Source organism: Rhizobium sp. PDO1-076, assembly GCF_000247475.1.
Classification (GTDB): Bacteria; Pseudomonadota; Alphaproteobacteria; order Rhizobiales; family Rhizobiaceae; genus Allorhizobium.
This window is the reverse complement of the sequence record NZ_AHZC01000144.1, coordinates 1-47,248: the sequence shown is the minus strand read 5'-3', so window position 1 is coordinate 47,248 and position 47,248 is coordinate 1. Positions and strand designations below refer to the sequence as shown.

43 protein-coding genes, 1 tRNA gene and 2 pseudogenes are annotated in these 47,248 nt (G+C 61.7%); 17 read left to right on the top strand and 29 right to left on the bottom strand.

Going from position 1 to position 47,248, the window contains the following annotated elements; all coding sequences use genetic code 11:
• From PDO_RS10255 to PDO_RS10240, 4 genes and pseudogenes are all read right to left on the bottom strand, one after another.
• Positions 1-443, bottom strand: a pseudogene (locus tag PDO_RS10255) (esterase-like activity of phytase family protein); the annotation flags it as partial.
• Positions 436-2,331 carry a cobaltochelatase subunit CobT gene (gene cobT, locus PDO_RS10250; RefSeq protein WP_007601355.1) on the bottom strand — a complete coding sequence of 632 codons (1,896 nt, stop codon included), beginning with the start codon at positions 2,329-2,331 and terminating at the stop codon, positions 436-438. The gene cobT and the pseudogene PDO_RS10255, both read right to left, overlap by 8 nt.
• Before the next feature lie 14 nt (positions 2,332-2,345).
• Positions 2,346-3,338 (bottom strand): cobaltochelatase subunit CobS, encoded by a 993-nt coding sequence (gene cobS, locus PDO_RS10245; protein WP_007601353.1) that lies wholly within the window; start codon positions 3,336-3,338, stop codon positions 2,346-2,348.
• Positions 3,339-3,396: 58 nt separating this feature from the next.
• On the bottom strand, positions 3,397-4,026 hold the full coding sequence (locus PDO_RS10240; RefSeq protein ID WP_037073339.1) for a J domain-containing protein: 630 nt from the start codon (positions 4,024-4,026) through the stop codon (positions 3,397-3,399).
• A 105-nt stretch (positions 4,027-4,131) separates the two neighbouring features.
• Between PDO_RS10240 and PDO_RS10235 the strand changes: the two genes are divergently transcribed.
• Complete coding sequence (locus PDO_RS10235) at positions 4,132-4,413, top strand: BolA family protein (RefSeq protein WP_037073338.1); 282 nt, start codon at positions 4,132-4,134, stop codon at positions 4,411-4,413.
• Positions 4,414-4,426: 13 nt separating this feature from the next.
• On the opposite strand, the pseudogene PDO_RS10230 reads toward PDO_RS10235, so the two are convergent.
• The 3 genes and pseudogenes from PDO_RS10230 to PDO_RS10220 all read right to left on the bottom strand — a co-directional run.
• A pseudogene (locus tag PDO_RS10230) lies at positions 4,427-5,278 on the bottom strand (HlyC/CorC family transporter); the annotation flags it as partial.
• A 29-nt stretch (positions 5,279-5,307) separates the two neighbouring features.
• Complete coding sequence (gene aroB / locus PDO_RS10225) at positions 5,308-6,435, bottom strand: 3-dehydroquinate synthase (protein WP_007601347.1); 1,128 nt, start codon at positions 6,433-6,435, stop codon at positions 5,308-5,310.
• Positions 6,432-7,067, bottom strand: coding sequence for a shikimate kinase (locus tag PDO_RS10220; RefSeq protein WP_007601346.1), 636 nt, complete (start codon positions 7,065-7,067; stop codon positions 6,432-6,434). The genes aroB and PDO_RS10220 overlap by 4 nt, the downstream gene beginning before the upstream one ends.
• A 149-nt stretch (positions 7,068-7,216) precedes the next feature.
• Between PDO_RS10220 and PDO_RS28570 the strand changes: the two genes are divergently transcribed.
• The 5 genes from PDO_RS28570 (at position 7,217) to PDO_RS10195 (ending at position 11,145) form a co-directional block, all read left to right on the top strand.
• Entirely contained in the window at positions 7,217-7,369 is a 153-nt protein-coding gene (locus tag PDO_RS28570; RefSeq protein ID WP_007601344.1) for a hypothetical protein, read from the top strand.
• A 29-nt stretch (positions 7,370-7,398) separates the two neighbouring features.
• The gene (gene xerD / locus PDO_RS10210; protein WP_007601342.1) at positions 7,399-8,340 is read left to right on the top strand and encodes a site-specific tyrosine recombinase XerD; all 942 of its coding nucleotides are present in this window, start codon (positions 7,399-7,401) and stop codon (positions 8,338-8,340) included.
• A 62-nt stretch (positions 8,341-8,402) separates the two neighbouring features.
• Positions 8,403-9,356: an acetyl-CoA carboxylase carboxyltransferase subunit alpha gene (locus PDO_RS10205; protein ID WP_007601340.1), complete on the top strand. Its 954-nt coding sequence runs from the start codon at positions 8,403-8,405 to the stop codon at positions 9,354-9,356.
• A 170-nt stretch (positions 9,357-9,526) separates the two neighbouring features.
• The gene (locus tag PDO_RS10200) at positions 9,527-10,897 is read left to right on the top strand and encodes a L,D-transpeptidase family protein (protein ID WP_007601338.1); all 1,371 of its coding nucleotides are present in this window, start codon (positions 9,527-9,529) and stop codon (positions 10,895-10,897) included.
• Positions 10,898-10,902: 5 nt separating this feature from the next.
• The gene (locus tag PDO_RS10195) at positions 10,903-11,145 is read left to right on the top strand and encodes a sulfurtransferase TusA family protein (RefSeq protein ID WP_007601336.1); all 243 of its coding nucleotides are present in this window, start codon (positions 10,903-10,905) and stop codon (positions 11,143-11,145) included.
• A 9-nt stretch (positions 11,146-11,154) separates the two neighbouring features.
• Here PDO_RS10195 and PDO_RS10190 read toward each other — a convergent pair whose 3' ends face one another.
• Together PDO_RS10190 and PDO_RS10185 are read right to left on the bottom strand one after the other, a co-directional pair.
• The gene (locus PDO_RS10190; RefSeq protein ID WP_037073335.1) at positions 11,155-12,309 is read right to left on the bottom strand and encodes a CobW family GTP-binding protein; all 1,155 of its coding nucleotides are present in this window, start codon (positions 12,307-12,309) and stop codon (positions 11,155-11,157) included.
• Positions 12,310-12,353: 44 nt separating this feature from the next.
• On the bottom strand, positions 12,354-13,469 hold the full coding sequence (locus PDO_RS10185) for a D-alanyl-D-alanine carboxypeptidase family protein (protein WP_007601332.1): 1,116 nt from the start codon (positions 13,467-13,469) through the stop codon (positions 12,354-12,356).
• 156 nt (positions 13,470-13,625) lie between these two features.
• Between PDO_RS10185 and PDO_RS10180 the strand changes: the two genes are divergently transcribed.
• From PDO_RS10180 to PDO_RS10170, 3 genes are all read left to right on the top strand, one after another.
• Positions 13,626-14,789, top strand: a complete 1,164-nt coding sequence (locus PDO_RS10180; protein WP_007601331.1) for a M20 aminoacylase family protein — start codon at positions 13,626-13,628, stop codon at positions 14,787-14,789.
• An 81-nt stretch (positions 14,790-14,870) separates the two neighbouring features.
• Positions 14,871-14,947 (top strand) — tRNA-Arg (locus PDO_RS10175).
• A gap of 128 nt (positions 14,948-15,075) precedes the next feature.
• Positions 15,076-15,312, top strand: a complete 237-nt coding sequence (locus PDO_RS10170; RefSeq protein ID WP_007601330.1) for a hypothetical protein — start codon at positions 15,076-15,078, stop codon at positions 15,310-15,312.
• A gap of 72 nt (positions 15,313-15,384) precedes the next feature.
• Here the strand turns inward: PDO_RS10170 and PDO_RS28275 are convergent, their stop codons facing one another.
• The 3 genes from PDO_RS28275 to PDO_RS10160 all read right to left on the bottom strand — a co-directional run bounded on the left by PDO_RS28275 (position 15,385) and on the right by PDO_RS10160 (position 16,287).
• A complete protein-coding gene (locus tag PDO_RS28275) occupies positions 15,385-15,543 on the bottom strand; it encodes a hypothetical protein (RefSeq protein ID WP_007601329.1) in 159 nt (52 codons plus the stop codon).
• Between the two features lie 78 nt (positions 15,544-15,621).
• Positions 15,622-15,843, bottom strand: a complete 222-nt coding sequence (locus PDO_RS10165) for a hypothetical protein (protein WP_244426409.1) — start codon at positions 15,841-15,843, stop codon at positions 15,622-15,624.
• A gap of 108 nt (positions 15,844-15,951) precedes the next feature.
• A complete protein-coding gene (locus PDO_RS10160; protein ID WP_037073350.1) occupies positions 15,952-16,287 on the bottom strand; it encodes a hypothetical protein in 336 nt (111 codons plus the stop codon).
• Positions 16,288-16,641: 354 nt separating this feature from the next.
• Between PDO_RS10160 and PDO_RS10155 the strand changes: the two genes are divergently transcribed.
• Positions 16,642-17,160 (top strand): sigma-70 family RNA polymerase sigma factor, encoded by a 519-nt coding sequence (locus PDO_RS10155; RefSeq protein WP_052023428.1) that lies wholly within the window; start codon positions 16,642-16,644, stop codon positions 17,158-17,160.
• A gap of 255 nt (positions 17,161-17,415) precedes the next feature.
• Here PDO_RS10155 and PDO_RS10150 read toward each other — a convergent pair whose 3' ends face one another.
• Positions 17,416-17,916: a YciE/YciF ferroxidase family protein gene (locus PDO_RS10150; RefSeq protein WP_007601325.1), complete on the bottom strand. Its 501-nt coding sequence runs from the start codon at positions 17,914-17,916 to the stop codon at positions 17,416-17,418.
• Between the two features lie 154 nt (positions 17,917-18,070).
• The gene (locus PDO_RS10145; protein ID WP_007601324.1) at positions 18,071-19,906 is read right to left on the bottom strand and encodes a heavy metal translocating P-type ATPase; all 1,836 of its coding nucleotides are present in this window, start codon (positions 19,904-19,906) and stop codon (positions 18,071-18,073) included.
• A gap of 121 nt (positions 19,907-20,027) precedes the next feature.
• Between PDO_RS10145 and dxr the strand changes: the two genes are divergently transcribed.
• Entirely contained in the window at positions 20,028-21,206 is a 1,179-nt protein-coding gene (gene dxr, locus PDO_RS10140; RefSeq protein ID WP_007601323.1) for a 1-deoxy-D-xylulose-5-phosphate reductoisomerase, read from the top strand.
• Here the strand turns inward: dxr and PDO_RS10135 are convergent.
• The 5 genes from PDO_RS10135 to PDO_RS10115 all read right to left on the bottom strand — a co-directional run bounded on the left by PDO_RS10135 (position 21,190) and on the right by PDO_RS10115 (position 27,624).
• Positions 21,190-22,332: a serine hydrolase domain-containing protein gene (locus PDO_RS10135; RefSeq protein ID WP_007601322.1), complete on the bottom strand. Its 1,143-nt coding sequence runs from the start codon at positions 22,330-22,332 to the stop codon at positions 21,190-21,192. The genes dxr and PDO_RS10135 overlap by 17 nt on opposite strands.
• A gap of 77 nt (positions 22,333-22,409) precedes the next feature.
• Positions 22,410-23,624, bottom strand: a complete 1,215-nt coding sequence (gene hemA, locus PDO_RS10130; protein WP_007601321.1) for a 5-aminolevulinate synthase — start codon at positions 23,622-23,624, stop codon at positions 22,410-22,412.
• A gap of 221 nt (positions 23,625-23,845) precedes the next feature.
• Entirely contained in the window at positions 23,846-24,646 is an 801-nt protein-coding gene (locus PDO_RS10125; protein WP_007601319.1) for an FAD binding domain-containing protein, read from the bottom strand.
• Positions 24,647-24,659: 13 nt separating this feature from the next.
• Positions 24,660-27,026, bottom strand: coding sequence for a xanthine dehydrogenase family protein molybdopterin-binding subunit (locus PDO_RS10120; protein ID WP_007601317.1), 2,367 nt, complete (start codon positions 27,024-27,026; stop codon positions 24,660-24,662).
• Positions 27,027-27,135: 109 nt separating this feature from the next.
• Positions 27,136-27,624, bottom strand: coding sequence for a (2Fe-2S)-binding protein (locus PDO_RS10115; protein ID WP_007601315.1), 489 nt, complete (start codon positions 27,622-27,624; stop codon positions 27,136-27,138).
• A gap of 315 nt (positions 27,625-27,939) precedes the next feature.
• On the opposite strand from PDO_RS10115, the gene PDO_RS10110 reads away from it, so the two are divergent.
• From PDO_RS10110 to PDO_RS10100, 3 genes are all read left to right on the top strand, one after another.
• The gene (locus PDO_RS10110) at positions 27,940-28,203 is read left to right on the top strand and encodes a glycine zipper domain-containing protein (RefSeq protein WP_007601312.1); all 264 of its coding nucleotides are present in this window, start codon (positions 27,940-27,942) and stop codon (positions 28,201-28,203) included.
• Positions 28,204-28,336: 133 nt separating this feature from the next.
• Positions 28,337-30,274: an autotransporter assembly complex protein TamA gene (locus tag PDO_RS10105; protein WP_007601310.1), complete on the top strand. Its 1,938-nt coding sequence runs from the start codon at positions 28,337-28,339 to the stop codon at positions 30,272-30,274.
• Between the two features lie 37 nt (positions 30,275-30,311).
• Positions 30,312-34,475: a translocation/assembly module TamB domain-containing protein gene (locus PDO_RS10100; RefSeq protein ID WP_007601309.1), complete on the top strand. Its 4,164-nt coding sequence runs from the start codon at positions 30,312-30,314 to the stop codon at positions 34,473-34,475.
• An 18-nt stretch (positions 34,476-34,493) separates the two neighbouring features.
• On the opposite strand, the gene PDO_RS10095 is transcribed toward PDO_RS10100, so the two are convergent.
• Positions 34,494-34,919, bottom strand: coding sequence for an Lrp/AsnC family transcriptional regulator (locus PDO_RS10095; RefSeq protein ID WP_007601307.1), 426 nt, complete (start codon positions 34,917-34,919; stop codon positions 34,494-34,496).
• A gap of 125 nt (positions 34,920-35,044) precedes the next feature.
• Here PDO_RS10095 and rocF point away from each other — a divergent pair, with 125 nt between their 5' ends.
• The 3 genes from rocF to PDO_RS10080 all read left to right on the top strand — a co-directional run bounded on the left by rocF (position 35,045) and on the right by PDO_RS10080 (position 38,492).
• The gene (gene rocF, locus PDO_RS10090) at positions 35,045-35,980 is read left to right on the top strand and encodes an arginase (protein WP_007601305.1); all 936 of its coding nucleotides are present in this window, start codon (positions 35,045-35,047) and stop codon (positions 35,978-35,980) included.
• Positions 35,981-36,228: 248 nt separating this feature from the next.
• Positions 36,229-38,013, top strand: coding sequence for a methyl-accepting chemotaxis protein (locus tag PDO_RS10085; RefSeq protein WP_037073343.1), 1,785 nt, complete (start codon positions 36,229-36,231; stop codon positions 38,011-38,013).
• Positions 38,013-38,492: a chemotaxis protein CheW gene (locus PDO_RS10080; RefSeq protein WP_007601301.1), complete on the top strand. Its 480-nt coding sequence runs from the start codon at positions 38,013-38,015 to the stop codon at positions 38,490-38,492. Before PDO_RS10085 ends, PDO_RS10080 begins: the two co-directional genes overlap by 1 nt.
• A gap of 116 nt (positions 38,493-38,608) precedes the next feature.
• Here PDO_RS10080 and PDO_RS10075 read toward each other — a convergent pair whose 3' ends face one another.
• From PDO_RS10075 to PDO_RS10035, 9 genes are all read right to left on the bottom strand, one after another.
• The gene (locus PDO_RS10075) at positions 38,609-38,875 is read right to left on the bottom strand and encodes a formate dehydrogenase subunit delta (protein ID WP_007601299.1); all 267 of its coding nucleotides are present in this window, start codon (positions 38,873-38,875) and stop codon (positions 38,609-38,611) included.
• Positions 38,865-39,692, bottom strand: a complete 828-nt coding sequence (gene fdhD, locus PDO_RS10070; RefSeq protein ID WP_007601297.1) for a formate dehydrogenase accessory sulfurtransferase FdhD — start codon at positions 39,690-39,692, stop codon at positions 38,865-38,867. The genes PDO_RS10075 and fdhD overlap by 11 nt, the downstream gene beginning before the upstream one ends.
• Positions 39,693-39,790: 98 nt before the next feature.
• Positions 39,791-42,673 (bottom strand): formate dehydrogenase subunit alpha, encoded by a 2,883-nt coding sequence (gene fdhF, locus PDO_RS10065; protein WP_007601295.1) that lies wholly within the window; start codon positions 42,671-42,673, stop codon positions 39,791-39,793.
• Positions 42,674-42,714: 41 nt separating this feature from the next.
• A complete protein-coding gene (locus PDO_RS10060; protein ID WP_007601294.1) occupies positions 42,715-42,942 on the bottom strand; it encodes a DUF4287 domain-containing protein in 228 nt (75 codons plus the stop codon).
• A complete protein-coding gene (locus PDO_RS10055; protein ID WP_007601291.1) occupies positions 42,939-44,495 on the bottom strand; it encodes a formate dehydrogenase beta subunit in 1,557 nt (518 codons plus the stop codon). The genes PDO_RS10060 and PDO_RS10055 overlap by 4 nt, the downstream gene beginning before the upstream one ends.
• Complete coding sequence (locus tag PDO_RS10050) at positions 44,492-44,971, bottom strand: formate dehydrogenase subunit gamma (protein WP_007601289.1); 480 nt, start codon at positions 44,969-44,971, stop codon at positions 44,492-44,494. The genes PDO_RS10055 and PDO_RS10050 overlap by 4 nt, the downstream gene beginning before the upstream one ends.
• A gap of 132 nt (positions 44,972-45,103) precedes the next feature.
• A complete protein-coding gene (locus PDO_RS10045) occupies positions 45,104-46,039 on the bottom strand; it encodes a LysR family transcriptional regulator (protein ID WP_007601286.1) in 936 nt (311 codons plus the stop codon).
• Positions 46,040-46,072: 33 nt separating this feature from the next.
• Positions 46,073-46,450 (bottom strand): ArsR/SmtB family transcription factor, encoded by a 378-nt coding sequence (locus PDO_RS10040; RefSeq protein WP_007601284.1) that lies wholly within the window; start codon positions 46,448-46,450, stop codon positions 46,073-46,075.
• 102 nt (positions 46,451-46,552) lie between these two features.
• Positions 46,553-47,248, bottom strand: a 696-nt coding sequence (locus PDO_RS10035; RefSeq protein WP_007601282.1) for a lactate/malate family dehydrogenase, incomplete at its 5' end; no start/stop codon positions are given.

The following is a 47,248-nucleotide window of genomic DNA, read 5'->3' as shown; positions in this document are numbered from 1 at the left end:
AGAGCCGCGCCATCGACAAGCGCAAGGCTCTCGGCATCGACCTGATATTTGCTGGCGCTCTCCCGACCATCCCGATTGAGCATGGCGGCAAGCCGGGCATCGCTGACGCCGGACAGCATGCCATCCGCGCCACGCTCTATCCGGCCCTCAATCCAGTATCCCGTGTCGAACACGCCGACAAAGCGTGAATCGTCAAGAAAACGAATGGAGGAGAAGGCGCCGAACAGCGGTTCGTCAGACGAAAGCTCCAGCCCGCCGACAAACTCGATCCCCTCGGCAAGACGCGGCGATCCGCCCAATGTGGTGATGGCACGGGATTCGATGCGGATCGGCAGCGCTTCCCCCGGCTTCAGCGCCGATGGCGCACAGGAGGCCAGCAGCAGCGCAACGGAGATCGTCAGAAGGCTTGCGCCAGAGCGACAACCCGGAACTGGCCTAGGCACGACGGCGGCGTCCGCCACCCGAGCCAGAGGCATTGTCCTCGAACAGCGAGGCCAGTTGCTCGGTCATCGCGCCCGCCAGTTCATCGGCATCGACGATGGTGACGGCGCGGCGATAGTAGCGCGTCACATCATGGCCGATGCCGATCGCCAGCAATTCGACCGGCGAGCGCGTCTCGATCTGCTCGATAACCGCACGCAGATGGCGCTCGAGATAATTGCCCGGATTGACCGACAGCGTCGAATCGTCGACCGGCGCGCCATCGGAGATCATCATCATGATCTTGCGCTGCTCGCGCCGCGCCATCAGACGGTTATGCGCCCACATCAGCGCCTCGCCGTCGATATTCTCCTTCAACAGGCCTTCGCGCATCATCAGGCCGAGATTGCGTCGTGCGCGCCGCCAGGGAGCGTCGGCCGACTTGTAGATGATATGGCGCAGGTCGTTGAGGCGGCCGGGTGCTGACGGCTTGCCGCCGGCAAGCCATTTCTCTCTGGACTGCCCGCCCTTCCACGCCTTGGTGGTAAAGCCGAGGATCTCGACCTTGACGCCGCAGCGCTCCAGCGTCCGCGCAAGGATGTCGGCGCAGGTGGCGGCGACCGTGATCGGTCGGCCGCGCATCGAGCCGGAATTGTCGATCACCAGCGTCACGACCGTATCGCGGAACTTGGTGTCCTTTTCCTTCTTGAAGGACAGCGGCTGCATCGGATCGATGACCAGACGAACCAGACGGGCCGGATCGAGGTAACCCTCCTCGAGATCGAACTCCCAGGACCGGTTCTGCTGTGCCATCAGGCGGCGTTGCAGCCGGTTGGCCAGACGGCCGACGGCACCCTGCAGATGGGCCAGCTGCTTGTCGAGAAAGGCGCGCAACCGGTCGAGCTCGGCTTCGTCGCACAACTCTTCCGCGGTGATCTCCTCGTCGAATTCCTCGGTGAAGATCTTGTAGTCGACTTTCTCGTTGAAATCGTCGAACGGCGTCGACGGGCGGCGCATTTCGCCGGGTGTCTCGCTGTCGTCCTCGCCCTCGTCGGCCATGTCGTCGTCGGAAATCTCCGCGCCGTCCATTTCGCCGTCGTCCATCTGCTCCTGCGAGGCTTCGCTCTCGTCGGCCGGCGCGGATTCGGAACCCGCCTCTTCCTCGGCGCTCTCCTGGTCCTCGTCACCGCTGCGCGGCTGGTCCTCGTCGGTCGATTCGTCGTCCTCGCCCTGTTCCTGATCGTCGCCGACATCCTCGGCCATTTCCATGGCCGAGAGCATGTGACGGATCACCCGGGCGAAATTCTGCTGGTCGTTGATCGCATTCGGCAGGTTGTCGAGATCGGCACCGGCCTTGTCCTCGATGAACGAGCGCCAGAGATCGAGCACCTTGCCGGCCGTCTCCGGCGGCTTCTGGCCGGTGAGCTTCTCGCGCACCAGCATGGCGACGGCTTCCTGGATCGGCGCGTCTTCCTGGCGGCTGATCGTCGAGAAATTGGCTTTCGCATATTTCTCGGTGTTCATCGACTGGATGTTGGAGGCAACGCCCGGCATGCGCAGCGAACCGATCGCCTCGACGCGCGCCTGCTCGACCGCGTCGAAGATCATCCGGGCATCGGCACCCTGCGGCGCCATGGTCGCATGGATCTTCTGGTCGTGGCAGGCAATCCTCAGCGCCATCGAGTCGCCGAGACCGCGGGTAACGGCGAGTTCGTGTGCGGTCGGGCGCTTCGACAGTTCCGGCAGGCGCACGCGCTCGCCGGCAAGGCCGGGCCGTTCATTGGCAAAGGCCACCTCGACCTGCGGATCGCCCGCAATCGAGCGGACGCAGCCGGTGATCGCACGGCGCATCGGCTCCGTGTCCACGCCTGCGCCCGTCTTGGCCCTGCTATTGTCGCCGCGCCCTGCCATGCTGATCGTTTCCCTTACGCGCCAAGCACGATGTTGGCGGCACTTTCCTTCAGCTCGACGCCGAAGGCGCGCTGATACTGTTCGGCGACCAGCGTCCTCTCCAGCTCGTCGCACTTGTTGAGGAAGGTGACGCGGAAGGCAAAGGCCACATCGCCGAAGATCTCGGCGTTTTCGGCCCAGGTAATCACGGTACGCGGGCTCATCACGGTCGACAGATCGCCGTTGATGAAGGCGGCGCGGGTGAGATCGGCAAGGCGAACCATGCGCGAAACCGTGTCGCGGCCTTCTGCGGTGGCGCCGAAGCTCTTGACCTTGGCGGCGACGATTCCGACTTCGTTGTCGTGCGGCAGGTAGTTCAGCGTGGTCACGATCGACCAGCGGTCCATCTGCGCCTGGTTGATCTGCTGCGTGCCGTGATAGAGGCCGGTGGTGTCGCCGAGGCCGACGGTGTTGGCCGTGGCGAACAGGCGGAAGGCCGGGTGCGGGCGGATGACGCGGCTCTGGTCGAGCAGCGTCAGGCGGCCGGAACTCTCCAGCACGCGCTGGATGACGAACATCACGTCCGGGCGGCCGGCATCATATTCGTCGAAGACGAGCGCGACATTGTGCTGGTAGGCCCAGGGCAGGATGCCGTCCTTGAATTCGGTAATCTGCTTGCCGTCCTTGAGCACGATGGCGTCCTTGCCGACGAGATCGATACGGCTGACATGGCTGTCGAGGTTGACACGCACGCAGGGCCAGTTGAGGCGGGCGGCGACCTGCTCGATATGCGTGGACTTGCCGGTACCATGGAAGCCCGACACCATGACGCGGCGGTTATGGGCAAAGCCGGCCAGGATCGCCAGCGTCGTGTCGCGGTCGAACAGGTAGTCCGGGTCGAGATCCGGCACATAGGGGTCGCCCTTGCTGTAAGCCGGGACGCGGATATCGCTGTCTATTCCAAAAACCTCGCGCACCGACACGGTCGTGTCGGGGAGATTGGAAATATCAAGATCAATTTTGCTCATCGTTTCTCCATGCCAGGCGCTTCCGACCGGCCGCATATCGTCGCTGCTGCTTCTCGGATTAACAGAAACCCGCCTGCTTTAACAATTGGTAGGCTTGAATAACAGCGCGAAAACGCTCTTCAGAACCTCTGTCTCCGCCATTTGCATCGGGATGGTGTTTTTTTACAAGCTCCTTGTAGCGGGTCTTGATCTCGGTTGCCGTCGAATTGGCCGAAAGACCGAGCGTATCCAGTGCCTTGGTCTCCATGGTCTTCAGCTTGCGCAGCTGCGGCTGGAAGCGAGAACCATTGCCCGTACGACCCTGCTGGACAAAGCCGAACGGGTCCTTCATGCGCGCCTGTGACGCAGCCGAACCGGACCGGGCCGTCGAATGCAATGGGCTAGTCTTGGCCGCCTTGTTGACGCCAACCGTCCAGGTCGGCCGGTGTCCGGTGATAGCTTCCTTCTGGTAGCGGGCGATCTCGGTGTCCGACAGGCCGGAGAAATAGTTGTAGCCCTTGTTGTAGTCCTTCACATGCTCGAAGCAGAACATGAAGAACTGACCCTCGGCGTGGCGACCCACGGGAGCGCGATGGACACCCGGCTTTTCGCAGCCGTCCCACTGACAGGTTGGATTGGATGGCTCGGGCTCCGCCACACGCTTGCGCTTGGTGCGGATCCGATCGAAGTATTTCGAGTCGAGTTTCATGCGGTAATTATGGTGCCTAGACAGTGGCGCGACAAGAATTGACAAATCGGAATGTTGCGCGCTTTGTGGGGCTTTTTCCGCAAGCCAGACCACAGGGAACACGATATGTCCGTGCGCAACCGCATCGAGCAAACACTGCGCCAGGAACTGGCCCCCGAGCGGCTGGACGTGATCGATGAAAGCGCCCATCACGCCGGTCATCAGCCGGACATTACCGGCACCGGCGAGACCCATATGCGGGTGCGCATCGTCTCTGCAAAATTCAACGGCCTTAGCCGTCTTGCCCGCCACCGAGCCGTGACGGATCTGTTGAAGCCGGAACTCGACGCCGGGCTGCATGCGCTGGCCATCGAGCCGGCAGCACCGGGCGAACCGACACGCTGGTAGAGCCGGCGGCCGATCAAGCCTCTGTCTTGACGGCTTCGATCGGGCGAATGCGCAGCTTGGTGATGCGGTTCTTTTCCCGTTTCATCACGATGAACCGCTTGCCGTAGAAGGTGAATGCCTGCCGTTCTTCCGGGATCGATCGTGATTCGTGGATGACGAGGCCGGCAATCGTCGTCGCCTCCTCGTCCGGCAGATCCCAGTCGAGCGCGCGATTGAGATCGCGGATCGGCACGGCGCCATCAACCACCATCGACCCGTCGGACTCCTGCCGAACGCCCTGCAGCTCCACATCGTGCTCGTCGGCAATGTCACCGACGATTTCCTCCAGAATATCCTCCAGCGTCACGACGCCCTGGACCTCGCCATACTCGTCGACGACGACGGCAAAATGCAGTTTGCGGCGCAGGAAGGCGTTGAGCTGTTCCTTGAGCGTCGTGGTATCGGGAACGAACCACGGCTTCTGCGCGATCTTGATGATGTCGAGATTTTCCGGCTCGACATTGGGTTCGGCCAGCGACCGCAGGAGATCTTTCGCGTGCACGACGCCGATGATGTTTTCGGTCGAGCCGCGCCAGAGCGGCATGCGCGTGTAGGGGCTTTCCAACACGGCGCGCACGGCCACGTCCGGCAGATCGTCGGCATTGATCGCTCGCATCGCCGTGCGATGGATCATGACATCGGAAACCTCGAGCTCCTCGAGATCGAAAAGACCGCTGAGCCGGTCTTTCTGCTCCTTGTCGAACTGGCCATCGCGATTGATGAGATCGAGTGCCGCATGCAACTGGTCATGGCTGGACAAGGCCAGCGTCTCGGCCGTCGGCTGCACGCCGAAGCCGCGCAGCAGGCCGCGCACGAGCGCATTCACCACGCGTGCCAGCAAGGACCCGGCGGCCGTCATTTCGCCCGCTTCTCTTCGAGGAAGGAGACGACCTCAGACGAAGGCACGTCATCGGCGACAAAGGCTTCACCGAGACCACGCGTCAGGATGAAGGTCAGCTTGCCGCCCTTCACCTTCTTGTCCTGCGCGATCGCATCCATCAGGACGTCGGTCGGCGGCAATTCGCCGGGGATCTCGTCCATCCGGGTCGGCAGGCCGACCGCACGCAGATGAGCCTCGACGCGGGCCGCGAGGTCCGGGCTGGCAAGGTTCATCCGGGCGGAGAACTGGTGCGCCAGCACCATGCCGATCGACACGCCTTCGCCATGCACCAGACGCTTGCTGTCATATTGCGTGGCGGCTTCGAGCGCATGGCCGAAGGTATGGCCGAGATTGAGCAGCGCCCGGCGACCGTTTTCGCGCTCGTCGGCCACCACGACATCGGCCTTGGCCTGACAGCTGACGGCAATCGCCTCGATCCGGGCCTGACCGCCGGCAAACACATCACGCCAGTTGGTTTCCAGCCATTCGAAGAAATCCGGCTTGTCGATCAGGCCGTATTTCGCCACTTCCGCATAGCCGGCGCGGAATTCGCGCTCCGACAGCGTATCAAGCACGTCGGTATCGGCGAGCACGAGATCCGGCTGGTTGAAGATGCCGATCAGGTTCTTGCCCTGCCGGGCGTTGATCCCCGTCTTGCCTCCGACCGATGAATCGACCTGCGAGAGAAGCGAGGTCGGGATCTGCACGAAACGCACGCCGCGACGCACGATGCCGGCGGCAAAGCCGGTGAGATCGCCGATCACGCCGCCACCGAGCGCAATCACCGCATCATTGCGCTCGATGCGCGCCTCAAGCAGCACGTCGCAGACCTGGGTCAGGCTGGCAAAGCTCTTGGTCTTTTCGCCGGGTGGCAAGGTCACCGACACAGCCTCGATGCCGTCCGTCTGCAGGCTGTCCATCAGGCCGTCGAGATAGCGGGCGCCGACATTCTCGTCCGTGACGATAGCCGCACGTTTGCCCTTGATGCGGCTGGAAATCTCGCCGCCGGCACGGGCAAGCAGACCGGGCCCGATCAGGATGTCATAGGCGCGCTCGCCAAGCGGCACATGCACCAGACGTTCCGAATTCTCGACCTTGCTCATACCGTCTCACCTTTGCCGCTCTGTTCGATACCAGTCTTTTCGGGGCCAGTTTTTTCGATGCCAGTCTTTTCGATGATCGCCATCAGAACCTCGTTGGCAATCACTTCCTTGCGCACATCGCGTGACTGGATTGTCAGATCCGCCAGTTCGTAGATCGGATAGCGCTTGTCCATCAGATCCTTGAGGGTCTGCTTGGGGTTCTCCGTCTTCAGCAACGGCCGATGGTCGCGCTTGTTGACCCGTTCCCACAGAACATCGAGATCAGCCTTCAGCCACAAAGAGATACCGCCTCGTTCGATCTGCTTGCGTGTCTTGTCATTGATGAAGGCGCCGCCGCCGGTGGATACAACGCGCGGACCCGAACGCAGCAAGCGCTTGATCACCCGCGTTTCCAGTGCCCGGAATTCATCCTCGCCATAGGCCGTGAACAACTCGCTGATCGACATGCGCGACACGCGCTCGATCTCGACATCGGTATCGACGAAAGGCAGGCCGAGCTGGTTGGCCACCATCCGCCCGACCGCCGACTTGCCGGCCCCCATCAGGCCGACGAAAACCAGATTGCGTCTTCCGAGCGCTGCCCTGGCGCGCTCGCCCAGACTAGAGGCAAGATTGAGGATCGTATCGGTCATCGGCCCGTTCGCAACTGTTTCATCACGGTATTGACAAATGCAGGGCAAGCGTCAAGCCGTTGACGCAAATCGACACAAGGATCACAGCACCCTTGCAAGTCACAATGCCTATTCCCTATGTTCAACGCTTCGAAGGCCAAGGACCATTCATGCCGACATTGTTTCGCTTTCTGTTCATCTGCGCAACGATCGCCGGCATCATCTATGCCATCATGTGGTCACTCACGGTCTTCGTCGAGCCCCGGGAACGGGATGTAACGATCAAGATCCCCTCGGAACGCGTGAACCCGGTCGAACAGTAACGTCGAACAACAGCAAGGACTAAAATTAGGTGGCGGATCTGAGCCAGGCACGGGTCGAGGCCTTCCTCGAAATGATGAGCGCCGAACGCGGCGCCGCCGCCAATACGCTCGCCTCCTACGAACGCGACCTCGACGACCTGCATTCTTTTTTGACGAACCGTAAGACGACGCTGGGCAGTGCCGGCCGCACCGACCTGACCGCCTATCTGTCAGATCTGGCAAAGCGCGGCTTTCAGGCGACATCGCAGGCCCGCAGGCTTTCGGCGATGCGCCAGTTCTACAAGTTTCTCTACGCCGAAGGCCTGAGGGGCGACGATCCGACGGCAATCCTCGATGCGCCGAAAAAGGCACGCTCACTGCCAAAGACACTGAGCGTCGAGGATGTCGGCAACATGCTGGCGCTTGCCGATCAGGAAGCCGCCCTGCCAGGTCCGGACCAGCCTGCAAGGCTCCGACTGCTGGTCCTGCTGGAACTGCTCTATGCGACCGGCATGCGCGTCAGCGAACTGGTTTCGCTGCCGGTCAAGGTGCTGGCCCAGGAGGGGCGTTTTCTCGTCGTCAGGGGCAAGGGCAACAAGGAACGGCTGGTTCCCCTGTCGCGCACCGCCATCGAGGCACTGGCCCGCTACGGCGAAACACGGGCAGCGACACCCGGCCATGCCGACAGCCCCTTCCTCTTTCCATCCGCCAGCAAGGAAGGGCATCTGCCGCGCCAGGTCTTTGCCCGCGACCTGAAGGATCTTGCCATTCGCAGCGGCCTGCCGGCCGCAAGCGTATCGCCGCATGTCCTGCGCCATGCCTTTGCCAGCCACCTTCTCGGCAATGGCGCGGACCTTCGCGCCGTGCAGGAATTGCTCGGCCATAGCGACATTTCAACGACACAAATCTATACACATGTGCTGGACGAGAGACTGCAGCAATTGGTCCAAACGCATCACCCCCTTGCAAAACAGGCGAAAAACCACGATTAGGACCGGCAATACCGGTTCCCGGCAGCCGCAAGGCCAGGGACAAAACGATCGGAACTGACTCCATGCATAATTATCTCGACTTCGAAAAGCCAATTTCAGACCTCGAAGCCAAGATCCGCGAACTGAAGAAGATCGCGGAAGAGGACGAGAGCATCGACACCTCAGAAGAGATCAGCCGGCTCGAAGGCCGCGTCGAAGAGGCGATGGCCGATATCTATTCGAAGCTCAATGCCTGGCAGAAGACGCAGGTTGCGCGCCATCCGCAGCGCCCGCATTTCGTCGACTATGCCAGCCACCTGTTCACCGACTTCACACCGCTGGCCGGCGACCGCAAGTTCGCCGAGGACGCCGCCATCCAGGCCGGCCTCGCCCGCTTCCGCGGCCAGCCGGTTGCCGTGATCGGCCAGGAAAAGGGCAATGACACGAAGTCGCGCCTGAAGCACAATTTCGGCAGCCCCCGTCCCGAAGGCTATCGCAAGGCGATCCGCGTCATGGAAATGGCCGATCGCTTCGGCCTGCCGCTGATCACCCTGATCGACACGGCAGGTGCCTATCCGGGCGTCGGCGCGGAAGAACGCGGTCAGGCGGAAGCCATCGCCCGCTCGACCGAAATGTGCCTCGGCCTCAAGGTTCCGATGGTGTCCGTCGTCATCGGCGAAGGCGGCTCCGGCGGTGCGATCGCGATTGCCACCGGCAACCGGGTCTACATGCTGGAGCATGCGATCTATTCGGTCATCTCGCCGGAAGGGGCAGCCTCGATCCTCTGGCGCGATTCCACCCGCGCCAAGGAAGCGGCGACCAACATGAAGATCACTGCCGAGGACCTCAAGGGCTTCGGCATCATCGACGGCATCATCCAGGAACCGGTCGGCGGTGCCCACAGAGCCCCGGAATCCGTGATCAAGTCGACCGGCGACGTCATCGCGTCTGCGCTAGCCGACCTGACGCCGTTGTCGGGCGAAAAATTGCGCAACGACCGCCGCCAGAAATTCCTCGATATCGGCCGCAATCTCTAGGATGACGGCCGGTCCGGCCATCACTCTGCCGCTTTGCAACAGTATCGCAGCAAAATCACCCCGGAATGAATTGCTCCGTGGTTTATAATTTGTGAAGAAAGCAGTCATAAACTAAAAGAGGCCTGACCTGCCAAGGCCGCTTGATCTGTTCTTGAAAAGAGCTTTTGCGAATGCGCTGGAAATCGACAGCCCTTGTATTGATCTTCGCCGCGGCACTTGCCGGCTGCAATGACACACTGGAAAGTGCGACCTACGATTCCCCCAAGGTCTCCAACAAGATCCAGCAGCCGCTTCCGGCGCGCCTGGTCGCGGAGATCCAGAAAAAGGGCATGGATCGCAACGCGCCGATCATGCTGCGCATCTTCAAGGAAGAAGGTGTGCTGGAAGTCTGGAAGGCCAAGACCAACAATCGCTTCGACAAGGTCGTCGAGTACGACATTTGCGCCTGGTCGGGCCGTCTCGGACCCAAGGTCAAGGAAGGCGACCGGCAGGCGCCGGAAGGCTTCTATCCGCTGACGCCTTACCACCTCAATCCGAACTCGAAATATTTCCTCGCGATCAATACCGGTTTTCCCAATCGCTTCGACCAGGCAAACGGCCGCAGTGGCTCCAACCTGATGATCCACGGCGCCTGCTCGTCATCGGGCTGCTATTCGATGACCGACGCGCAGATCCTCGAGATCTATGCCTTTGCCCGCGACGCCTTCAAGGGCGGCCAGCAGAGCATTCAGCTGCAGGCATTTCCGTTCCGCATGACGGCCGAAAACATGGCCCGTCATCGCCACAGCCAGCACTATGACTTCTGGAAAACGCTGAAGGTCGGCTACGACAATTTCGAAGTCACCAAGCGCCCGCCGGACGTCAATGTCTGTGAGAAGAAATATGTCTTCAACCAGCTGACGGCCGATGGCAAGGGCTTCAACGCCCAGGCGGCCTGCCCGCCGATGTCGACTCCGCCGGCGCTTGAGATGGCACTGGCAAGCTACAACAAGGAATACGACCGCAACTACGCCAAGGCGCTGAACAAGTTCGACGGCAAGATCTGGTACGATCCGAGCGAAGCCGAGCGTAAGGCGCTTGTCGCTGACCTGCGCAAGTCGCGCTCGCACGACCTGGCTTTTGCACCGACCGGTTCGGCTCTCGCAGCCGGAAAGCTGCTCGATATCGACGACGTCAATCCGACGGCGGTCGCAAGTGCTACCTCGGCCCCGGCTGCAATCAACCAGCTGACCGCCAAGCCGCCGGCTGCCGGAACAACCGCGACTGCCGCCACAACGGTGGCAGGCACAGCACAGACCGTTGCACCGGTCGCAGTGGCCCCGGCAACGGCGACCGCTGCTCCGGCCGGCACCGCGACCGCCTCGGCAGCCCCGATTGCACCCGTGGCACCGGCTGCCCCGTCGGCCGCACCTGCACAGGCCACGGCAACTGCACAGGCTGGCCAGTCCGTCGTTCCGGTCCCGCAGCCCAATCCGCAGATGGCGGAAACGACCGTCGCGGAAGCACCGGTGAAGAAGAAGCCGTTCTGGAAACTCTGGTAGTCGGCATGACCGAACCCGTCGTCTATGACCTCAAGGGGCTGAAATGCCCCTTGCCGGTCCTCAAGACACGCCGGCGGCTTGCCGACATGCAGCCGGGCGCACTGTTGGTGATCGAGACCACCGACCCGCTGGCCGTCATCGACATCGCGCATTTTTGCCGCGAAGACGGACACGCCCTGCTGGAAACGCAGCCGCTCGACAGCGGCCACCGGTTCCAGATCCGCAAGGGCGGCAACGGCCGCGCCTAACGTTCCTCGCTAGATCCGGTAGCCCGGGATCGCCAGCGGATTGTCGACCATGGCCGCACGATCCGGCCGGTCGATGCCAATCCGGCCGGTGAAGGCACCGAACAGATCCCGCACATAGTCCTCCGACAGATCCCTGGTGATCAGCACCAGCCGCGTCTTGCGGTCAGACCCCTCAGGCCAGGCCGGCAGACGCACCGGCATATGGAAGATCGACTGCACGCCATGCAGCACGAGCGGCCGATCCGGCTGGTCGGTCAGGGCAACGATCGCCTTCATCCGCAACAGCTTTTCGCCATGGGTCGACCGCAGGAGGTCGATGAACATGTTGAGCGCCATCGGATCGATCGGCTGATCATGGATGATCGAATAGGAGCGAATCGATGTGCCATGTCGGTTCACGTCATGATGGTGGTCATGCTCGTGATGGTGATGGTGATGGTCAGCGTGGTCATGATGACCATGATGCTCATGCTCGTGATCATGGTGGTCATGGCCCACCTCGTCCTTCAGCCAGCGATCGACATCGGCGATCTTGCTGGCCGGATCGTAGAGCCCGTTGACCAGCACGGCGGCGCTGCCGGCCTCGTCGGCATCGCCATTGGTGATCGGCGCACGCGGATTGAGCGCCCTGAGCCGCGCAACCAGCGCCGTCGTATCACCGGCTTCCGGAAGTGTGGTCTTGGTCAGAATCAGCCGGTCGGCAACGGCAATCTGCTTGTAGGCTTCGGTGAAGCCATCGATCGTCGACAATCCGTTGACGGCATCGACGACGGTAATCATGCCGTCCAGATCGAAATGCTGCGCGATCGCCGGATGGCCCATCACCGACTGCATCACCGGCGCCGGATCGGCGAGGCCGGTGGTCTCAATGACGATCCGCGACAGCGGCTTGATCTTGCCGGTCTGCATGCCGTCGACCAGTTCGGCCAGCGTATCGACCAGCTCGCCGCGCACGGTGCAGCACAGGCAGCCATCGGACAGTTCGACCACGGTGTCGCTGGAGGATTCGACCAGCAGGTGGTCGATGCCGACTTCGCCGAATTCATTGATGATGACGGCAGCGTCCTTCATCGCCGGATCCTTGAGGATCCTGTTCAGCAGCGTCGATTTCCCGGCGCCGAGAAATCCGGTCAGGATCGATACCGGGATACGTCCGATGCTCATGTCTTCCACTTTCACTGAGAGATCCGGCCGAATGCGGCAACACATCAGAAGGTCGGGCGCGGCCGTGGGATTGGCACATTGGCGATTTCGCTCATCTGCGCCCCGCCCTTGGCCTTTTCCGCCGGTTCTCCGCCGGAAATGAGGCCGGCATAGCTGAAGCTCGGTTGATGATCCATTTCATGGATATAGGGCGACAGGAGCTTCATCCGCCCCACTTCGTCGCGGCCTTCGCTGCGAACCTGGCGGGCCTTGGGATTGCAGATCTCGCTGCTGATATCCACCACCTGGTCGAGCCCGTCGCCATAGGGCTGAAGGTTCTCCAGGCGCCCGCCGGCCGTTGCCGTCGTCAGCCCCTTCTGCAAAAGGTCTGCCGATTGGTCGGCGCGCGCGCCAAGGCTGTCGGCGCCGAGCACGACCGAAATCACCGTGCGGCCATTGCGGGTCGCCGACGAGACCTGGTTGAAACCGGAGGCGCAGATATAGCCGGTCTTCATGCCGTCGGCACCGTCGAACCGGCCGACGAGAAGGTTATAGGCGGCATAGTTCTTCTTGCCGGTCGTCACCCCTTCCAGTGCGAAATAGCTGGCATATTCGGGAAACTCGCTGCGGATGGCGGCAGCCAGCAGGGCAAGATCGCGCGCCGTCGTATATTGCCCCTTGCCCGGCAGGCCGTTCGGATTGACGAAGCGCGACGAGCTCATGCCGAGCGCCTTGGCATCGGCATTCATCCGCGCGACGAAACGTTCCTCGCTGCCGCTCACCGTCTCGGCGATCGCAACCGCGATGTCATTGGCCGACTTGACGATCAGCAGCTTGAACGCGCTGTCGAGCGTCAGTCTCGAGCCTGGCTTGAAATAGGTCTTGCTGGCAGGCTCTGCGGCCGCATGCGTGCTCATCGTCACGATGCTCTGCAGCGACAGTTCGCCGGCCCGGATCGCCTTGAACGCGGTATAGGCCGTCATCAGCTTGGTCAGCGAGGCCGGATACCACTTGCGGAAGGCTTCCTGATGTTCGATCACGCGGCCGCTCTTGACATCAACGACGATCATCGGATTGGCCACGGCGAAATTCGGCACGGCAATCGCCGACAGACAGGCAACGATCGCAACGCGGCGCAACGCTCCTGCTGAGGACAAAATGCTTGGAAACTTCGTGGACACGACTTCAATCCTCTCACATTGGGGATATCTCGCATTCGGCATCTGTTTGCCGTAGCAATGCAAGCAATGGCAAAGCCTATTGAATACGTCAATCAGGAGGCGCACATTCCGCGCCGACAATCACGTGATCCGCAATGCACCGACCAGGACAGCCACATGCCAATTCTGAACCGCGCCGCCGAACTCCAGTCGGAGGCCACCGAATGGCGCCGTCATCTGCACGCCCATCCCGAAATCCTCTATGACGTTGAAAACACGGCCAGCTTCGTCGAACAGAAGCTGAAGGAATTCGGTGTCGACGAGGTGGTGACGGGCATCGGCCGCACCGGCGTCGTCGGCGTCATCAAGGGACGCGGCCAGGGCGATCGCGCGATCGGGCTGCGCGCCGACATGGATGCGTTGCCGCTCACCGAAATCACCGGCAAGCCCTGGGCATCGACGACAGAGGGTCGGATGCATGCCTGCGGCCATGACGGCCATACCGCCATGCTTCTGGGTGCGGCGAAGTATCTGGCCGAAACCCGCACCTTCCATGGCAATGTCGTGGTCATCTTCCAGCCGGCAGAAGAAGGCGGACGCGGCGCGCTTGCCATGGTCGAAGACGGTCTGATGGAGCGCTTCGGCATCGAGGAAGTCTACGGCATGCACAACATGCCGGGCATGGCGGCCGGCAGCTTTGCCATTCGCAAGGGCGGCATCATGGCCGCACCCGACAAGTTCGCCATCAAGATCACCGGCCGCGGCGGCCATGCCGCCGAGCCGCACAACACCATCGATACCATCGTCACCGGTGCGCAGATCGTCGGCGCACTGCAGACGATCGCCGCCCGCAACGCCAATCCGCTGCGTTCGGTGGTGGTGTCGGTCACCCAGTTCCACGCTGGCACGACCCACAACATCATCCCTGAAGAGGCCTATCTGACCGGCACTGTGCGCTCGCTGGACGAGGACGTGCGCGACCTTGCCGAAAAGCGCATCGCCGAACTGGCGCACGGGATCGCTGCGGCAAACGGCGCCAAGGCGGAATTCGAATATGAACGCGCCTGCCCGGTAACGGTCAATCACCCGTCCGAGACCAACCACGCCGCCCAGGCGGCCATCGACATCGTCGGCGTCCAGAATGTCGATACCGATGTCGACGCCTCCATGGCGGGCGAGGATTTCGCCTTCATGCTGCAGGCGCGGCCCGGCGCCTATATCATGATCGGCAACGGCAATTCGGCAGGGCTTCACAACCCGGCCTATGATTTCAACGACGAAGTCATCGGCCATGGCATTTCCTACTGGGTGCGCCTGGCCGAGCGGCGCCTGACCGAATAGTGGCCTTTGGGCGACGCAAGCACGGCTGGACAAGCAAAATCACTTGGCTTGCCGGCTTTGCTTTTGTATGGAGAAGGAAGTGGTCCCGTAGCTCAGCAGGATAGAGCATCAGATTCCTAATCTGAGGGTCACGCGTTCGAATCGCGTCGGGATCACCATTTGACCAATTTTTGCCTGTAGAGATTGATGGGTTGTATTCGGGCTGGAAACAGTCATGATGGCAACTTGTGCTACGCCGACGTTTTGTGTTCCAAATGCGTCAGCCTTAAACGGGAGGAGGCCAATCATGGCATCTGTATCCCTCGGCTCTTCGGCTCATGACAAAGCCGACATCGTCGAACGCGCGGTAAGACGGATCAGTCGCCAGGAAAATTTGATCCTCGATACAAAACAGGCCGACAATGCCACCGCTTTGCTGATCTATCTGGTCGAAAGCGGCGTTCAGGACGAAGACGAACTGGTCGAATTCGCCTCACTTGCCAAAGGAAAGCGGTACGATCCCGCAGACGGCAGCTTTACCTAAGCCGACGTCGCACTCGAAAGAGTGCGCCGTTTTGGGCGGCCGACCCAAGCATTTATCATCTCCAATTCCCTGTCATCGCCGATCATCCTTACCATAGATTTCGCCGGTCAATGCATCCCGGCGATAGCGAGCGCTCGTGTAGAGGCGCATCTGCATCATCCCATAGGCAATCAATGCACCGACCACGACCGGGCCGAGCAGCAGCACCAGAAACCAAAGAAAATTGGACATCCGCTCTCCTCCCAAGCGAATACATCAGCTATTTCTTACTTATCAAATTTCAATACAAAAGTCTCGAAAAACCGCCGGTCAGCTGTCTTTTTCACCGGCCGTTTTCTGTTCGATGGCTGTTTGCAACTCCTTTGCCAGTTCGATCAGGCGATCCGGCACCTCTTCGCGCACATGCTCAGACATCAACAGATCGAGCTTGTCCCGAACAATGCCTCCCGTACGATTGCGACGGCCTGCCCCGGACGCTCCCGCTGCCTTTCCCATTCGGTCCTCCGATACTGACGTCTTCACGCGCTGCACTCTTTTTACTATCCGCCATTCAAGCGATATACGAAACGGGGGCGAGTGCGGTTCACCGCAGATAATCGCCCATCGCAACAATCAACACGCAATCGTTACGCGTCGTCGTCACGCTTCGCCAAGCTTCAGTTCCGGGAATTTTTCAACGAGGGACGCCTGATCGTCGAAGGATTGGGGTGCACCGCTGAGGATGACGCTGACATTGTCGCCGATGTCGACCGGCCCGTCATGTCCGACATCGGTCCGATCACCATTGGCCAGAATGAGGGTGGCGCGTGATTTGAAGCCCTGCTTGAGCAACCAGTCACGCGGGGCATGCAGACTGACGCTGGCCTGATACCGCCCGTCGATCTCTTCCACGGATACCTGATAGGCCACCGGCGAAAGCCGCTCTCCGATCAGGATCTGCCCTTGTCCATCGGCGTTTTCAAGGTGTCTGGTCATCGCTTGCTCTTTCTCGTTGCCGTGCTCGTTGGCCGTGCCGGTCTCCGTCATGGCCAATGAGGTCATACGATTAGGTCATGTCGAAAGAACACTTCCCGCAGGCACTTGTTCCCCCGGGAGTGGTCCAACCGCAGCGCAACATCAAGGCTGCGGGTGTGCGCCGGCAGCAAAGTCAGGCCCAGTGAAAGGCTGTGTCAGGAGCAGAATGACTGGTCGCATCGTCCGACGGGTGGCCCGATCCAGCGCCTGAGGGACCGCATCCGCAACCGGACGTCGGTGCTCTTCGGTCCACTTCGGGAACTATGCGTATTTCGATGCGTTTCCGATCCATGCATCTGATAGTTACCGTGGAGGATGGCGAACTTGTCGATCCGTAAAGCCGAGCTTGCCGCACAGTCCGACGTCGTCGCACTCATTCCGGCATTGCGTGCCTTTGCACGCACCTTTTGCCAGAAACCCGAGGAAGCGGACGACCTGGTGCAGGAGACATTGATGAAGGCTCTGGCCAATCTCGACAAGTTCGAGCCCGGCACCAGGCTCAAGTCGTGGCTCTTCACCATCATGCGCAACACCTTTTGCACCCGCATCAAGAAAAGCAGCCGCGAGAGCATCGGCCTGCCGGAGGCTCTCGCAGCCACTCTGGTCACCGAGGCCAGCCAGGATTGGGTCGTTCAGGCCGACGAAGTCCGCCGGGCGCTGGAACGGCTTCCCGCCCACCACCGCGAGATCCTGGTGCTGATCGTCATGTTGGGCGAGCGCTACGAGGATGCGGCCGTGATTTGCGGCTGTGCCGTCGGAACGGTCAAGAGCCGCCTGAACCGCGCCCGCGAACAACTGAAACGGGAACTCGGGGAAACCGACATCGACAGGTGATGCATCCGGGAGCGGAGAGTATTGCCGCAAATGCCGACTGCTCCGGGAGAACCGCGCCTTGCTCGATCAGGGGGCGGTTATCTGCGTTTGCAATTTCAAAAAACACGAAGCCGGCAGATTGATCTGCCGGCTTCGTGGGTTTTCGGAACCGTTCAGCAAAACCGCATGGCGGTGTTACATTCGCGATCGTGTCTGGACATATGCGATCGCGCGTTCCCGCAATTCGCTGAAAAGCGGGAACGCGCGTTGCAGCAGTTACGCTGCCTTTTTCTGTGCGGCGGAATTGACCGCGGTCTCTGCCAGCTTGGTCAGGGCGTCGTCGGTCTTGGATTCTTCCGCAAGCGTTGCATCCAGGAGCTTGACGGCTTCCGCGTAGCCGAGCTGCTTGGCCCAGGCACGAAGCGTGCCGTAGCGGCTGATCTCGTAGTGCTCGACCGCCTGGGCTGAAGCAAGAAGACCGGCATCATGGGCCGGCGAGCCCTTGAATTCCTCCATGATTTCCTCGCCTTCCTCGACGATGCCATCGATGGCGGCGCAGGTCTTGGCGCGCGGACGCTTGCCGATGATCTCGAACACCTGCTGCAGGCGCTCGATCTGGCCTTCGGTCTCGTCCTTGTGCTGCTGGAAGGCTGCCTTCAGCTTTTCGCTCTGAGCGGCCCGCGCCATCTTCGGCAGGGTCTTCAGGATCTTGCGTTCGGCGTAGTAGATGTCTTTCAGTGTTTCGTAGAACAGATCGTCGAGGGTCTTGTCGGCCATTGGGGTTCTCCTCATTGTTGGAATGACACGACTCGAACGACCCTCGACGGCGATTGTTCCTGGAAAAAGACTGCTTTTGCGACAAGACGTTCAAAAGCGACAGGCCGCAGCCGCCCCGCCGCTCAGCGATTTGGCACCCAGCGGAAAAGGAAGATCAGCCGGCGCTGCGCAACGCCCGTAGCGCATTCAAGATGACCGCGACATCGATCACTTCCTGGAGCAGCGCACCTTGCACGGGCGCGAGATAGCCGAGCGCCGCCGCGATCATCGCGCCACCGGACAGGACCAGTCCGGCCACGGCACTCTGCACGGCGATGAACCGGGCACGTCTGGCAATCGCCACGGCCACCGGCAGGCGGGACAGGTCATCGACCAGCAACACCACATCGGCCGTCTCGGACGAGGCGGCCGATCCGCGCGCGCCGATCGCCACACCGACATCGGCAACCGCCAGCGCCGGTGCATCATTGACGCCGTCGCCCACCATCATCACGGATCCATGCTGCCGCTCGGCTTCGATCACCGCCACCTTGCGCTCGGGTGAGAGATCGCCATGGGCGCCATCGAGGCCGAGACGCGCAGCCGCCGCCGTGACGATATCGCTTCGATCGCCGGACGCCATGACCAGCCGCGTGATGCCGACCTTGCGGAAGGCAGCGACCGTCTGGCCGGCATCCGCCCGCACCTGATCGGACAGCAGGATATGGCCGGCACCGCGGCCGTCGATGGCAACCGCGACCACGGCCGTTTCAGCCGGCACGACCTGGCGCGGCAGCAGTTCCCCCGGCGCCAGCCGGGAGGCGACAAATCCCCCGCCGCCGACGGCCACGCGGTGGCCGGTGACAAGGCCTTCGATACCGAACCCGGCGATCTCGTGAATGTCTTCGGGCAGGTCGAGATGCAGGCCGCGCGCGACCGCGGCCCGCACCAGCGCTTCGGCCGTGACATGGCCGGACGCCTGATCCAGCGAGGCCGCAAGCCGCAGGATATCATCGGCGACAAAGCCCGGACAGCAGCGGATTTCGCTGACCTCGGGACGACCAGCCGTCAGGGTACCGGTCTTGTCCAGCACCACCACCTTGACCGCCGCCAATGCTTCCAGTCCGCCGCCGCTCTTGATCAGCACGCCATGGGCGGCGGCCCGTGACATGCCGGAGATGACAGCGACGGGAACGGCAAGGATCAGCGGACAGGGCGTCGCCACCACCAGCACCGCAAGGGCGCGGGTCGCATCCTGGCTGAACCCGTAGGCAAGGCCTGCCAGGGCAAGGGTGAAAGCCAGAAACGCCAGGGCGTAGCGGTCCGCAAGCCGGACCATCGGCGCCCGGCTTTTCTGCGCATTCTCCACCAGCCTGACGATGCCGGCATAAGTACTCGCGGCAGAATCGCGCAGCACCAGCAGATCGAAGGGCGCACCGACAACCGTCGCGCCGCTTGGCACTTCGGCGCCTTGCAGAAAACGGACCGGCAAGGGCTCTCCCGTCAGTGCCGAAAGGTCAAGCTCTATGGCTCCGGCAAGCACCCGGCCATCGACCGGGATGACCTCGCCACTGCGCATCAAGGCACGATCGCCGGGCTTGAGGGCCTCGATCGGCACAGAGGCCAGATCGGCGCCGCGATAGACCATGGCAGTCCGCGCCACACGACCCAGGAGGGCGGTCATGTCGCGCCGCGCTCGCCCCTCGGCGAAACTCTCCAACTGCTGCCCGCCGGCATACATCATGGCAACGATCGCCCCGGCCAGCGTTTCTCCCAAAAGAAGGGCAACGCCGATCGACAGGGCGGCAATGGCATCGACGCCAACCTTGCCGGACAGGACGGAGCGGACAATCTCGGTCAAAAGCGCAATCAGCACGACCAGTCCGCTGACCAGCCAGGCGGACGATGCGAGATCCGGTCGGCCGAGCGCATAGGACAGGCCGCCAAGAGCCAGCCCGAGCAGGGCAAAACCAGCCAGAAGGGCGGGCGCCATTTCGCGCAAACGCAGCATTGTCACATCCTGTCTCGGGGCGGGCCGGCGATCACGCGATAGGTTGAACAGCCGGGCCTTGCTGGTCCCATCTTTCCCTTGTAGAGCCATCTCTGAATGAAGCAATTCGGACATAAGCAGCATGATCGACAGCGAACGGCATCGCCGCATCACCGTTCTCGGCTCCACCGGGTCGATCGGTGTGAATACACTCGACGTGATCGAGCAATTGGGCGGCCGCGAACGCTATGACATCATGGCCGTCACCGGCAACGGCAATATCGAACTTCTGGCCGAACAGGCCCGCCGCACCGGGGCAAAGCTGGCGGTAACAGCCGACGAAAGCCAGTATATCGCGCTGAAATCAGCACTGGCCGGATCGGGTGTCGATGTGGCGGCCGGAACCTCCGGTCTGGATGAAGCAGCCGACATGGATGCCGGCTGGGTCATGGCCGCGATCGTCGGCACGGCAGGCCTTGCCCCGACGCTGCGCGCAGCCGCCCGCGGCGCGGATATCGCGCTGGCCAACAAGGAATGCCTGGTCTCGGCCGGCGCGCTGTTTGTCGATGCCGTGCGCCAGGCCGGCGGCCGGCTGATCCCCGTCGACAGCGAACATTCGGCCATTTTCCAATGCCTCGACAACGACCAGCGCCATGTGCTGGAACGCATCGTGCTGACGGCATCCGGGGGGCCATTCCGCACACAGACGCGCGAACAGATGGCCAATGTCACGGTCCAGACCGCCCGCAGCCATCCGAACTGGTCGATGGGCCTGAAGATCTCCGTCGGCAGTGCCTCGATGTTCAACAAGGCGCTGGAAATGATCGAGGCGAAATATCTCTTCGACGTCCGGCCCGACCAGATCGAGGTGATCGTGCATCCGCAGTCGATCGTGCATTCGATGGTCGGTTATGCCGACGGTTCGGTCATCGCCCAGCTGGGCGTTCCCGACATGCGCACGGCGATCGGATATGCGCTGACCTATCCGAAGCGTTGCGCGCTCAACGTCGACCGGCTCGATTTCGCCAAGCTCGCCCGCCTCGACTTCGAAGCGCCGGACGAAACCCGTTTTCCGGCGATCCGCCTTGCCCGCACCGCACTGGAACGCGGCGGCCTCCAGGGCGCGATCCTCAACGCTGCCGAAGAAACCGCCTTCGACGCCTTCGTCGAGGAGCGCATCGGCTTCCTCGCCATGGCGGATATCGTCGAACATGTGATGGATGACATGGTGGATGTCAGCCAGGCATCGACCATTGCCGATGTGTTTGCCGCCGACCGCGAGGCGCGCAGGCAGGCGACAAGTGTCATCGCAAGGTTCTGACCACCGAGCCGCGATCGTAGACTGCCGATCTCAGCATTTCCGGATAGGCGCCGGTACAGCCTTCCACCGCATTGTTGGTCATGCTGACCACGGTCAGCCGCTCGGCCGGGTCGATGAACCAGGTATTGCCGTAGACGCCACCCCATTGGATGGCGCCCTTGGGCAAGGCCGTGCCGGCTGCCTGCGGATCGACGATCAGCGCACCGAGAAAACCGAACCGCGCGCCGGGCTCTCCCTCCAGATCGCCGATCTGGTTCGACAGGGCAGCGGCGGCCGTTTCCGGTTTCAACAGCGGCGCACCGCCGGTCCGCAGCGTTTCCAGGAGTTTCAGCACGTCATGCGCGGTGCCCGCCATGCCGGCACCGCCGGACTGGAAGGCCTTGGCATTGAAGATCCGCGACGGTGAAAACACCGTCCGCCAGGCCGCATCCTCGCCGGCGATCCACGGATCCGGCATACGCTGCGGCCGGAGGGCGGCATCAGCATAGGGTACGGCGAGACGGCTCACATCCGTGACATGAAACCGCGCATCGCGCATGTCGAGCGGGCCGGCGACATAATGCACCACGGCGTCTTCCAGTGTGCCGCCATGGATCGCAGCGATGATGGCACCCAGGATATCGGTGGCAAAGGAATAGCCCCAGCGTGCGCCGGGTTCGAAGGCCAGCGGGATATCATTGTGGCGGGAGAAATTCTCCTCCAGGTTGAGATCGGTATCGCCAAGCCCGAGCGTCAACGCCTTGTCCGCGCCCAATAGTTCCAGTGCCGGATCGTAGAGCAGGCCGGATGTGTGGGTCAGCAGATTCCGGATGGTGATCGGCGCCTGCGCGCCAGAGGCTGTCTTCGGACGGAACCAGGGAATATGATCGACCGCCAGATCATCGAGCCCGAGCAGTCCGGCATCGATCATCGCCAGCGCCGTGGTCGCAACGATCGGCTTGGTGACGGAAGCATAACGGAAGATCGTGTCCAGCTGGACGAGAATGCCGGCTTCGCGGTCCGCAAGCCCTGCAGCGCGCTCAAGCAGCGGCTTGCCATCCTGATAGACCAGCACCACCGCGCCTGTAGTGCGCTCACTGCCGATGCTCTGGTCGATAATACGGTTGACACGTTCGGCAATGGTCATCGGCAATATCCCTCACATAAAAAATGCGGACCATGTCGCCATGGCCCGCATCCTTATGCGAAGGATTTATGCTGCGATCAAGCGACCGCGCGGGCGAGCGCGCAGCGCGACCAGAGCTGGTGCAGCGAATGCACCAGATGCTCGAGATCCTCGTCCGAATGCAGCGGCGTCGGCGTGATGCGTAGGCGCTCGGTCTTCTTCGGCACCGTCGGATAGTTGATCGGCTGGACATAGATGCCGCAATTGTCGAGCAGCAGATCGGAGATCCACTTGCACTTGGCGGCATCGCCGACGATGACCGGCACGATATGGCTCGGATTGTGCAAATGCGGGATGCCGGCGGCATCGAGCATGTTGCGCAGGCGGCGCACACGTTCCTGATGGGCGAAGCGCTCGATCTGGCTGGTCTTCAGGTGGCGGATCGAGGCGACCGCGCCGGCTGCCAGCGACGGCGGCAGCGCTGTGGTGAAGATGAAGCCCGAGGCAAACGAGCGAACGAAATCGCACAGCGCATGCGAGGCCGCGATATAGCCGCCCATGACGCCGAAGGCCTTGCCAAGCGTGCCTTCGATGACCGTCAGGCGGTCCATCAGGCCTTCGCGTTCGGCAATGCCGCCACCATGGGCGCCGTACATGCCGACCGCATGCACTTCGTCGAGATAGGTCATCGCGCCATACTTGTCGGCGAGATCGCAGATTTCCTTGATCGGGGCGATGTCGCCATCCATCGAATAGACGGACTCAAATGCGATCATCTTCGGCGCACGCGGATCGGCGGCAGCGAGCTTGGCTTCCAGATCCTTGACGTCGTTGTGCTTCCAGATGACGCGTTCAGCCTTGGAGTGGCGAATGCCTTCGATCATCGACGCGTGGTTCAAGGCGTCGGAAAAGATGATCAGACCGGGGATCTTGGCGCCGAGCGTGCCGAGCGCTGCCCAGTTCGAGACATAGCCGGAGGTAAAGATCAGCGCCGATTCCTTGCCGTGCAGGTCGGCAAGTTCGCGCTCGAGCAGGACATGGTAGTGATTGGTGCCAGAGATATTCCGGGTGCCTCCAGCACCCGCGCCACAGTGATCGATCGCGCCCTTCATGGCCTCGATCACCTTGGGGTTCTGGCCCATGCCGAGATAGTCGTTCGAACACCAGACGGTGACGTCCTGGGTGCCTTTTTCGGTGTAGCGGGTGGCGCGCGGAAAATTGCCCTGCTGACGTTCAAGATCAGCAAAGACACGGTAGCGCCCTTCCTCGTGAAGCCCTTCAAGCTCGCTCTTGAAAAACGCCTCGAAATCCATGCCTAAACTCCAGCTTTTTGACTCTCTTTTGAAAGTCTCCGGCGTTGCGGTCAACCCCGGTTTTGTAAATTCATTCTAAACTGCGACAAATGGCGCGAGTTTTAGAACCGTCGCATATAAATACTAATGGATCGCCCTCTACGAAACTTGATCTGCGTCAAGCTGCAACAAAAAGGACGGCCAAGGCCGCCCTTTTCGAGATTTTCGGTCAAGACCGGCAATCACGCAGCCTGAACGGCACGTTTTGCCATGACGCGAACGAGATTGGCCCGGTATTCCGCCGTGCAATGCAGGTCCGACATCAGGTCTGCCGAATCAATTGGCACACCGGACACGGCCTGCGGCGACCAATCGGCCGCCAGCGCCTGCTCGAGACCGGCATGGCGAAAGACCCCCGACGAACCGGCACCGGTCACTGCAACGCGCACACCACCCTCGCCCTTCGAGACGAAGACGCCGGTCATGGCAAACCGGGAGGCCGGGTTGGCGAACTTCGCATAACCGGCTTTTTCCGGTGCCTGGAAGCGCACGGCGGTGATGATCTCGTCGTCCCTGAGCGCGGTTTCGAACAGGCTGACGAAGAAATCGTCGGCCGCGATCTCGCGCCGGTTGGTGACAACAGTGGCGCCGAGCCCGAGCACGGCGGCCGGATAATCGGCGGCCGGGTCGTCATTGGCAATCGAACCGCCGATCGTGCCCATGTGGCGCACATGCGGATCGCCGATCAGCGATGCGAGATGCGCCAGGGCCGGACAGACGCCGCGGATGGAGGCCGAGTTGGCCACCTCCGCATGGGTGACTCCGGCACCGATCGTCACCTTGCGACCCTCGACGGCAATGCCCTTCAGCGCTGCGATATGGCGCAGGTCGACGAGATCCGACGGCTGCGCCAGCCTTTGCTTCAAGGTGGCAATCAGGGTCTGCCCGCCGGCGATGTATTTGCCATCGTCGGCGCCGGAAAGCAGTTTTCCGGCATCCTCGAGCGATGTGGCGCGGTGATAGTTGGTCGAATAGAGATGCATGGTTATTCCTCCCTTATTCGGCCGCTTGCCGGATCTGGCCCGCTTGAAGCGCAGTCCAGACGGCGAGCGGTGTTGCCGGCATGTTGAGCTTGTTGTTGCCGATCGCATCGGTGATCGCATTGATCAGCGCCGGCGGCGAACCGATGGCACCGGCCTCGCCGCAGCCCTTGATGCCGAGCGGATTGCCCGGACATGGCGTGTTCTGGTGCGAGACGCTGAACGATGGCAGGTCGTCCGCGCGCGGCATGGCATAATCCATGTAGCTGGCCGTCAGAAGCTGGCCATTCGCCGGATCGTAGTGCACGCCCTCGAGCAGGGCCTGGCCGATGCCTTGCGCAATGCCGCCATGCACCTGGCCTTCGACGATCATCGGGTTGATGATATTGCCGAAGTCGTCGGCCGCGACGAACTGGACGATCTCCGTCTTGCCGGTTTCCGGATCGACCTCCACTTCGGCAATGTAACAGCCGGCCGGGAAGGTGAAGTTGGACGGATCGTAGAACGCGCCCTCCTTCAGGCCCGGCTCCATGCCCGACGGCAGGTTGTGCCCCGTATAGGCGGCCAGTGTCACCTGGAACCACGGCACGCTCTTGTCGGTACCGGCGACCTTCATCTCGCCATTGCCGATGACGATATCGCTTTCGTCCGCCTCCATCAGATGCGCCGCGATCTTCTTCGCCTTGGCCTCGACCTTGTCGAGCGCCTTGACAATCGCCGACATGCCGACGGCACCGGAACGCGAGCCATAGGTACCCATGCCCATCTGAACCTTGTCGGTATCGCCATGCACGATGGAGACATTGTCGAGCGGTACGCCGAGGCGTTCCGAGACAAGCTGGGCGAAGGTCGTTTCATGCCCTTGGCCATGGCTGTGCGACCCGGTCAGCACTTCGACGGTCCCGACCGCATTGACCCGCACCTCGGCCGATTCCCACAGGCCGACGCCGGCACCGAGCGAGCCGACGGCCGCCGACGGCGCAATGCCGCAGGCTTCGATATAGCAGCTCATGCCGATGCCGCGCAGCTTGCCGCGCCGGGCGGCCTCGGCCTTGCGGGCGGCAAAACCGTTCCAGTCGGATGCCTGCAAAGCCGCATCCAGCGACGCATCGTAATCGCCGGCATCATAGTTCATGATGACAGGCGTCTGATGCGGGAACGAGCGGATGAAATTCTTCCTACGCAATTCGACCGGAGAGATACCGAGCTCGCGCGCCGCCGTCTCGACGGTCCGCTCAAGAAGATAGGTCGCTTCCGGTCGCCCGGCGCCACGATAGGCATCGACCGGCACCGTATTGGTATAGACGGTGCGCACATTGCAGTGGATGGCGGCAATGTCGTACTGGCCCGACAGCAGCGTCGCATAGAGATAGGTCGGAACGGCCGACGAAAACAGCGACATATAGGCGCCGAGATTGGCGATCGTATCGACCTTCAAGCCGATGATCTTGTGATCCTTGTCGAAGGCCATCTTGACCTTGGAGACATGGTCGCGGCCATGCGCATCCGTCAGGAAGGCTTCGGTGCGATCCGACGTCCACTTGACCGGAACGCCGGTCTTCTTCGACGCCCAGAGACAGACGATCTCTTCCGGATAGATGTAGATCTTCGATCCGAAACCGCCGCCGACATCTGGCGCGATCACCCGAAGCTTGTTTTCCGGCGCGACATTGTAGAAGGCGCTCATCACCAGACGCGCCACATGCGGGTTCTGCGATGTCGTGTAGCAGGTATAGTGGTCTTCGGCGCCGTCATAGATGCCAAGCGTGGCACGCGGCTCCATCGGGTTCGGCGACAGCCGGTTGTTGAAGATCTCGATCTCGGTGACATGCGCCGCCTGCGCAATCGCCGCATCGGCAGCGGCACTATCGCCGATCTCCCAGTCGAAGATCAGATTGCCGGGCGCTTCGGGATGAAGTTCGGGCGCACCCGGCTTCAACGCATCGACGGCAACGGTCACCACCGGCAGCTCATCGTATGAGACCGACACCGCTTCGGCCGCATCGCGCGCCTCGCCGAAACTGTCGGCGACAACGATCGCCACGGCATCACCGACATAACGCACGGTTTCATGCGCCAGAGGTCGCCAGCCACCCATTTTCATCGGCGATCCGTCTTTCGAATGGATCATCCAGCCGCAGATCAGATTGCCGATGCCATCCGCTAGCAGCTGCTTTCCGTCCAGCACATCGATCACGCCCGGCATGGCTTTCGCGGCCGAGGCATCGATGCCGGCGATACGGGCATGCGCGTAAGGCGAACGGACGAAGTAGGCATATTTCATTCCGGGAACGACCATGTCGTCCGTATACCGGCCCTTGCCGGTGAGGAAGCGCTTGTCTTCCTTGCGCGCCACGCGCGCGCCAATCCCTTCAACACCCATTTTCATCTCCTCCAGAGATCAGGATAAAGGCACTAAGGCAGTGGCAGCAGGCAGGGGTGGTGTCGCGGCAGCGATGGCCGACACCCTTCGATTGTCTGCTGCCCGTTGCTTACTCGGCGGCCTGGCGGCCGGCGTGCATTTCCGCATTGGCAGACAGGACCGCCTTGACGATGTTGTGGTAACCCGTGCATCGACAGATATTGCCCTCCAGCTCGTGGCGCACGGTTGCCTCGTCAAGCGTCCCGTGGTGACGACCGATGATGTCGATCGCGGTCATCACCATGCCCGGCGTGCAGAAGCCGCATTGCAGGCCGTGATGTTCCTTGAAGGCCGCCTGGACCGGATGCAACTCGCCGTTGACTGCCACGCCCTCAATGGTCGTGATCGTCGATCCGGTGGCCTGCACGGCCAGGATCGAACAGCTCTTGATCGACTTGCCGTCCATATGCACAACGCAGGTTCCGCATTGTGTCGTGTCGCAACCGACATGCGTGCCGGTCAATCCAAGTGTCTCGCGAATAAAATGCACAAGCAGCGTGCGGTCCTCGCATTCGCCGCTCACCGTCCGGCCATTCACCGTCAGCGTCACTTTTGCCATGGTGTTCCTCCTCGTGTCTCTCCCTGACACCAAGGCATCGTGGGTCTTTTCTCAGACACGATCAACAGTCCAGACCTGCCGAATTGAAATAAATCTATGCCGCAACGCAGCATTGAGGCCTTGTTTTCCAGGCATCCCACACATTTGCCTAATGGATTGAAATTTGGACCTATTGCTGAACGCGCAGCGCATGGACTTTCGCGAATTGACCGCTATTCTGCGGCTTGCCACCGCCATATTAGAAAAACCTGAATGCGGATGGGTGTTCTCGATCAAGACCGGCTGGACCGGATGCGTAACAGTGGAGAAAACAAGATGAAAAAAGCTCTCATGCTTCTATTGGTCGGCCTGTCGGTCGCTGGCTGCACCCAGACCGAAAAGGGCGCCGGCATCGGCGCTGTCGGCGGCGCAATCATCGGCGGCGCCATCACCGGCGACGTGCGTGGCGCAGCAGTCGGCGCAGCCATCGGCGGTGTCTCCGGTGCCATCATCGGCAACGTTTCGGACCAGCCGGGCCAGTGCTACTACCGCGACCGTTATGGCCGCCGCTACATCGACAGCTGCCCGCGCGGCTACTGACCCCAACGACTGGGACGCGCGATGAGCGCGTCCCTTTTTTATAGAATTTTAAGAAAAGGGTATGCCTTTTTTAGCATTTTCTCCTAAGTTGCCCCATGGCGGGGGTGCACCAGCCAGGTCGCGATGAGCGAAAATGCGTATGCCGAGTGGATTTGTATTGCCGAAAATGAGTGTCGCGTTCCGGCTCGGTATGGCTCTGTTGACCGTGAGCCCCTTGCTGCTCGGGCCTGCTCTTGCTTCAAAAGCAGCAGCCTTCGAGCTTTTCGGGATTCGGCTCTTCGGCAAGGACGATGAGCCCAATGATGTCATCGATCCCGTCTCCTATACCATTGCCCTGACGACCGGGGACGCCGACCGGGCCTTGACCAAGTCCCTGCGGCGAACCTCGCTTCTGCTCGCGGGTGAAGACGAGCCTGTCTCCGGCGACCTGGGACTGGTGATCAAGGCCAAGGACGATCGCGACCGCCTTCTGGCCACCCTTTACGAGAATGCCCGCTATGGCGCGATCGTGACCGTTCTGGTCGATGGGCGCGACATCGACAGCCTGCCGCCCAATCCGACCTTCGACAGGTCAAGACCGATCCCGGTCGCGATCACCGTCGAGACCGGTCATGTTTTCGCGCTTGGCGACGTTACCCTGGAGGGCGACGCCGCACGGCTGGACCCGGCCGATTTCGAACTGACGCCAGGCGGCGCAGCCGGCTCTTTGACAATCCTCAAGGCCGCAGCACAGATCGCCGACACCTTGAAATCGGAAGGACGGCCGCTGGCTGAACTGACCAAGCGCGAGGTCGTCGCCGACCATGACACCAACACCGTCGATGTCACGATCGCCGTCGAGGCTGGCCCTGTCGCCCCACTTGGCGACGTGACGGTCAAGGGCGCGCGGCAGGTCAATGCCGACTTCATCGAACGCTATTCGCGCCTTCGCCCAGGCCAGCCCTATTCACCTGAGCAATTGCGCAAGGCTGGCGAGCGCCTGCGGACATTGGGGGTATTTTCCTCCGTCACCATCAACGAGCCGGAGGCGCTTGCGCCTGATGGCTCGTGGCCGCTGGCCATCACCGTCGCGGAAGGCAAGCACCGCTATTTCGGCTTCGGCGCCAGCTATTCCTCGATCGACGGCGGCGGGCTCGAAGGCTATTGGGGCCACCGCAACCTGTTCGGCAATGCCGAATCGCTGAAGCTCGAAGGGGCGGTGCGCGGCCTTGGCGAAATCAGCGATGTCAGCAACCTCTCGGATCTCGATTATTCGGCCGGCATCACTTTCATCAAGCCCGGTGCCTTCTTCCCTTCGGCAACACTGGAGGCGAGCATCAAGGCCAGCACGCTGGACAGCGAGCATTATGATGCGGCCTCCATCACCGGCAAGGTCGCGCTCGCCTATGAGTTGAGCGATATCGACACGGTGAGCGGTGGCGTTTCGCTGACCTATGACAGCATCGAGGATGCCTTCGGCGACAACGAATACCTGACCTTCGGCGTCCCCCTCGGCTATACGCGCGACACCCGCAACAACAAGTTGAACCCGACCGAAGGCTATTTTGCATCGGTATCGACCACACCGAGCTACGAAATCAACGGCAGCACGGTGTTTGCCTCCGTCGAAGGCTCGGCGTCCGGCTATCTCGGCCTTGGCGCAGAGGATCGCATCGTGCTCGCCGGCAAGCTCTCTGCCGGCAGCCTGTTCGGCGGCAGCGGCCTGGCATCGATCCCCGCCACACGCCGTTTCTTTGCCGGCGGCGGCGGCTCGGTGCGCGGTTATGCCTACCAGGAGATCTCGCCCTACAATGACGCGGGCGACGCCACCGGCGGCCGGTCCTATGCAACCGGCTCGTTCGAGGTCCGGATGCAGGTCACGGAAACGATCGGCATCGTGCCGTTTCTCGATGTCGGCAGCGTGTCGAGAAACAATGTCCCGAATTTTTCCGACCTGCGCATGGGCGCCGGCGTCGGACTGCGCTACATGACACCTTTCGGGCCGCTCAGGCTCGATGTTGCCGTTCCGTTGCAACGATATGACGACGGTAGCCGTTATGGCATTTATGCCGGCATAGGTCAGAGCTTCTGATCCGCGCAGATCCGGCAGGACGAGGACCATAAAGACAATGATCTGGCTGAAACGCATCATCGGATGGACGCTCCGGATTTTTGCCGGGCTGCTTGCGACCCTCGTGACGCTGACCATCCTCGTCATCGTGATCGGCGGCCTGTCGGCAAGTGGCAGCCAGTTTCTGGCAAACCAGATTGCCGCGCTGATCTCGAAGGACAATCAGCAGATCACCATCGTCGCGCCGAGCCCGTTGCTTAGCCAGACATTAACGGTCGAGCGCATTACCGTCGCCGACAACGGCGGCACTTACGCGACGATCGAGGGACTGGCGCTCGACTGGACACCCCTGGATCTTCTGTCGCGCCGGTTTACCGCGGAAAAGCTCAGCGCCCGGTCGATCCGCATCGATCGCGCGCCGGAGCCGAGTGCAACGCCTGAGGTCAAATCGGATGAGCCGTTCTCGCTGCCGATCGGTATCGACATTGCCGCGATCGATCTGCCTTCGATCAAGGCGGGGGCAGCCCTTGCGCGCCGTGACGTGGAAATCGCAGCAAAGGGCGCCGCCCAGATCATCGGCAGTAATATCACAAGCCAGTTGACGGCAACCCTGCTGGGCGAACCTTCGGCCGATCTTGCCGCCGACGTGCTCTATGCGCCGGACGACGACCGGCTGCGCCTGAAGCTCGATTATGCCGAACCGAAGGGCGGGGTTGCCGGAAGCCTGCTGCAATTGACGGATCAGGCGGCGCTGGATCTCAGCATCGATGGCGACGGCGCCATCAGCAACTGGGCCGGCAAGATCACCGCCGCCCTGGATGGCAGGCAGACGATCTCCGTCGATGCGACGCACCGGCTGGCGGCGGAAGACAAGCGCGACATCACGCTGGTCGGCGGCGGCAATTTTGCCAGCCTGATGCCGCCGCAGTTGCGCGACCTGTTTGCCGGGGAAACGGCAATCGATCTGGCAGCCCGCGTCATCCCCGGTGGTGCCATCGAGATCAGCAAGGGCGATCTTTCAACCGCCGCTGCGCGGATCTCGGCATCGGGCCAGTATGATCCGAACGGCATCAACGATCTCGCCCTTGTCGCCGAGGCCAATGCGACACCCGTGCGGCTGCAATGGCAGCAGGACAAGGCGATCTACGGCGTCGCCGTGCGCCGCGCCAATCTGACGCTGAGCGGCAATGCACAGACGGCAGCGCTGAAGGCAGCTGTCGATCTGGCCACCCTGTCGGCCCCGCAGGGCACCCTGTCCGACATCGGGCTGACGGCAGAAAGTTCAGCCTTCGATATCGCCGATCGCCAGGGACCGGTCGATCTGCAGCTTGCCGTACAGAGCGCTGAATTCTTCGATGCGCAACTGGCCAACTATATCCGCGCGCCGCTGAAGATCGTCGCACCGCTGACGATCGAAGAGGATGCGGTCACCACTGAAAATCTGACGCTCGAGAGCGCCGGCATCGGCGGGGAGCTGAACGGCCGCTACGGGATTTCGGCGCAGACCTTTGCCGGCGCGCTGAAGGCCTTTGTCCTGCCCGACCTGTTGCCGCCGGCACTGGCGGAGAAGCTGACAAAGCCGGCCGCAATCTCGACACGGATCGATTTCGCCGCGCCCAAGGCGGTGAGCTTGCGCGACATTCAATTGCAGACCGACCTTGGCTCTGCCGAAGGCACAATCTCGCTGGCGCCCGACGGCATTCTTGCAGCCGACCTGACCGGCCGGTTGAACGACGTCGCCAGCCTCCAGCCGCGCATCAGCGGTGCAGCAGCCTTCGACCTCTCAGCATCCGGTCCGCTGGACGCGATCGAAGGCAATGTGAATGTCGTCATCGAAGAGGGCAAGGCAGCCGGCTACGATCTGAGTGACCTGTCGCTGCAGATCGAGGGGCTTGCCGATCGCAATGCGCCGCGCGGCCAGTTGCGGCTGACCGGGCAGATCGATGCCCAGCCTGTCGACATCTCTGCCGACGTGGTGTCGGAAAACGGCGCAACGAAAATACCGGCCCTGACACTCAATGTCGGCGAAAACCGTCTCTCAGGCAGCCTGGCGCTGGACAAAGCCTTCCAGCCGACCGGCGATCTCAGCTTTGACTTCCCGCAGCTTTCGCTTCTGGCAGCGCTTGGCGGACAAAGCGCCAGCGGCGACCTGGCCGGCACAATCGCGATCACCTCGGCGAGCGGTCGCATTGCAGCCAGGATCGATGCATCAGGCAAGGCGCTGAGCCGCGACACCCTGCAGATCGAAAACCCGGCCATCGATCTTGCCATCAGCGACGTGGCCGCGCTTGCGGTCGAGGGCACTGTTCGGGCCGCAGCACTGGTCAGCGGCGCCAACCGCCTCGAAGCCGCGGAGTTGACCTTTGCCCGGGCGGGAAATCGCACCGATTTCCAGGCAAGCGCACGATATGACGCAGCACCGCTCGAGGCAGCCGGCAGCATTGAGCAGCAAGCCCAGGGACTGTCTATCGCGCTGGACCGGTTTACCGCCAAGCCGCGCGGTATCGCGCTGGCGCTGGCAGCACCCGCTCGCCTCACCGTGACCGACGGCACCGTGCAGATCGGCAAGACGGTGATCAACGCCGGTTCCGGCAATGTCACCGTCACCGGCAGCGCCGGTCAAACCCTCGACATCAGGGCAGACATTGCGGCGCTGCCCGCTTCCCTTGCCGCAACCGTTGCTCCCACTCTTGCGCCCGCCGGGTCGATTTCCGGTGTCGTCGAGGTCAAGGGCACGTCGTCGGCTCCCGACGTCACCTATCAGCTCGACTGGCGTGATGCGGAACTGGCGCAGACGCGCACAGCCGGACTGGCTCCGCTGGCCATCAGCGCCAATGGCCGCTTCCAGAATCAGACACTGTCGCTCGACACCCGGCTTTCCGGTGGCGGCGGCATCACTCTCAATGGCGGCGGCCGGCTCAACCTGTCCGGCATGGGTCTGGACATGCGTTTCCAGGGCAGCCTGCCGCTGGCGGCCGCCAATACCGTCCTCGGCCAGCAGGGACTGGTGGCGCAAGGCAATGCCAACGTGAACGTGAACATCCAGGGAACCGCAGCGACGCCGGCCATTGCCGGTTCGATCACCACCAGCGGCGCCCGCGTCGTCGATGTACGCCGCAACCTTGCTGTCGAGCAGATCACAGCGACGATCAATCTGCGTGACAACCGCGCCGAGATCACCAGCCTGACCGGAAACTTCGCCTCTGGCGGTCGCGTCTCGGCGAGCGGATCGATCGACATTCTCGGTCAGGGTATGCCCGCCGATCTGTCGATCAATCTCGACAAGGCCGTCTATGTCGATGGCAACACGGTGACGGCAACCGCCGATGCAAGACTGACGCTGCGCGGCCCTCTTTTGGCCGGCCCGACGCTGGCCGGGACAGTGGACCTGTCGCGCACCTCGATCACCCTGTCGGAGCGCCGCCCCACCAGCCTTTCGCAGCTCGATATCCAGCACCGCAACGCCCCGCAAGCAGTCACCCAGCAGTTGCGCACCATAACGCCGGCTACCGGCAGAAGCTCCAGCTCGCCGATCCAGCTCGACCTTCGCATATCCTCGCCCTCCCAGACTTTCATTCGCGGCCGCGGTATCGATGCGGAACTCGGCGGGACGCTGACATTGACCGGATCGGCATCGGCACCCAATGTCTCCGGCGGCTTCGAACTGCGCCGCGGGCGCATGCAGATCCTCACCAAGCGTCTGGATATTACCCGGGCCGAGATCACCTTCGGCGGCGACCTCATTCCGATCATTGATCTTGAAGCCACCACCACATCCGGCAGCTCGACCGTGACGATCAAACTTTACGGATTTGCCAGCGACCCCGAAGTGACCTTCAGTTCATCACCGACCCTGCCGCAGGACGAGATCCTCGCCCAGCTGATTTTCGGCCAGTCGATGTCGCGGCTCTCAGCCCTGCAGATTGCCCAGCTGGCCGATGCTGCCGCCCAGCTGGCCGGTGGCAATTCGACATCATTGTTTCAGACGCTGCGTTCGACGCTTGGCATCGACGATCTCGACATATCCACCGACTCGACCGGCCAGACCAGCATCAGCGCCGGCAAATACCTGAACGACCGCACCTATATCGAACTGCAGCAAAGCGGCAGCGGCGGCGGCAAGGCGGTGATCAATCTGGATATCGGTCGCGGCGTGAAACTGAAAGGTGAAGCCGGTGGCTCGGGTGCCGGTGGCGGCATCTACTACGAGAAGGAATACTGACCGCTCAGGACTGGCCGCTCAGGCGACCTTGCTGGTTTTGAGCAGAATACTGGATTCGGTGCTGTTGATCCCCTCGATAAGACGGATGCGCCGCAGCGTTTCGTCGAAGCCGGCCAGATCCCGATCCTCGAGTTCGGCAATGAAGTCCCAGCGGCCATTGGTGCTGTGCAGCGACTTCACCTGCGGAATGCCGTGCAACTGCTGCGCCACCCGATCGGCAAACTTGCCGACGACTTCGATCATGATGATTGCCCTGACCCCGGTCGGTTGGATTTCCCGTCCGGTCAGGATGGTGAAGGCGGCGATCGTGCCATTGGAGACAAGGCGATCGATCCGGGCCGAGATGGTTGCACGCGATGCGCCGGTCATCGCGGCAAGCGAGGCAACGGGTATCCGGGCATTTTGCCGAAGAGCGCTCAGAATATCGCGGTCGAGATCATCCATCGTTACACTTCGTCATCATATGGTTGCGATTTGCACAAACTATAGTGCTTTATGACGATGTTCCAGCTTTTTGCCAACGCAGACATGGCGCATCATCGGCTCTCAACCATTTCCAAGGATCACCCATGGCCAAGCAAACCAGAAACGTCACACTGATCGGTGTGCCGCTCGAAGAAGGATCCGGACGTGGCGGCTGTGCCATGGGACCGGCAGCGCTGCGTATTGCCGGCATTGCCCCTGCCCTTGTTGATCTCGGTTATGACGTCACTGACGCAGGCGACCTTCGCCCGGCGCCTGCGTCTGATCTGCCGATCATGGACAAGGCCAAACATCTGGCGATCGTCGGGGCCTTCACCCGCGCAGTCGAGGCTGCAACCTATGAGGCCGCGGCCAAGGGCTCGGTGCCCGTGCTGCTCGGCGGCGACCACAGCCTTTCGATGGGCAGCGTCTCCGGCATGGCGCGGCACGCCCACGAAAAGGGCCGCCCGCTCTTCGTCCTCTGGCTCGATGCCCATTCCGACTTCAATGCGCCGGCAACGTCCCCCTCCGGCAATATTCACGGCATGCCCGTCGCGTTTTTCTGCGGCAAGGCCGAATTCGCGCCGATCCTTGATCCGGCCCGTCCGCTGGTCAACCCCAGCCATGTCTACCAGGTCGGCATTAGGTCCGTGGATGACGAGGAACGTCGGCTGATTTCGGAAAATGCGGTCAATGTCTACGACATGCGAGCGATCGACGAAGAAGGCATGGCCGGTATCCTGAAACAGATCCTCAAGGACGTCCGCCAGGCCAATGCACTTCTGCATGTCAGTCTCGACGTCGACTTCCTCGATCCGGGCATAGCACCCGGCGTTGGCACGACCGTGCCCGGCGGCGCGACCTTTCGCGAGGCCCATCTGATCATGGAGCTTCTGCACGACAGCGGCCTGGTCTCGTCGCTCGATCTCGTCGAACTGAACCCTTTCCTCGATGACCGCGGCCGCAGCGCCCATGTGATGGTTGATCTGGCCGCAAGCCTGTTCGGCAAGCGTATTCTCGACCGCCCGACACGAGCCGGGTAAATATGCAAAGCTTAATTTAGCACTTCACTAATACGCTTCTTTTTACGTGACTTCGGCCGTCCTGATCGTCAAGCCGGTTGTAAAATTTGCACAAAATGACGGGCAAATGATCAACCGTTGCGCGAAAGCCATGATATATTTGAGCCTCTCTTAAGACTTGATAGCCATAATTGACCCCTAGAAATTGGCGGCTTCCCTCAATGGAGGCCGCCAATCTGTATCGAACCTTGGTCGACCCGGAGGGCAATATGGCATTTCTATTGGCAAATGCAGGCGATTCAAAATCGATCCTGACGGCATTGGGTCGATCCCAGGCGATCATCGAATTCAGCCTCGACGGGACGATCCTGACGGCAAACGAAAATTTCTGTCGCACGCTGGGCTACAGCCTGAGCGAGATCAAGGGCAAGCATCACCGCATGTTCTGCGAGCCGGCCTATGTGGCCAGCCCGGAATATCGCGAATTCTGGGCAAGCCTTGGGCGGGGCCAATTCGACAGCCGCGAATACAAGCGCATTGCCAAGGACGGCTCGGAGATCTGGATCCAGGCCTCCTACAACCCGGTCATGCGCGGAGGAAAGCCATACAAGATCGTCAAGTTCGCCACGGACATCACGGCGAGAAAGCAGAAGTCGGCGGAAGACAGCGGCAAGCTGGAAGCCATTTCCCGCGTTCAGGCGACCATCGAGTTCACCCCCACCGGCGAAATCCTCACCGCCAATGAAAACTTCCTCAAGACGCTCGGCTACAGCCTGACCGAAATCGTCGGTCAGCACCATGCGATCTTCTGTGAGCCGGACTACACACGCACGGAAGACTATCGCAAGTTCTGGCAGACGCTGGCGTCCGGTCAATATGTTGCCGAGGAATTCAAGCGCATCGGCAAGGGCGGCAAGGTCGTCTGGATCCAGGCCTCCTACAATCCGATCTTCGATGCCAATGGCCGCGTCTTCAAGGTGGTGAAATATGCAACCGATGTGACCGAACGGGTCCGCGCCGTCGATGAACTGGCGCATGGGCTGACCGCTCTTGCCAATGGCGACCTGACGGCGCGCATCGACAATCCTTTCATGCCGGCGCTTGAGAAGACCCGGGTGGATTTTAACGCTTCGATCGAAAAGCTGCATCAGGCGATCCGCACCGTCAACACCAATACTGAGGCCATCGCTGCCGGTTCGTCCGAGATCCGCACAGCTTCCGACAGCCTGTCGAAACGCACAGAACAACAGGCCGCCGCGATTGAGGAAACCGCGACCGCGCTGGAGCAGATTACCCAGACCGTGTCCAACAGTTCCAAGCGGGCGATCGAGGCGGGACAGATGGTCGGTCGTACCAAGGCTGCGGCGGAGCGATCCGGCGATGTCGTCAAGAAGGCGATCGGCGCCATGGACCAGATCGAAAACTCGTCGCGCGAGATTTCCAACATCATCGGCGTCATTGACGATATTGCCTTCCAGACAAACCTACTCGCCTTAAACGCCGGTGTGGAAGCGGCTCGCGCCGGCGAAGCAGGCAAGGGCTTTGCCGTCGTCGCGCAGGAAGTGCGCGAACTGGCGCAACGATCGGCCAACGCGGCCAAGGAGATCAAGGCGCTCATCACCACATCGTCCGGCCAGGTGAAGAACGGCGTTGATCTGGTGGGAGAAACCGGCAAGGCGCTGGAGCAGATCGTATCGGAAGTCCAGGATATCAACCTGAATGTCATCGCCATCGTCGAGGCATCCAAGGAACAGTCGACCGGGCTCTTGGAAATCAACAAGGCGGTCAACGCGCTGGACCAGAACACCCAGCAGAATGCCGCCATGGTCGAGGAATCGACCGCCGCCAGCCATAGCCTCGCCCGCGAGGCGGCAACGCTTCGCAGTCTTGTTGCGCAGTTTAGAATTGGGCAACACTCTTCGCATATTATACACCAAGCGCGTCCTGATGCCCCTCCTGTTGCATCGCCGGCACGCAAACTCATGGCTCAGGTCGCTCGCGCCGCAGGCGTAGGTGCATCGGCCAAGGCACAGGAAGGTTGGGAAGATTTCTAATGGCAACCACGATCAGTTCGACAAGTTTCAGCGGGGAAACCCTCGAGATCATCGCTTTCCGGCTTCATGATCAGGAATTTTGCGTCAAGACGACCACGATCCGCGAAATTCGCGGCTGGGCTCCGTCGACGCCGATCCCGCACGCACCGGCCGACGTCATCGGCGTGATGAACCTGCGCGGCTCGGTGATCCCGATCATCGACCTGGCCTACAAGCTGGGCATGAAGTCGACGGTTGCCAATGAGCGCTCTGCCATCGTGGTTGCGGAAGTGCACAACATGGTCATCGGCATGCTGGTCGACCGTGTTTCGGACATCCTGACCATTCCGTCCAGCCAGGTTCAGCCGGTGCCGGAAATCTCCGCCTCCTTCGACAAGACCTTCTCGGAAGGCATCATCGCCAACGAAAACGGCATGATCTGCTTCCTGAACCTCGCCAAGATGTTCAAGGGCAGCGACTTGGAAGATCTGGCGGCGTAATTGCCGGCCATCTGCGGTCCAAGATGACGAAAAGCGGCCACTGGCCGCTTTTTGCGTTTCGGGCTTGCCTTCTAGGCTTGAGTGCCCAGGCTACCAGGAAGCTGGTCATCACCCGATCAGGACGACGACATCTCGGCAGGATTGTGTGCCGCCACCGGATCAGGGCGCTCGATCTTCACAGCTGCCTCGACGACCAGCGGCAGGAACCCGTCTTGATGAGCATCGATCATCTCAAAGAAGCGGCGCCGCATGCGCTTCTCCCAGAACTTGTTGATGTGCAAGGCCACGCCATCCACCCGAACCTCCAGCGGTTGCGACAGAAAGAAAGTGGCGATCTGGTTTGCCATCCGCACGAGCTTTTCGTCGGTGCCGCTATGAGACATGGTGGAACACTCCCTGGACCACTTTTTCAGACCCGGTAAAAATTTCGAAATCATCATCGCGGGCAATGCCGATCAGGGTCATGCCCGCTTTTTCTGCCGTACGGATGGCGAGAGCCGTGGGCGCTGAAATCGCGATCAGCATCGGACTGCCAAGCGCCGCCGTCTTTTGCACCATCTCGACCGAGAGCCGGCTGGTGACGACCACCGCCCCTTCGGCCGGCGACCATCCACCCAGCAACACTGCACCGGCAAGCTTGTCGAGCGCATTGTGCCGCCCGACATCTTCGCGGATCGCCACCACGCCTTGGCCCGGCACATAAAAACCGGCGGCATGAACCGCCCGCGTTTCCCGATTGAGCCTTTGCCCCTCGCCCAGAAGCCGCATCGCCTCGGCGATCTGTGCGGGCTGAAGGGCGAAGCCACTGTCTGCAATCGCCGGCACCACACGCGTCGCCTGCTCGATCGATTCGATGCCGCAAAGACCGCATCCGACGGGGCCAGCCATACGCCTGCGCCGTGAGGTCAAGGCTTCTGCATTGGCATCCACCAGCACCACCTGCACATCGATCCCGTCACCGGCCTCGACCACCTCGATATCAACGATTTCGCGCGCATGTCCGATAATGCCTTCGGCCAGGGAAAACCCCACGGCGAAATCCTCGAGATCGTCGGGCGTCGCCATCATCACGGCATGGGTGCTGCCGCCATAGGAAAAGGCGATCGGCACTTCTTCCGGCACCAGACGGTTTGCCTCCGTCATCAGTCCACGGCGACTGCGGATTTCCCGAACCGCAAGGCTCACGTTTCGCACAGTCATGCCGCCAGCCCCTTGCTACCGTTGCTTGCCTGCCAGCGGCCGCACAGTGCAACTCGCATCAAGACCAATGGCCAGAAGCCGGACGATACCGCCATGCGTCACTCCGCAGCCTCGAGCTTGCCGACGATACGACGCGAGCGACGCGACAGTTCGTCATAGTCCTCCTGCCACTCGGTCGGGCCGTTCGACGGCGAAACCTGCACCGCGGTCACCTTGTATTCCGGGCAATTGGTCGCCCAGTCGGAGAAGTCCGTGGTGATGACGTTGGCCTGGGTGTCGGGATGGTGGAAGGTGGTGTAGACCACGCCCGGCGACACCCGGTCTGTGAGCAACGCGCGCAGCGTCGTATCGCCCGAACGGCTGGTCAGCTTGATCCAGTCGCCATCCTTGATCCCGCGTTGTTCGGCATCATGCGGATGCACTTCCAGCCGGTCCTCGCCATGCCAGACCGTGTTTTCCGTCCGCCGCGTCTGCGCGCCGACATTATACTGCGACAGGATACGGCCGGTGGTCAGAAGCAGCGGGAAGCGCGGTCCGGTGCGTTCGTCGGTCGCGACATATTCGGTGCGGATGAACTTACCCCTGCCGCGCACGAAACCATCGGTATGCATGATCGGCGAGCCCTCCGGATGCGCTTCGTTGCAGGGCCACTGCACCGATCCCATCTTCTCGAGATAGGCATAGGAAACATTGGCAAAGCTCGGCGTGGTCGCGGCGATCTCGTCCATGATTTCGGACGGATGGCTGTAGGTCCAGTTGAGCCCCATCGCCTGGGCAAGCTTCTGTGTCACCTCCCAGTCGCTGTAGCCGTTCTTCGGGCTCATCACCTTGCGCACGCGGTTGATGCGGCGTTCGGCATTGGTGAAGGTGCCGTCCTTTTCCAGGAAGGTCGAACCCGGCAGGAAGACATGGGCATAGTTGGCCGTCTCGTTGAGGAAGAGGTCGTGCACCACGACACATTCCATCGCGGCAAGGCCGGCCGACACATGTTTGGTATCCGGATCGGACTGGAGAATGTCCTCGCCCTGGATGTAGATCCCCTTGAACGTGCCGTCGACGGCCGCATCGAGCATGTTGGGAATGCGAAGGCCCGGCTCATCGCTAAGCGTCACGCCCCAGAGTTTTTCAAAGGTGTCGCGCGTGGCGTCGTCCGACACATGACGGTAGCCGGGAAACTCGTGCGGGAAAGAACCCATGTCGCAGGAACCCTGCACATTGTTCTGCCCGCGCAATGGGTTCACGCCCACTCCGGGACGACCGATATTGCCGGTCACCATGGAGAGGTTGGCGATTGCCATGACGGTTGTCGAGCCCTGACTATGTTCCGTCACGCCCAGACCATAATAGATCGCGCCATTGCCGCCGGTCGCATACAGGCGAGCGGCCCCGCGAAGGTCGGCAGCCGGGACGCCGGTGAATGCCTCGGTGGATTCCGGGCTGTGCTGCGGCTCGGCGACGAACGAGGCCCAATCCTCGAATTCCGACCAGTCGCAGCGTTCGCGAATGAAAGCCTCGGCGAACAGGCCCTCGGTGACAATGACATGCGCCATGGCCGTCATCACGGCGACATTGGTGCCAGGCTTCAGCGGCAGGTGGAAGGCTGCCTCGATATGCGGGCTGCGGACAATATCGGTCCGACGCGGATCGATGACGATCAGTTTCGCGCCCTGGCGCAACCGCTTCTTCAGCCGCGACCCGAACACCGGATGGCCGTCCGTCGGATTGGCGCCGATAACCACGACCACATCGGAATGCTCGACACTGTCGAAATCCTGCGTTCCTGCCGACGTACCGAAGGCCTGGCCCAGACCATAGCCTGTCGGAGAATGGCAGACGCGGGCGCAGGTATCGACATTGTTGTTGCCGAAGCCGGCGCGGATCAGCTTCTGCACCAGATAGGTTTCTTCGTTCGTGCAGCGCGACGAAGTGATGCCGCCTATCGCCTCGCGCCCGTACTGATACTGGATGCGCTTGAATTCCGCCGCGATATGGGCGAAGGCCTCGTCCCAGGTCACCTCACGCCAGGGATCGCTGATATTCTCGCGCACCATCGGATTGAGGATGCGGTCCTTGTGGCTTGCGTAACCATAGGCGAACCTTCCCTTGACGCAGGAATGGCCGCGATTGGCCTTGCCGTCCTTCCACGGCACCATGCGCACCAGTTCTTCGCCGCGCATTTCCGCCTTAAACGAACAGCCGACGCCGCAATAGGCACAGGTGGTCACCTCGGAATGTTCCGGCTGGCCGATGGCGATGACCGACTTTTCGGTCAGCGTTGCGGTCGGACAGGCCTGAACGCAGGCGCCGCAGGAGACGCATTCGGACGACAGGAAGTCTTCGTGCGCACCGGGTGACACACGGCTGCCGAAACCGCGTCCCTCGATGGTCAGCGCGAACGTACCCTGCACTTCCTCGCAGGCCCTGACGCAACGCGAGCAGACGATGCATTTGGCCGGGTCATAGGTGAAATACGGATTGCTTTCGTCCTTCGGCATGTAGCGGGCATTGCTTTCACCAGCACCCGAGCGCGCCTTGACGTGATTGTCGCCCTCGTAGCCGTAGCGCACGTCGCGCAGGCCGACAGCGCCCGCCATGTCTTGTAGCTCACAGTCGCCATTGGCGGCGCATGTCAGACAGTCGAGCGGGTGGTCGGAAATGTAGAGTTCCATCACCCCCTTGCGGATCTGCTTCAGTCGCTCCGTCTGGGTGTGCACGACAAGCCCGGCCGCAACTGGGGTCGTGCAGGATGCGGGCGTGCCATTGCGGCCCTCGACCTCCACCAGACAGAGGCGGCAGGAGCCGAAGGCATCGACCATGTCCGTGGCGCAGAGTTTCGGCACCTGGATGCCGGCCTCCATCGAAGCGCGCATGATCGAGGTGCCGGCGGCAACGGTGATCTCGCGACCGTCGATGGTCAGCGTGACGGTCTCGGTCGCCAGGGACGCAGGTGTGCCAAAGTCAATTTCCGGAACGAGACCCATCAGAAGGCTCCTTTGAAATCGAAGGAAGGATTGCGCATGTTTCAGATCCCTCCCGCTTGTTTCGTTTCGGCCAGCGTATGCGCCACAAGCGCGTTGGCATGACCATGCCCCAGGCCGTGTGTCTGCTTGAGCCAGTTGACGATCTGCATATGCGTCAGCCCGGCCTGACCACGGATCAGCGCGACCCAGTGGTCTATTGGCTGACCATAGGTCTTTTCGATCGACGGAAAGTAGGACGCGGGACCTTTGACCTTGTTCGCTTCGTTCATTCCGCCGCCTCCACCAGAGGTGCCGGCGCAAAGTCGTCCGGGAAATGCGTCATCGCGCTCAGCACCGGATAGGGCGTGAAGCCGCCCAGCGCACAGAGCGAGCCGAATTTCATCGTGTTGCAGAGATCGGTCAGCAATTCCCGGTTTTTCTCCGGCTCGATGCCCTGAGCTATCCTGTCGGCCGTCTCGACGCCACGCGTCGAGCCGATGCGACAGGGCGTGCACTTGCCGCAGCTTTCGATGGCGCAGAATTCCATGGCGAAGCGCGCCTGTTTCAACATGTCGGCCGTGTCGTCGAAGACAACGATGCCGGCATGGCCGATCAGTCCGTCACGCGCGGCGAACGCCTCATAGTCGAAAACCGTATCGAACAGCGCGCGCGGAAAATAGGCGCCGAGCGGGCCGCCGACCTGAACCGCCTTGACCGGACGGCCGGACAATGTGCCGCCGCCGATCTCGTCGATCAGCTGGCCAAGCGTCAGGCCGAATGCCGTCTCGTACAGGCCACCATGCTTGATATTGCCGGCAATCTGGATCGGGATCGTGCCATGCGACCGACCGACACCGAAATCGCGATAGAATTGCGCGCCCTGGTCCATGATGACCGGGATCGAGGCGAGCGACATGACATTGTTGACCACGGTCGGCTTGCCGAACAGGCCTTGCAGCGCCGGCAGCGGCGGCTTGGCGCGCACGATACCGCGCTTGCCTTCAAGGCTGTTGAGCAGCGAGGTTTCCTCACCACAGACATAGGCACCCGCGCCTTCGCGCACTTCCATGTCGAAAGCGTAAGCCGAACCCAACACGGAAGTCCCGAGAATGCCGGCGTGGCGGGCGATCTCGATCGCCTCGTTCATCATCGCGATTGCATAAGGATATTCCGACCGGGTGTAGACATAGCCCTTTGTGGCACCGGTGGCGATGCCGGCGATAACCATGCCTTCGATCAGCACGAAGGGATCCCCCTCCATGATCATCCGATCCGCAAACGTGCCGCTGTCGCCCTCGTCTGCGTTACAGACGATATACTTCTGGTCCGCCTTCGCGTCAGCCACCGTCTTCCATTTGATACCGGTCGGAAAGCCCGCCCCGCCACGACCGCGCAGACCGCTGTTCGTCACCTGGCTGACAATCTCTGCCGGTGGAAGCGCAATCGCCTTTTCCAGACCCTTCAGGCCCTGATAGCGCCGATAGTCATCCAGCGACAGCGGATCCGTCACGCCACATCGCGAGAACGTAAGCCGTGTCTGACCCTTGAGGAACGGAATTTCTTTCGTTTCGCCATGACAGAGCGGATGTGCACCACCGGCGAGAAAATCGGCATCGAACAGCGCCGGGACGTCCGAAGGCGCAACCGGGCCGTAGGCGATACGCCCGGCTTCCGTGCGAACCTCCACCAGAACTTCAAGCCACAGCATGCCGCGCGAGCCGTTGCGAACGATCGTGACGTCGAGCCCGCGCGCTGTGGCTTCCCGCTCGATGGCCGCCGCAACCCTGTTGGCACCAACGGCAAGGGCTGCTGAATCATGGGGTACAAATACGGTGACGCTCATCGGCGTGCCTCCGCAACGATGTCGGTCAGACAGTGTTCGTCAAGTCTTGCATGCAATTCGCCGTCAAGCATGGCGGCCGGCGCCTGGGCACAGAGCCCGAGACAGAACACCGGCTCGACGGTAATCGCCCCGTCGGCTGTGGTGCCGTGCCAGTCGATGCCCAGCCGTGACAGCAGTGTTTCCGCAAGAGGCTCGCCACCCATCGACTGGCAAGCCTCGGCGCGACAGAGCTTCAGCACATGCCGACCGGACGGATGATCGCGAAAATCGTGATAGAAGGTGATCACGCCATGCACTTCGGCACGCGACAGGTTGAGCGCCGTGGCGATGATCTGCTTGGCACTTTCCGGAACAAAGCCGAACGTCGCCTGGATCTCGTGCAGGATCGGCAGCATTGGGCCTTCCAGATGCTTCAAGTCCTCAATGATCGCTGAGATGCGGCTTGCCTCATCCTCGGCAATCGCCCGAATATTCATGTGCCAGTCCTCCCAAACCGACAAGCCGTCCAGATCGCCATGCGCGGGGCTTGCCGCCTCGAATTGTGCTTGAAGCCTTCCGCAGCGAAATCGCCAGCGATGCCTCCCTCAAGGATGATCGTGTTGGGAGGATCAGGTCAATGCAGCTGTTTCGTCGGTCGATAGAAAAAATCTATCGAAGGCCTGTGCGGCGACCAGCAATCGGGCTTCGTGCAGCAATCCGGACACCAGCGGCGTATGCGGTTCGCGATGCGTTGCGACGAGCCCGACCAGATGTTGGGCATCCGGGTCCGTGATCGGGATCATCCGGATCGCCTCGGTGAAACCGAAGGATTCAGCCACGTTGCGCGGCATGATCGAAGCCCATTTTCCGGTGCGGATATGAGAGAAAAGCACGATCATCGAGTTGGATTCGAGCGTCGGTTTCGGGGTCACCCCCGCCTCGGCCATATGCTGGTTGATGATCCGGCGGTTCTGCATGTCCGCGGTCAGCAGACAGAGCCGAAGATCGGCCACTTCGCTCCAGGACACCGTATCCCGATCGGCAAGCGGCGTTCCGGCAGCGGTAATCAGATGATAACGCTCGGAGTAAAGCGGCACGCTCGTGACCCGCCCCAGCGGCTCATTGTCGAGATAGGTAATGCCCGCATCGATCTCGAGATTTTCAAGCAGGCTCAGCACCTGCAGCGAAGTGCGCGACAGGACGGAAAACGTGACATTCGGATGCCGTTGCTGAAAAGGCTCCGTCAAACGCTGGACCATCGCCAGGGCCGTCGGAATGACCGCCAGCCGGATATGCCCGGCGAGGCCATGGCGGGTGGCCCGCATCTCCTCGCGCAAGGTGCGTGCGTCGCCGACAATCCGCCGCGCCCATTCGAGCACGCGCTGCCCCTCCGGCGTCAGGCCCTGATAGCGCGAGCCGCGCTGGACCAGCATCACGCCGAGTTGATCCTCAAGTTGGCGAATCGCCGCCGACAGCGTCGGTTGCGTCACGCCGCATTCTTCAGCCGCCCGTCCGAAATGCTGCTCGCGGGCAAGCGCAATGAAGAATTCAAGCTTATCGATCATTGCCAACCCTCATCCGCGTTCCATGCAAGCCGTTCATGCCCCATCGGACGCATCGCCATCGGCCCCAACCGGAACCGCACCAGGGCCCGGTTCGCAATACATCTTGTAGAGAACGGAGATCAACTCGTTGAGCTGCGGGTCTGCGATACGATAATAGATCTGGCGGCCATCGCGGCGGGTCTCGAGGATCTTGTCGGCGCGGAGCCGGGCAAGCTGCTGCGAGACGACAGCCTGCTGAAGCCCAAGAAGCTTCTCGATTTCGCTGACGGTCTTTTCCTCGCGGCTGAGCATGCAGAGGATCAAAAGGCGGGTCTCGTGCGACAAGGCTTTGAGCAGGCCACTCGCTGCGCGCGCCTTCGACCTGAAGTCGGCCAGTTCACCGCCCCCGACAACCTGTTCATCCATCTTCATGTTCGTCCAGACATTAAAAAATCACTATAGGGCAAATGCTGGCTGATCAAAACCGGATGCCTGCCAGAAGGCAAATGCTTCGCGACAGAAGCCAGCCCCCACTTAAAGCCGAACGGAATCCGCCAGCGCCTTTAGGAGCGACGCGCTGCGGTTCAGCGCGCCATATTCGTGTTCGTCGAGATCCGGGAACAGATCGGTGATCACACCCGCCCGCCCGATAACCCGTGGAATGGACAGGGCCACGTCGCGAACGCCGGTGACCTCCGGCGTGACGATCGAGACCGACAGCACATCACGGTGATCCTGCGCGATCGCCTTGACGATCCGGGCGAGTCCCGCACCGATGCCATAATAGGTCGATCCCTTGCCATTGATGATCTTGTAGGCGGCATTGCGCACGCCGTCGTCTATCGAAGCCCGAACGTCTTCCGTCAGAGGGTGATCGACCTGCTCGGCAAACGATTGCAGCGAAATGGAGCCGGCTCGCGCGCTCGACCAGGCCAGCACTTCGCTATCGCCGTGTTCGCCCAGCACATAGGCATGCACCGACTGCGGCGAAATGCCGAGATGCCGGCCGACCAGGCTGCGAAAGCGCGCCGTGTCGAGGATCGTGCCCGAGCCGATGATGCGCTGAGGCGCAAGCCCGGAAATGCGCGTGGTGATCTGCGTCATGATATCGACGGGGTTGGACGCGATCAAAAGGATCGCGTCCGGTACAACCGGCAGCACTTCGCTCAGTACCGCGCGAAAAACGGCGGCGTTGCGCTCCAGCAGTTCCAGCCGGTCTCGCCCGGCTTT

Excerpts from the sequence above, each read along its gene's own strand:
- cobT (WP_007601355.1), bottom strand. The coding sequence starts at position 2,331 with ATGGCAGGGCGCGGCGACAATAGCAGGGCCAAGACGGGCGCAGGCGTG.
- cobS (WP_007601353.1), bottom strand. The coding sequence starts at position 3,338 with ATGAGCAAAATTGATCTTGATATTTCCAATCTCCCCGACACGACCGTG.
- PDO_RS10240 (WP_037073339.1), bottom strand. The coding sequence starts at position 4,026 with ATGAAACTCGACTCGAAATACTTCGATCGGATCCGCACCAAGCGCAAG.
- PDO_RS10235 (WP_037073338.1), top strand. The coding sequence starts at position 4,132 with ATGTCCGTGCGCAACCGCATCGAGCAAACACTGCGCCAGGAACTGGCC.
- aroB (WP_007601347.1), bottom strand. The coding sequence starts at position 6,435 with ATGAGCAAGGTCGAGAATTCGGAACGTCTGGTGCATGTGCCGCTTGGC.
- PDO_RS10220 (WP_007601346.1), bottom strand. The coding sequence starts at position 7,067 with ATGACCGATACGATCCTCAATCTTGCCTCTAGTCTGGGCGAGCGCGCC.
- PDO_RS28570 (WP_007601344.1), top strand. The coding sequence starts at position 7,217 with ATGCCGACATTGTTTCGCTTTCTGTTCATCTGCGCAACGATCGCCGGC.
- PDO_RS10205 (WP_007601340.1), top strand. The coding sequence starts at position 8,403 with ATGCATAATTATCTCGACTTCGAAAAGCCAATTTCAGACCTCGAAGCC.
- PDO_RS10200 (WP_007601338.1), top strand. The coding sequence starts at position 9,527 with ATGCGCTGGAAATCGACAGCCCTTGTATTGATCTTCGCCGCGGCACTT.
- PDO_RS10195 (WP_007601336.1), top strand. The coding sequence starts at position 10,903 with ATGACCGAACCCGTCGTCTATGACCTCAAGGGGCTGAAATGCCCCTTG.
- PDO_RS10190 (WP_037073335.1), bottom strand. The coding sequence starts at position 12,309 with ATGAGCATCGGACGTATCCCGGTATCGATCCTGACCGGATTTCTCGGC.
- PDO_RS10180 (WP_007601331.1), top strand. The coding sequence starts at position 13,626 with ATGCCAATTCTGAACCGCGCCGCCGAACTCCAGTCGGAGGCCACCGAA.
- PDO_RS10170 (WP_007601330.1), top strand. The coding sequence starts at position 15,076 with ATGGCATCTGTATCCCTCGGCTCTTCGGCTCATGACAAAGCCGACATC.
- PDO_RS28275 (WP_007601329.1), bottom strand. The coding sequence starts at position 15,543 with ATGTCCAATTTTCTTTGGTTTCTGGTGCTGCTGCTCGGCCCGGTCGTG.
- PDO_RS10160 (WP_037073350.1), bottom strand. The coding sequence starts at position 16,287 with ATGACCAGACACCTTGAAAACGCCGATGGACAAGGGCAGATCCTGATC.
- PDO_RS10155 (WP_052023428.1), top strand. The coding sequence starts at position 16,642 with ATGGCGAACTTGTCGATCCGTAAAGCCGAGCTTGCCGCACAGTCCGAC.
- PDO_RS10150 (WP_007601325.1), bottom strand. The coding sequence starts at position 17,916 with ATGGCCGACAAGACCCTCGACGATCTGTTCTACGAAACACTGAAAGAC.
- PDO_RS10145 (WP_007601324.1), bottom strand. The coding sequence starts at position 19,906 with ATGCTGCGTTTGCGCGAAATGGCGCCCGCCCTTCTGGCTGGTTTTGCC.
- dxr (WP_007601323.1), top strand. The coding sequence starts at position 20,028 with ATGATCGACAGCGAACGGCATCGCCGCATCACCGTTCTCGGCTCCACC.
- PDO_RS10135 (WP_007601322.1), bottom strand. The coding sequence starts at position 22,332 with ATGACCATTGCCGAACGTGTCAACCGTATTATCGACCAGAGCATCGGC.
- hemA (WP_007601321.1), bottom strand. The coding sequence starts at position 23,624 with ATGGATTTCGAGGCGTTTTTCAAGAGCGAGCTTGAAGGGCTTCACGAG.
- PDO_RS10125 (WP_007601319.1), bottom strand. The coding sequence starts at position 24,646 with ATGCATCTCTATTCGACCAACTATCACCGCGCCACATCGCTCGAGGAT.
- PDO_RS10120 (WP_007601317.1), bottom strand. The coding sequence starts at position 27,026 with ATGGGTGTTGAAGGGATTGGCGCGCGCGTGGCGCGCAAGGAAGACAAG.
- PDO_RS10115 (WP_007601315.1), bottom strand. The coding sequence starts at position 27,624 with ATGGCAAAAGTGACGCTGACGGTGAATGGCCGGACGGTGAGCGGCGAA.
- PDO_RS10110 (WP_007601312.1), top strand. The coding sequence starts at position 27,940 with ATGAAAAAAGCTCTCATGCTTCTATTGGTCGGCCTGTCGGTCGCTGGC.
- PDO_RS10105 (WP_007601310.1), top strand. The coding sequence starts at position 28,337 with ATGCGTATGCCGAGTGGATTTGTATTGCCGAAAATGAGTGTCGCGTTC.
- PDO_RS10100 (WP_007601309.1), top strand. The coding sequence starts at position 30,312 with ATGATCTGGCTGAAACGCATCATCGGATGGACGCTCCGGATTTTTGCC.
- PDO_RS10095 (WP_007601307.1), bottom strand. The coding sequence starts at position 34,919 with ATGGATGATCTCGACCGCGATATTCTGAGCGCTCTTCGGCAAAATGCC.
- rocF (WP_007601305.1), top strand. The coding sequence starts at position 35,045 with ATGGCCAAGCAAACCAGAAACGTCACACTGATCGGTGTGCCGCTCGAA.
- PDO_RS10085 (WP_037073343.1), top strand. The coding sequence starts at position 36,229 with ATGGCATTTCTATTGGCAAATGCAGGCGATTCAAAATCGATCCTGACG.
- PDO_RS10080 (WP_007601301.1), top strand. The coding sequence starts at position 38,013 with ATGGCAACCACGATCAGTTCGACAAGTTTCAGCGGGGAAACCCTCGAG.
- PDO_RS10075 (WP_007601299.1), bottom strand. The coding sequence starts at position 38,875 with ATGTCTCATAGCGGCACCGACGAAAAGCTCGTGCGGATGGCAAACCAG.
- fdhD (WP_007601297.1), bottom strand. The coding sequence starts at position 39,692 with ATGACTGTGCGAAACGTGAGCCTTGCGGTTCGGGAAATCCGCAGTCGC.
- fdhF (WP_007601295.1), bottom strand. The coding sequence starts at position 42,673 with ATGGGTCTCGTTCCGGAAATTGACTTTGGCACACCTGCGTCCCTGGCG.
- PDO_RS10060 (WP_007601294.1), bottom strand. The coding sequence starts at position 42,942 with ATGAACGAAGCGAACAAGGTCAAAGGTCCCGCGTCCTACTTTCCGTCG.
- PDO_RS10055 (WP_007601291.1), bottom strand. The coding sequence starts at position 44,495 with ATGAGCGTCACCGTATTTGTACCCCATGATTCAGCAGCCCTTGCCGTT.
- PDO_RS10050 (WP_007601289.1), bottom strand. The coding sequence starts at position 44,971 with ATGAATATTCGGGCGATTGCCGAGGATGAGGCAAGCCGCATCTCAGCG.
- PDO_RS10045 (WP_007601286.1), bottom strand. The coding sequence starts at position 46,039 with ATGATCGATAAGCTTGAATTCTTCATTGCGCTTGCCCGCGAGCAGCAT.
- PDO_RS10040 (WP_007601284.1), bottom strand. The coding sequence starts at position 46,450 with ATGAAGATGGATGAACAGGTTGTCGGGGGCGGTGAACTGGCCGACTTC.